Origin of the sequence: Mycobacterium attenuatum (genome assembly GCF_900566085.1) — a bacterium.
GTDB lineage: Bacteria > Actinomycetota > Actinomycetes > Mycobacteriales > Mycobacteriaceae > Mycobacterium > Mycobacterium attenuatum.
In genome coordinates this window covers 57,672-112,321 of record NZ_UPHT01000138.1, presented here as the reverse complement: position 1 = coordinate 112,321, position 54,650 = coordinate 57,672, and the positions used below count along the sequence as shown (strand labels likewise).

The window sequence follows — 54,650 nt, the reverse complement described above, 5'->3', positions numbered from 1 at the left end:
CAAGGAAAGCCCGCCCCACCCCGCGACACGGGACACCCCTCCATGCCAGCACGCGAAAATACCTACCCAGCAACACAATTCAACGACTGAGCGCCCTCAGCATCAATTCGATGCAAAATCGAGGCTAGAGGCCATGGGCACTCGCAATGGCAGGCACGAGACGATCGCTGGCTACGTGGTCAAATTGCTTGCCGGTATCGACACGCCCCGCATCCTGGAACTGGGCGCCGGGCACGGACGACTTTCCGAGCAGATATTGCGACCACACCCCACCGCCGAGCTCACATCTCCGACCTGGACCCGTTTTCGGTGCACAACGTCGCCAGCGGTCCACTCGGGCGCAACCCGCGGGCGCGAACCAAGGTCGTTGACGCTACCGACATCGACGATCCTGACGACAGCTACGACCTGGTGGTTTTCGCCTATGCCTTTTATCACTTGCCGCTTGTCACTTGCCGCCCTCGGTCGCAGCCAAGGCAATCGCCGAGGCCACTCGCGTCGGTACGGCTTTTCTCATCGTGGACATCATGCGGTGGCCATCTCTGGGTCTGCTGCTGGTGCCCGTATGTATCTTCCCCAACATCGCGGTGCGGGTGCGACCGCGTGGCCGCCGCACGCGCGGTCATGCATGAAGCACTCATCAGCCATCTGCGTGCCTACAGCCCCTCGGCCTTTGCCGCGCTGGGAAAGGCGGCGGACCCGCAGATGCACGTTGAGTTCTTGCCGACGCCCAAGTTTCGGTCGCGCGCCCGGGCGCTCATCTTCCGACGGGCAGTCTGAAGGTTGGCGGCGCCAGCGAGGACGTGCTTCCCATGCCGCCGAACCTAGCCCAGCCGGTAATTCAGTGGCCTGCACAAGCCCGTGCGCCTCAGCCCTTCGCAGGCACGAAGACGAAGTTGTTGACGTAGACGCCGTGAGCCGCCCAGAGGTTTTCCCGGCCGCCGATGTTTGCCGGATTCTGGTGTTGCGTCGGGTCGAACTCCTCGACCCGCCGCCGGACGTCGTCGAGTTCGAAGTAGCCCGTGTAGCCCAGACCGGTCAACAACGTGGTGATTTCGGCGACGGCGCCGGGGCGATGCCGTTCCTCGGCCTCGACGAGAATCGCCGGCCGGTTACGCCGCAGCGTGTCCACGGCGCCGCGCAGCACGGCCAGCTCGTGGCCCTCGACATCGATCTTGATCAGGCCGACGTCATCGAGCTGAAGGTCGTCGAGACGCTTGACCGGTACGTCGATGTTTTGGACGTCGCCGCCAATCACGTCGCTGAGGACGTTGTCGGTGTCGATGGTGCTTCGGCCCGGTTCGGATTCGACCACTCGCATGGCCATCACGCCGGGCCTGTCCGACAGCGCCACAGCTTCGACCCGCACCGCGGCGCCGACCGCTGCGAACATGGCCGTGAGATCTCGAGCCTGGGCCGGCCGGGGTTCGAACGCTATGACCGACCGCGAGGCCGGAAGCATCGCGATCGTGACGTCGCCGACGTCGGCTCCTATGTCCAGCGAAATGCGGTTCGGATCGCATAACGACGCCGCCAGCCGCGCGTCCCGGCTGGATTCGTCGAGACGCTGGAGTAAGCGGTACTTCCGCCGCCAGAACAAGCGTGGCGCGACAGCTTTCACCACCGGGGCCAGCCGGCGTTTGACAGAGCGTGCGACGGGCATGTGTGGTGTCTCCAGCAGTGTTTCCTCGCGATCACCGGCTGGGCATCCATGGCCATCCGCTACGGCTACGTCGTTGCTGGGCGTGAACATAACGCTGCGGCGTGGATCCTACGCTATGGTCGCCGACCCGCTACCAGTTCTGCGAGGCAGCCGAACTTCTGATACCCGCCGGGGCACTGTCACACACCCGCGGCGGCGCGGCATACCGGGAGTCAGGGAAATTCGCGATTGTTCGGCCATACGCAGCGATCTTGACGCTACGTTGCACGGCGATGCTGCATAATGTGCTCGCGGTCAGCGCGGCGGGTGCGCAGTAGACAGTATCGGCCCTATTCGTGTGGCATCGGGTCAAGAAAGGGCAGTGGATGGATTTCCGCACCTTCGTTCAGACCCTCCTCACGCGCTGGAAACTCGTCGTGGCCGCGTTGCTGGCGTGTCTGGCCGGTGCGGTGGCCGTCACGATCTTCCAGAACAAGGCGTACCAGTCGTCGGCCACCGTTCTCATCTCGATTGCCGGTGCGACCGACGTCACCGAGGTGTACTGGGGCGGGCAGGCTGCACAAGACCGGTTGTCGTCGTATGCCGAGATCGCCGGTGGGCGTGCGGTAGCGGAGCGCGCCGTCAGTCGGCTGCAACTGCCGATCAGCGGCGACACCGTGGTGAGCAATACCCAGGTGAAGTACACCCCGAAGTCGATGCTGTTCACCATCACCGTCACCGATACCGATCCAAAGCGGGCCGCGCTGCTGGCCGGCGCCATGGCCGATTCGTTTGCCACGCTGGTTCCCACGCTCGATGTCAATGCGCGTCCGCAGGGCGCTCCGCAAGGCAGGGATACGCCCCAACCGCCGAAGTCAACTCCGATGGCCACGGCGACGATCGTCAAGCAGCCCGAGGTACCCAGCCGCCCGAGTAGGCCGATCCCGCTGCGCAACATGGCCATGGGCCTCACCGCCGGGGTGCTACTGGGCATCGCGGTCGCATTGACCCGGGAGGCCAGCGATCGCAGCGTCCGTAGCCGCGGCAAGCTGGAACAACTTTCGGGTCTGCCGACCTTGGCCGAGTTGCCCGGAAAGCACGGCAGCACACCGCGATTCGGCACCGACGTCACAGCCGACGACGCGGTGCGCGGGTTGCGCGGCCGGCTGCTGAGGGCCATGGGATCCGACGTCCGCCGGGTGCTGGTGGCCGCGCCGTTCGGCGGTGAAGGAACCACGACGACAGCACTGAACTTGTCGCTGGCGCTTGCTGAACTCGGCGAAGACGTTCTGCTGGTGGAGGGCGATACCCGCCGCCCCGTGCTCGCCGGCTTGCTGCGGGTCGAGTCGGGGGAGGGCCTGGCCAACGCCCTGGCCAGTCCCGCTATTGCTGCCGAAGTCGTGAAGCCGACGCCGATTTCGAACCTGTTTCTTGTCGGAGCGCGATTCGTCCGCCGCGAGACCTCGCCCTGCAGTGGGTACCTGCCGGAGGTGATCGACACCGTGCTGGCGGACCTGTCGTCGCGTTTCGACCGCATGGTCGTCGACGGGCCTCCGGTGCTGGCGACAGCCGACAGTGGCCTATTGGCCGGCGCGGTTCAAGCCACGGTGCTGGTGGTGCGGGCGGGACGAACCACCGTCGACGAACTCAACGACGCGCTGACGGCGCTGCGTGCTGCCGGCGCGCAGATCGTCGGTACCGTGCTGACCGACGCGCGGGTGCCCCGGCACACCAGAGCCGCGGCCCGGATTTACCGGGCCAAGGTCAGCGGATCGCCGTGATTGTCTATCTACGGGATCGCCATCGGCTGGCGACGGCTGGAGCAGTACTGGCCGTTTTCGGGTTCGGGTGCTTTCTGGTTGGCGTGTTCGCGGTACGCCAAACCGGCCAGGGACTGATGCTGATCGCGGCGATGTTCAGCCTGGTCGTGTACTGGGCCAAACCCGAAGCGATGGTCTGGGTCGCGCTTTTCTGGGCGTTTGCGGCACTGCCGGCCGACTTGCACGTCGGCAAAGTCGTCGGCCCGGCGGTCATCTACGCCTATCAGGCGGCGCTGGTGCTGGCGATTTGTTATCTGATCCCGGTCGTCAAACCGCGCTTCTCCGACTTCGTGTTGCCGGGGATCTTCGCGTTGATGGTGGTGTTTTCGACCGTTGTCGGCTTCGCCACCGGGCATGCCGACTGGGTGGTGATCCGGGAATCGACGACGCTGCTCGAGATGGTCGCCGGGTTCATCCTGGCATTGCTGATCGTCAAGGGCAATTACGTCAAAGGGTCGATCCGCGCGATGGTCGTGATTCTGTGGTTTTCGGCCGCGATGGCCATTGTCGGCTCGTTTCATGCCGTCCGGCTCGCCGGCCGGGCGGAAAGCCTGCAGGGCAGCGGCGCCGGCGAAGCGCTACGCATCATCCTGTCGGCGCAGACGCCGGCCACGGCGGTGCTGACCGCACTGATCGCCGCCACGATCGTCGGCCGGGTCCGGCCCGCTATGTATCTGGTGCTGGGGCCGCCCGCGCTGATCATTTCGCTGCTGTCATTCAGCCGTAACCCCTTGATTTCCTTTGCGGTGGCCGCCGTCGTCGCCGTACTTGCCGGTTTCAATTGGTTGACCCTGCGCCGGTCACTCACCCTGACCGCGATCAGCGTGCTGGTCATCGCGGCGACGGTGGCGTGGTCGCTGTTTCTGCTGCAGGGTTCATCGACCGGAACGTGGATTGCCGAGCAGTTCAGCGCATTCAATCGCCGGGTGCTGGGCGGGGTTTCGACAGGTGCGCTCGCGGTTGACCCGTCGACACTGGACAGGCTGCGAGAAGTCGAAAACCTGGACCGCGCTATCGCCCAGGCGCCGGTGTTCGGCCACGGCCTGGGCTACGCCTATCAGCAACCGTACGGGAGCGACCCCGACGAGTTCACCATGAAGTTCTATCCGACCTACTCCCACCTGTTCTACCTGTGGTGGCTCGCCAAAGCCGGGATGGTGGGCATGGCGGCGTTCGCCGTGTTCGCGGTGACGCCGCTGCTGCGGGCGCTGCGCCGAGCGTCGGCGCCGGCCAAGATCAGCGCGGCGGTCAGCGCCGGCCTGCTCGCGATGTCCACCGTGTGGCCGTTGCCGGAGATGCCGACGGACGCCGTTTCGCTTGGTCTGGCCCTGGGCGCGACGATGGGGTTCGCCGGTCTGCGGCCGGCGGCCGCGGCAGTAGACGAGATGGCCGGCCCCCCGGCCCGGGTGCTCACCGGTGGGTTTGGGTGAATTCGGTCGGAAAGGCTGCGGTGCGCCCACTGCGGGTACTGGTGGTGGGTCCGGCCCCGACCGCGCCGGACAGCCGGGGCGGCATGGCTACCGTGATCGCCCTGATGGCAGCACATCCCGACGAGCGAATCTGCATCACCGTCGTGCCGACATTCGTCGACGAACCCAGGTGGCGGCGGCTGCTGGTCGGCGTGCACGGAATGATGCGTGCCACCTGGCTGGTGCTGTGCGGTCGCGCCGACGTTTTGCACGTACACCTGGCACACGGCGGCAGCGTGGTCCGCAAGGCGCTGCCGTTGTGGGCGGCGCGGCTGGCCCGGGTACCGGCAGTGGTGCACGCACACAGCTACGACTTCGCCGGCTGGTTCGATCGACTGCCGCCGCTGGCGCAGGCCGCGGTGCGCCGCATGCTGCCCGCCGATCGCTGGCTGGTGCTGGGCGAGCGTCAGCTTGAGGAATACGCCACCCGGCTGCGGGTGACGGACAGCCGAATCAGCGTGCTGCACAACGCTGTTCGGATCCCCGACGTCGCGGTGACCCAGGTCGGTGCCGAGCGGGTGCATGCGGTGTCGGTGGGTCGGCTGGGGGCGCGCAAGGGCAGCTATGACCTGATCGTCGCCGTTGCCTCGCTCGACGCGACGGTTCGCAACCGGCTGCGGGTGACGCTGGCCGGCGACGGCGAAGTCGACGAGGTGCGCGCCGCGGTCAACGGGGCCGGGCTGGGCGAGGCCATCCGCGTTGCGGGCTGGCTTGAACCCGCGGCGCGCGACGAATTGCTCGCCAGCGCACACGTTTTCGTGTTGCCCAGCTACAACGAAGGCCTGCCGGTGGCGCTGCTGGAGGCGATGGCGTACGGGCTGGTGCCGGTGACCACGATGGTGGGCAGCATGGGCGAGGTGATCAGCGATCGCATCGACGGGCTGATCGTCGAACCCGGCTGTCCAGGTCAGATTGCGGGATCGCTGAACGTCCTGGTGACCGACGAACAGTTGCGGGCGGGTCTTGGCGCGGTCGCACGCGACCGGGCGGGCGAGTTCGGGCTCGACCGCTGGTATCAGCAGCTGACCCAGCTGTGGACCGGGCTGGCGAGCAAGCCCCCGGTACTTTCGGGGTGAGAGTCAACCGTATGGGTGAATGCCTGAATATCCGGCTAAATTCAGTTGCCAAACCATCGCACAGACGGGAATCGCCGCGTTGACGCAAAGCGAAGAATCCGCGTTGCAGTATTTCGAATCGCAAACGGAGTCCAACGAAGAGTTTTGGCATCGGTTGGGAATCGCGCCCCCGGACTGGACCGGCAAACGCGTGCTCGATGTCGGCTGCGGCCTTGGGGCACTGTCCATTGAAATGGCGCAAGCGGGAGCCACCGTGGTCGGCGTCGACCTGTACGAGGACCTCATCGCCTTCGCCGACCGCAACGTGGCGCAGCGATTTCCCCAGCTGCGCGACCGCGTGACATTTCGCGCGGTCGACGCGCTGTCGCTTCCGGTAGCCGAACCATTCGATGTGATCGTGTCCAAGGACACCTTCGAGCACGCCCCGGACGTCGCCTCGTTACTGAAGGCGCTCGGCAAGCATTTGGTCCGGCCGGGCGGAATTCTCTACGCGGGCTTCAGTCCGCTGTACTACAGCCCCTACGGCGACCACGGCCGCACCGGCCTGAAAGTGCCCTGGGCGCATGCGGTTTTGCCCAAACGCGTGGTGTATGCGGCCGCTGCCCGGCACAACGGGCATCCGGTGAGTTCGTTGTTGGACATCGGCCTCAACGGCAATACCCCCGACCAGTTCCGGGCCGCGTTCGATGACAGCGGGCTGCGGCTCATGCACCTCGCCTACAACTGCGGCGACAAGCGGCTGCTGCCGGTGCTCGAAAAGGCGCGCACGCGGTTCCGGCGGCTCGACAGATTCACTACCGTCAGCATCTACGCCATCTTCGGCGTCTGACCGTCTTCAGCGAAATTGTGCCGCCGTTGCCGCGCACGATATTCAGGTTACTCGTTTAGCCGCTCAGCCCGAATCGGTTGGGGCGGAAGGGAATTGCCTGCGAAGAAGATGCGATCGCCCATACCCTTGCGGCCATCGGTGGCAGCGATTACTCTCACTACGCGGCGCCTGCCGGCGGCTTGTCATTCGGAACGCCGCAGTGCAGATTCTCGGACGGGCGACCAAGAGTCGGGGTAAATGTCAACCTGGTTGCGGAACGCCGCTACGGACGTCAATTCGAGGCGGTCGTTGTCCGGGCGTGCTCGCGCCCGGCGCTGGCAGCACTTCATCGACACCTTCCCGTCCTTCGCGGAAATGCGGGTACTGGACCTGGGCGGCACACCCGAGTCGTGGCGGATGGCGCCGGTGCTGCCCAAGTCGGTTACCGCGGTAAACCTGCTGCCGCAGGAGTCGTCGATCGACGGTGTTGTCGCGATCCAGGGCGACGCATGCGACCTGCCCAGCGCGGTCGCGGGCGATCGCTTCGATCTGGTGTACTCCAATTCGCTGCTCGAGCATGTGGGTGGCCACGCGCGACGGCAGCGTTTGGCTGACCACATCCGCTCGCTGGCCGATCGCCATTGGGTGCAGACGCCGTACCGGTATTTTCCGATCGAACCGCACTGGCTCTTTCCCGGCATCCAGTGGCTGCCCTACGAAGCGCGGGTGCAGATATCGATGCACTGGAACCGCGGCTACATTCGGACCCACACGCGTGAAGAGGCGCAGGAACAGGTCGACGAAATCGATCTGATCGGTATTTCGCAGATGCGTCGGTACTTCCCGTCATCGACCATCTGGTACGAGCGATTCGGCGGTCTGATCAAGTCGTTGGTCGCCGTCCAGACGGGCTCGATGTGAAATCCGGGCTTTCATTCGCTGAAACGCCGACGTGCACGGACACATCCTCGTCGGTCGAAGACCTCGCGATACCGTCATTGCCCTTCACGCGATGGCTCACGAACGAACGGTTATGAAACCGGGTCATCCCCGAGCGAGCCAGCTTCGCCCTTACGTATGACATAGGTGAGATTGTTGTGCCGCCACGATAGTGCGCCAAGAGAAATCGCCGACAGGGCTTTCGCATATGCCCGCGTTATCCGCACCCGAACGTCCGTGCCGCGCACGTAGTACGTATGTCCCCGTTCTTCGAGAATCGTGCAGCCGTTTCTGTTGCAGAAGTCGCGTATCCCGGCACGGGAAATAAGGGGCGCATAATAGGTGGGAAATGGTGAATGCCCGGGTTTTCCAGCGTGCGGATAACGCACAAAGTACCGGTAATAAGCGATGTGAAGCCGAAAAGGCATGCGCCTTGCCGTCCACCCGTATACCGAGTCCCGGTCCGGGATGCGCAGCACCAAAAGCCCTCCCGGTTTGAGCCCGTTCAGCATGTTGATCAGCGCGCCCTCGGCGTCAGGTATGTGCTCGAGGACGAAGGAGTTGTAGATGACGTCGTAACGGCTGGCTGGAATGGTCGCCGGTGCCGCGAGGTCGCCGATGATCGCCTCGTGCAGGTCACCCATCTTCTGAATACGGCTTTGCAGGGCATCCTTGTCGAGGTCGATACCGGTCAGCCGATAGTCGACGCCGTCGAGATCCAGCGGCCAGTCAAGCCCGCAACCGGCTTCCAGGATCTCCAATGGGCGTCCGAGGTCTTTGATGATCGACGAAACGAGGATCGCATCCTCGTTGTAGACGTCGACGGTCTTCAGCTCTGGTCGAGTGCTCACTTGGCCCTCCGCAAGTCCTCCGCAAGCTTTCGTTTGCGACCGGCATCCGGGGTTTCGCGCACGCCCGAAACCGTAACGGCATCGCAAAGTCAGCGGATCCAAACACGCCGCTCGCCGGTAGCGGGCGGGCTCCGCGCCGGTCGCGGCTTGGTGGGCAACGATTATGTGTCACCCGCCGCCGCCCACCCGTCGTTGGCGACCATGGGCAGCGCCGGCCGAGTTGGCCATTGCCCTCAGCCGATACTTCAGCCGCGCCGCGTGATGTTGTGCCCACCAGATCGCTCGTTTGTAGCCGACGCTGCGTCGACAAACCTCCAGGTACCGGCGCGAACTTCCCGCCGGCACAGCGTTGCGGTCTTCCAATAACTGCGCACACCGCAATGCCAAGTCAAACGACTGATAACAGTGATGCGCGATCATCGCCAAATGCTTCAATTGCTCGTCACTCATACGCCCCGGGCGGATAAAGTCGCGCACATAGACGATGTCGGTCTCTAAGATCTGATTCAGCGCCCGATAAGGATCGCCGATCGCAAAGTCACCGATCACCCACCTCGTCACCTGGCCGGGAAGGCAATGCGGGATAAATCCCTGGCGTCGTAACTCTAAGTCGACCTCTCCGAATGGCGGCTGGTCTTGATATAGGGTGATAAAAGACACCTCGGTCTGAATTGCCACCGCTTCAGCGAGCTTGTCGCGTCCATTTTGAAATACCGCCAGCTCACCTCCCTGGATGTCGATCTTCAACAGGTCGAGATGCTCGATCTCGCCGATGTCATCGAGCCGATGTGTGTCAACCGGGACTCGGGCGGTCACTTGTCCAAACTCATCGAAAAGCGTGAACAGTCCCTGCGCCAGTGGGTCCGGTTCGAGCAGGCTGGTCATGGCGCCCGGCGCGGGACAGATCTTCAGCGTCGCGGGGTGGCCGTCGCCCAGCGCATAGGGCAGGTAGCGCTCGTTAGGCCCGCAGGTCCTGTGCAACTCGAGCAACGCTTCGCGCCCCGGCTCGAACCCTGTCACGCAGCACAAGCCGGCGTCGAGCATCGGCGTGTACGGCCAGTCGCCGCAGCTGCGGCTGGCCCCGACATCGACGATGTGGGTAAGACGCGACGGGGCCAGGATGTCGCGCAGTGCACGCGTCAAGCCGTCACCGCCGGTTGCTCATGCTGTGCGGGTGAAAGATCGGCTCTGCCGACGCGTCGGCGGCGTTGGTTTCGCACTCGAGTCTCGTTGCCGCACCGGTCCATCTCGGCTAGCCGTTCGTCATTGGGTTGATTACCGACGAGAGCCTAGCGTCCATTGCCGAGTCACACATGCGAATGGCTCTGCGGACAGAGCCGCATCCACTGGTGCCAAGCTCGAAGGCATGCATACCCGACGTGTGTGCGGCGGTGTTGCGGCCAAACCGGTGAGCGCTGATTAGAGTTCGCCCAATGATGGCAAGATTCAACGGCCTCACGTCGCAGGTTTCCCGGGCAGCTATCAAGAACTTCGCGGCCGGATTGCTGTGCGCCGCAGGGGTGCCGGCGTGGGCCCGGCGGCGACACCGCGATCTACTCGCGATCGTGATGTTCCACGGTGTGGAGGACGAACCGTTGGCGCCGCCCTGCTGGCATGTGCTCGGGTCGCAGCTGTATCGCCGTCAACTCGAATATGTGCGCAAGCATTTCAACGTCCTTCCGCTCGAAGAGGCCCTCGATCGCCTTGCGGCGGGGACATTGCCGCCGCGCGCCATGGCGATCACCTTCGACGACGGCACTCGCAACCTCGCCACACACGCGATGCCGGTATTGCGCGCTCTGAAACTGCCCGCCGCGGTATTTCTGGCGACCGGCCCGATGGGCAGCGACGAAGCACTGTGGCCTGACCGGCTCTGGCTGGCGATCGCACGCACCCGGGCAACCGAGATCGACCTGGCCGCGCTGGGCCTGGGCATGCGTTCGCTCGACGGCTCAGCCAACCGCGGTGCGGTCTACGCGACTTCGGTTGAGCGGCTGAAGGGTCTGGCCGACGCGCAGCGGATCGCCGTACTGGACGAGATTCTCGAGGCGCTGGGCTGCCCGGACGGCGGGGACGCCGGTCCGTTCCAGATGCTTTCGTGGGACCAGGCGCGTGAGATGGCAGGCGACGGTCTGGTGAGGCTGTATCCGCACACGGTGACCCACCCGATCCTCGCCCGGTGCGACGACGACAAGCTCGAGCAGGAGATCACCGATTCCTGCGCGGCTGTCGAGCGTGAGATTGGTTGGGCACCAACTATTTTCGCGTACCCCAACGGTCGGCTAGAGGACTTCGACACGCGCGCCAAGGAGGTGCTCCGCGGTCGCGGCGTGCGATGGGCGTTGACTGCTGTGACGGGTTTTGCCGATCGCGGCTGCGACCCGCTGGAATTGCCGCGGCTAGCGGTGGGCAGCGATTCGTCGTTCGACTACTTTCGGCTCATGGTCTCCGGAGGATTGCCGCGTCGCTACGGCGGAAGCCGGCGAATGGCCACCGCGGGCTAACAGTTCTTGGCTGCGATGCCGCAGCCAGCCACACGTCGTGCAGTGCGTCCCGCCAGCGGGCGACGTCGAACTTGCCGGCACGTGCGTAAGCGGCGGCGGCCAGGCGATCACGCAACTTCGTATCGACGATGAGGGCCTGCAGCGCCGCTGCCAACTGGGCTGGTTCGCCGGGTTTGACCAGCAGACCGTTCACACCGTCGGTCACCACTTCCGGTATCGCGCCCACCGGCGTGGTCACCGGCACCACCCCGTTGGCCATCGCCTCCAGCACCGACATCGGAAGGCCCTCGCTGTAGCTGGGTAACACGAAGATCGCCGACTCGGCCAACAGCCGGTCGCGGTCCGCCGGGCCGACCCACCCGACGACGTCAATGGTGTCGTCGAGTGCTTCGGCGCGGACAAACTCGCGCACCTGGTCCACCTCGCCGTCCCCGGCCAGCGTGATCCGCAGATCGGCCCGAATATCGTTGGGCAGCAGGCCAATTGCCCGTACAAGGTCATAGCTTCCCTTGTTGGTGCCCAATCTGCCCAGCGACACCGCCGACAATGGTCGGCGGGTCCGAGGCGGTGGCGCATCACGGGGCATGACCACGGGGTTATAGAGGAGCCGGGCTTTGGACACCTCGAATCCGAGTCTCGCAGAGGACGCCACCATGTGAGATTCACCGAGCAGCACCACGTAGTCGGCGCGCAGTGCCGCCCGCACGGCGCGGCGCAGCGGAGCCGGCAGCCCATCGAACCAGGTGAAGAAGTGCGAGCTGTGACAATGGATTATCGTCGGTATGCCCAGCATGCGCGCTACGAAAAGCGGTAGGGACTTGCGGACGACGCTGCCGCGCAACGAAAAGTGGACGTGCAGTACGTCGACCACGCCGGCCAGCAACAGCGCTGAAGCCTTGAGCATGCCCGAGATCCCCGTCCAGAGCCACACGGGCAGGGAGTCGTCTACGTAGGTGGAAACGGAGCGGATGTGGAACCGCGGATCGTTATCCTCGATCAGCAATTGCGTTACCGCCGCCATGCCGCCGCGGCTGTTGGGCCCGGTCGGCGCGGTCCCGACCGTCAGTATCCGGATCGGGAAGCGGACCGGTCCTGATGCCGTCGACTGCTTGTCGCCTCGGGCACTTTCACGCAGCCGTGGTTCAGGCAACGACGGGTCCTCCTCGCTCCGACCTGCTGCATCGCCGGCGGGCTGTGCTGTGCGCCGCGCAACCGGGACTTTCGAAGTCTGGCGGAACTTTAGCAAACTCAGCGCGCCCGGCGGTGGCCGAAATGCAGTATTTGCGAGGCGCACAGCGCAACTGACTTGAGGCATGGCCAGAACCGATGCCGCCTCGGTAGCGAGGTTCGGGTCGTCCGGCGATCATTACCGCCGGCTATCGGGCAGCGCCTGTGCGGGATTCGGTTGGCCGCAGCGGCGCGTCGTTCAGGGCAGCGAGCCGGGTTGCTCGTGCGTGGTGGCCGTCACCGCGCCCAGGCCGTTGCGGTGCCTGCGTAGCTGCGAACTAGTCGCCGCGGCGTTTCAGCTCGATTGGCTCTTGATGCGCTTTCAGCAATGCATACTGTTCCGGTGATGGGTCGGAAATACCTGGGCAGAGTCCTTGCATTGGCCGCTGTCATCGGCTGTTTGACCACCAGCGCCCCCGCCTCCTGGGCCGAGCCCACCGAACCGGGCACCACGACCGAACCCGGCGAACCGCCCAGAACGACGGCCTCGTTGACCCTGTCTTTAGCGGATCTCGGAACCAGCTCGAACGTGGGGTTCTACGGCTTGGATGGCACAGTGCAGCTGAGCCTGCCGGTCCCGCGCGGGCTGGCGCCGGCGGCGTTGAACGCGATTGTGGAACCGCCGATCAACTTGCGGTCGGGCACGATCACCGTCACACAGGACGAGCGCCAGATCGCGAAGGTGAACCTGCCCACCACCGACCAAGCGCCGCTCGTCATTCCGCTGGCCGGGGCGCAAGTGGTCAATGACTTTGCGACGGTCACACTGCGCGCACACCTGGTGCCTCAGGACGGGTTCTGCGTTTACCCCTGGAGTCCGTTGCGACTGACCAATACGACTGTCGCCTTCACCGGCGTCGAACAACCGCCCACGACCGTTGCCCATTTCTTGCCGCCGGTCCTGCGGAAGCTTTCCATATATCTGCCGCAGTCGCCGTCGACGGCCGAGTCCGATACGGCGATTCAAGTGGCGACGTCCGCCGCCGCGCACTACGGTAAACAGAACCCCGAGATTGCCGTGGTGGCACTGAAAGAAGGACAGGCGGCGCCGCCAACGCCGTCGCAACCTCAGGAACGCCAGATCGTCGTCAAAGAGGGATCCGACAACGGGCTTTCCCTTCAGGGGCCGGGCATGCCGTGGCTGTTGATCTCCGGAGCGCTGGGACCAAGCAACCAATCAGACATCGCGTTGCTGTTCGGCGACCTGTCGGCACTGGCGCTTGCCTCCAAGGCCGTTGTGACGTCACTGAAGTCGAGCATCCAACTCCCCGGCGACACCACCACGCTGCGCGAACTGGGGATGCCGGTCGTCACCTCCTCGGGGCTGCAACCGCGGCTGTCGATCGGACTGGACCAGACACGGTTTGGCAGGTCCATCCATGGGGTGCGAGTGCATCTGCTGGGTTCCTATTCGCCCACGCCGACCAACATGGGTGGCCAGATTGAAGTCACGGTCGCTTCGGAGACTGTCGACCACTGGCCGACCGACGGCCACGGCTCCATCGACCGCTGGATCGGTATCCCGGATCGGTTGCTGCAGCGCTGGACCGGTCTGAACCTGACACTCGATGTTTCAGGCAACGTCGGGCGATGTGGAGACTTCTATATTGCCGGGGCCGGCGACCAGCTGCTCACGCTGACCATCAACGGCGACAGCACCGTGCAGAGCAGCCCAGCCAAGCCGCCGGTGCCCGATGGCCTGCCGTCGGTACCGCAAGCGCTCATGCCCAAGGTCCAGGTCGGCATCGAGCCGCACTCGTTCAGCGACACCGCGCGCGCGGCCGACATCCTGGTGGGCTTGCAGCGAATCAGCTCGATCCCAATCGACACCGCTGTCACGGGTGTGAAACAAGCGATCGAGTCGTCGAACCCCGCTCTAGTGATCGCCGCCGATGGCTGGAATCACCCCGATGTCGTGCTTCCGGTGTCGGCAGGACCCACCGGGCCGATCACCATCAACGCGCTCCAGTCCGACGGCAAACCCACCACGCTCGCGCTGGACCCGACATTGCGGTTCGCATCTCTGCAGACGGTCTTCAACCACGGCCGGTCGATGCTGATCGCGACGTCCAACGGCGCGTCCGGGCAGCTCGATGAGCTGCTCAGATGGCTGGACGCTGACAGTTCCCGCTGGCCGAGCATCAAGGGCGTCGCTTTGGTGTCGGTCCCCGGACAAGACCCGGTGACCGTCAATCCCATGGGCATGCCCGGTATGGCCGGGGGCATGTCCGGCCCGGGCGCTCATTCCCCGAGCCATTCGGACTGGGGATGGCTGTGGTGGTTCGGCGGAGCGTGGGTGGCCCTGGCCGTCGTCGGCGCAGCGGTGATCGTGTGGCGTAACCGACGCGGCAGACTGCGCAGCTGATTTGTCCGCGCCGCAGCCGCGTTGCGGCCCCGTGTCGTTAGCTTGCTGACCATCGAGGAATGCCAGTGGAACCAAGGGGAAACAAGTTAATCGCACGCTACAAAAAAACCTATCGCATTCCCGCCGAGGCAACTATCACCGAGCAAATGATATTGGCTCATTGGAATTTGGAAAAGCAACTGACGCAGGAGTTGCTTGAATCTGACCCAGCAGATCGTTGGGCTACTTTTGACCGGTGCTACACTCGTCTTTACGCCGAATTGGACTGGCTCAATCAGTTTTCCGGAGAAGCCGATTTCGCGACACCTCACGAAAAGTTCAGCGGCTGGCTTGAACTCATCGGTGAGCCCCCGAAAACAATTTATGAAATCGGTTCTGGCCAGGGCGGCCTGATCTCGTTCCTGGCCGGTTGCGGATACGATTGCAGGGGGACGGAGATCACCCGCGAACGCGGCAAGAAGTTGATATCCGAGTCGCCCGCGAAGCTTTCCTGGGGAATATCCGACGGCGTGCACCTCGACGAGTTCGAGCCAGCCGAAACGTACGATGTGGTGGTATCTGACCAGGTCGTCGAGCACATACACCCCGGCGACCTGGATACTCATCTCCGTAGCGTACGTACCATATTAAAGCGTGACGGGCACTACATATTCGATACCCCCAGCCGGTATACCGGGCCGCACGATGTCTCGCGAGTATTCAACTGCGCTGCACCGGAAGGCATGCACTTGAAAGAATATACCTGCCGCGAATTAGTTGAGTCGGTGCGGAGGGCCGGCTTTGTATCTGCGCGTTATGGATTTGTGCCCCGCCGATTCCGCATGCTGCTGACAGTGCTGGGTGTAAGAAAGTTCGCCCGATCGGACGAGGCTGGGATGCTGTTCCTGCGCATCGTATTGTGGGCGGAAAGATTTTTGGAAATCTTACCCACGCCCGCGTTGCGCCGTTCCTGCGGAAAGGCCTTGGGCAAGCTCGGTGTTTTCTCCGAAACTATCTCGCTGGTCGCCGGGAAATAATCAGCGCGCCGCCACCTCGGTGATGACCTCCAGCAGGTGATCCGCGACGTGCTCGACGGCGAATCGCTGCGCGTAGTGGCGTGCCGCCGCGGCGCCCTGCCGTGCCGCGACGGCCGGGTCGGCAAGGGCGTCGAAGGTGGCGGCCAGCCCGGCAACGTCGTCGACATCAATCGGGGGGCAGCCCGGCGGCTGGTATTCGGGCAGGGCACCGGCGGTGGACACGATCGGCATCACTCCCAGCTGCATCGACAGCACCTGGACACCGCTTTGCGAGGCGCGCCGGTAGTGGGCGACCGAGCCTTTCGCGGCGGCAAGCGTCGGTACGACGTCGCAGTAGCGATAGCTGCCGGGCAGCCAACGCGTGTGTTTGGGCAGGGCGGCGGCGCCCAGCGGCCCGCCGATGAGCACCAGGTTGTCGCCGCGCCAGCCGCCGTCGACGTGTCGCTGCCAGGCGTGCAGCACCACCTCGACGTTCTTGTAGGGGTGCAGCCGGCCGATCATGACGAAGTCATGGCGCCCTTCGGGTCGCACGAGCGGCGGCACCAGGGCCGGGGCGAGGTCGCTGGTAAGCGGCACGACGTGCACGCGCGTGCCGGCGACGTCGCGGCGCGCGGTGACGGCGGCTGCGACGTACTCGCTGTAGGTGATGGTGGCTGCCGAACGGGCACCCCAGCGGTCGAAGACGGCGTGTTCGTAGGCGGGCCGGTGTTCGACGGGGTCGTGTGGTCTGTCGTCGTGCACCAGCTGGATGCGCGGAACCCGCCCGGCCAGCATGATCCAACGGGGATCGCGAACCAGCTCGGCGAACACGACCTGTGGACGGTATTCGCGGACACGGCGCCGGGCTGCTAAGAACGCGGGCCAGGTCGCAGGCGTGCGCACCCGCGGATCGAGCACCAGCTCGTAGTCCCGTGCGGCGTCGGACTCCGGGTGTAGGTCGGTGGTCACCAGGAGCACGTCGACACCACGCCGGCGCAGGGCCTCGGCCTGTACCCGTGCCAGCGGACGCATCCAGGGCGAAAGCCACAGCGCCCGAAGCGAATTCATAGCACCGCGTCGATCGCGTCGAGGTAGGCATCGGTCATTGCCTGCACCGTGTAGTGCTGACGCATGCGAGCGAAACCGAGCTGTCCCACCGATGGCAGCGCGGTGGGCGCTGCCAGGATCCTGGCCAGGTGTTCGCGCCATCCCAATACCGAGGCGGGCTCGATGACAAAGCCCGCCCTTCCGAAGTCCAGCATTTCGGGCACGGCGCATACGGCCGATGCCGCAACCGGCACCGCCCGAGCCATCGCCTCGAGAATCACCAGCGGGAACGCCTCGGAACGACTTGGGACGCAAAGCAGGTCGGCGTCGGCCAAGGCCGGCCCGGGGCCCGGCGACCAGCCGCGCCACCGAACCCGATCACCCAACTCGGCCGGGGTGCGGGCCTGCAAGCGCTCCCGGTCCGGTCCGTCACCGAAAATTGACAGTTTCCAGGGCATGTCGGCAAGGCCGCCGAGTGCCTCGATCAGCAGGTGCGGGTTCTTGTGCTCGACGATGCGCGAGAGCATCACCAAATGTGGTGGGTCGCCGACGGTCCGGATCGGCGGGGCCCCGACGTCGGCGACGACGACGCCGTTGGGCACCACGAATCGCCGCTCGCCGAGCCGATGGTGTGCGGTCAGCATGTCCCAATGGCGTTGTGCCAGAACGATGAAACCGTCGGCGCGGCGCATCGCTGCGGTTAAGGGGCGGGAATAGATCGGCCGGTCGTCTTCGGGCGGAATGTGTGCGGCAACCAACCAGCGACGGCTCCGACCGGCTGCGCGCCACAGTGTGCCAAATCCTGTTTCGGTGTTGGTGTCGCCGCTGATGAGCACCGCCGGCCCCGGAGGGAGGTCGATGATGGGGGCCCACCAGGGCTGGCGGACCACGCGCACACTGGGTGGGATTTCGTCGATCAGCGGGCCGAACCGTTGCACGCAGACAATGGTGACCGGGTAGCCGCGGCGGTCCAACTCCGTTGCCAGCAAAGCTTTCTGACGCTCGGCGCCGCCGTACACCAGGCGGTTGGTGGCGATCACGATCGCCGGCAAGCCATGGTGCCGGCGGGTGCGAGCGCCCACCTTGACCCCGCGCCTCGACGCCTGCAGCCGCTCCAGCAGCTTGGCGCCGGCAAGATACGCGTCCGCGTGGTGAACGCTGTGTTGATGTTCGAGCTGCAGCGCGGTATTGGCCTGCGCCAGGTCCCGGTCGCGACGGTGTCCGGCACTCGCGGCGGTTGCCGGATCGCTTCGTTCGGCGCCGAGTTCGTCGGCCAACAGCACGCGCCAGCCCGCCGCACGGGCGCGACTTTGCCAGTCGGCTGCAGCGCCGTAGTTCACGAACTCCTCGTCGAAACCGCCGACGGTATTCCACGCCGCACGGCTGATCGCCAGGCAGGCAGCTCCCAGAACGCCGCGGATACCCCGTGATTCGGCCGGCTGGCGGGCATAGAGAGCAGAGAACGGGGTGCCGCGCAGCCGGCCCGCATAACCTGCAGCCGCTATCAGCGCTCGGTTCAACGTCAGGCGACGGGTCGCGATGTCCCACGATCGTCGACCGCCGTCGTCACACACCATCGGAGAAACCGCCGCCACCCGAGGCTGGCGGAGCAACTCTCTGGTGCGGGTCAGCGGTCCCCGAACGCGCGCATCAGGATTGAGTAGCAACAGATCAGAATCGCTCGGCGTGTGTCCCACCAGCGCATTGACGGCCGCGGCGTAGCCAAGGTGTACCGGCCCCGGCACCCAGCGAGCGTCCGGATAACGGGCGACCAGTTCCGCGCGACCGGGGTATCTTTCGTCGCCGTTCTCATAGACGTAGACCGGCAGCCCGGGCACCTGCTCAGCGACGCTGGCGAGGCACCTCTCGAGGAGACCGTGGTCCTGGCAGGTCACGATCAGGACCGCCAGCGACCGGCCGGATGGCAAGGCGGCTGTGTCGCCGACGGGGGGCTTCAGGTATGCCCGGTCCATTTCACGGGTCATGCCGGCGCCATTTCCCGGCGGCCACCTGGTCTGCCTGAGAGCAGCAGCGCGGCAACGGTATTCGCTTCCGTTGGTGCCGGCACAGTTAGTCCTCGCCGCGGGCCGCGCGCGGGCGGCGATCCTTGACGATCCGGGCCGGATAACCCGCGACGTCGACGTCGTCCGGTACCGATTTGGTGACGACCGCGCCCGGCCGGATGGCGACGCGGTTGCCGACGTCGGCGCCCAGCACCATGGCCATCGGGGAGATAAACACGTCGTCGCCGATGGTCGGGAAGTGACCGGGACGACCTTCTCCTATCGTCACGCCATGATGAATCCGGCAGTTCGTGCCGACCCGGGCTTTGTAGTGCACGACGATCAAGCCGGTGTGAGCGATCGACAGACCCGGACCAAAGACGTTGCGGGGGATGTCGAATCCGAGCCTTTCACCCAAGAACTTGGTCCGCAGCTTCAGATATGCGGCTACGACATGCCCGGCCGGCGTCCGGGCCGTATTTGCCCAGTACTCCGATTTGCGCAGGAGGCGCTGAAAGTGGGCTGGGCGCTTCAAGATTCGGTGGTGCAGCCGCCAGCGCCGCAGGCCGTATGCTGTCAAATCCGCTGCCAGGTACGCCCGCAAGTCCTCGCGAGTCCTGATCACGGGCATACCGTACTAGCTAGGCTGGTGCGGCCCCTCGCAGGGTAGTGTGGCCGGGTGCTTGCCGCGGGGCCGTCCATGGCAGGGTTCATGCCGTCAGCTGATCGCGGCGCAGCCCGGCCAAAGCCGACCAGGTGAGCGGGCCGATCACGGCGCTGGTGGCCAGGTAGCCGGTAGCGGCAGCGCCCAGAACGAGAACCACATGCTGGCCCCAAAGCAGTAGCGTCACAGCGACACTCGCTGCCGTCGGCAGCAGCAGCCGCAGCACGAATGGCACCGGCGTCCGGTAACCGCACTGGCGGTGCAGACACCAGCTGGCAACCATCAGGTTGGCCAATTCCGTGCACACCAGCGCGATGCCGGCTCCCACCGCGCCCAGCCGCCAGCCCAGGGCCAGGTTGAGCATGACATTGAGCCCCAGGGTGGCCACCGACAGCCAGAACCAGAAGCGCTGCCGGTGGCTGGCGAACAGACCCTCGCCCAGGGTGGTGGTGACAAAGCGTAGCGCTACCGCGACGAACAGCAACGCCAGCGTCGGTGTGCCGCGGCCGACGAATGCCTGGTTTCCAAACAACCTGACGAGCGGTCCGGCAAGCAACGCGCCAACCACTGCGACCGGTACGGCCAGGAAGAACATCAGCTCGATACTGCGGCGCATGAAGCCCGCGAATGCCGCGACATCGCGCGAAAACAATTCGGTGGCTGTTGAGAGCGTGGACTTGAGGAAGAACACCGAGACCACCAGGGTGTTGAGCGCGATCGATGAGGCCAGGCCGTAAACACCCACCTCGGAATGGGTGTTCACCAAGGACAAGATCACGCCGTCGGCGCGCCAGTACAAGACGGTGACCATGGTCACGCCCATCGGAAACAGGCTTTCCCGCAACAGATCTGCGGCCTCACGCGGCGCGAAGATGGGACGCAGCGAAACATGGCGCGCCGCGGCGCCGCTCTGGATCAGCACCTGCAGGGTCGTCGGAATGAGCTGCACTGCCGCGAACCAGATGACGTCGGCGCTTTCGGCTACCAGAAACACAATCACGGCCAGCGTGGCCAACCGCCCGACGACGTCGGAGACCGCCACCGCGACGAACTGAACTTTGGTCTGAAACACCGGCTCGAGCCGCACCGTCATGGTCACGATGAGCAACTGCGCGGACAACACGACAAGCATCACGCGCACGTCGTGATCGCGGTAGACCAGCAACCCGGTTCCCGCCGCCAATGCCACGAGTGGAACGCAGTACAGCAGGGACAGCCCGTTGTAGATCCGGACCAGGCGCTCGAGATCGTCACGGCCCGAGGTCACGCGACGCACGATCACCCGCCCGACGCCGAGGTCGATCAGGCTGGCCCACATCCCGATGAAGGCGACGGCAATGGTGAGCTGGCCGTAGCGGTCGGGACCCAGATAGCGAGCGGTCATCGCAACCGATACCACCGAGGCCAGCATCCCCAGCATCCGGCAGATCAGCTGGATCGAGAACGCGTGAGCCAACCGAGCGACCGGCACCGTTGGTGCAACCGCACCGGGTGCCGTCGGCTCAGTCATGGCTCACGGCCACCTAGTATGCTCCGTGCCCCGTCAGGACGGCTTTTCCTGTCTTGGCGATGATCATGAGATCGCCCGCCATCGACCAATTGTCGACGTAGGAAAGATCCAGCCGGACCGACTCCTCCCAGGAAAGTTCGGAGCGGCCGCTGACCTGCCATATTCCGGTGACGCCGGGCTTGACCAGCAGCCTCCGCTTCACGTCGACGTTGTAGTTGTCGACTTCGCGGCTCAACGGGGGCCGCGGGCCGACCACGCTCATGTCCTGCTTGATGACGTTGATGAATTGGGGGAGCTCGTCGATGCTGTATCTGCGCAGTATCCTCCCCACGGGGGTGACCCGGGGGTCTTGACGCATTTTGAACAGTATTCCGCCGGCCCCCTGGTTCATCGACAACAGGAGGTCGAGGTGCCTGTCGGCGTCCACCTCCATTGTCCGAAGCTTGAGCATCATAAAGGGCTCGCCGTTAATGCCGATACGCTCGGAACGGTAGAAGACGGGACCTTTGCTCGTCAGCCTGATCGCGATGGCGGCCGCAATGAGAATTGGCGACGTCACCAGGAGGGCGGCCAACGCGAAACAGAAGTCGAATGTTCGTTTTTGAAAGCGCTGGGCGCCGGTGTAGAGCGGCTTTTCGACATGCAGCAATGGGAATCCGGCGACCGGACGCACCGTCAATCGTGCTTCCGCGATGTCCATCATCCCCGGGGATACCACCAGGTCGACGTCCTTGGTCTCCAACTGCCAGATCAAGTCTCTGATCGCGTGCATGCCGAAGTGTTCGGTCTGTGTCACCACCACCGTGCCGGCGCCGCATTCGTCAACCGCGGTCACCGCATACGACTCGTCACCCAGAATGGGAACATTGCGGCCTTCGACCATCAGGGTTTCGGCGCGGGGCGGGCCGTATCCCGGTATGCAGACACCGACGACGACGTAACCGTCACGCGGATTACGGTCCAGTTCCTGTACCAGCCGGGAAAGCCCTTGCCGGTCCCCGATTGCCAAAGACGCTGTCTGGTATTCGCCATGGGCTCGCTTACGGCAGATATACCTGCGCCAGCTGTTGCGGCTCGTCAGCAGTCCGAGGGTGCCGACGGGAAGCGCGACCGCCAGATAGCCACGGGCCAATTCGATCTTGGCGAGCAGCGTCACCATTGCGATGATTCCGAATGTCCAGAATGACGCGCTGCTGATTCGCCGGTACTCGTCGATACCGACTCCGATAACGTGCGGTGATCGTGTGTTGAATATTGCAAGAGAAGTGAGCCAGAGAGCCGCGAAGAGAACCGAAAACAGCGTCATCACCGGGCCCGGGTAGCCCGATTTATTCGGCGAATCGCCGAAGCGGACATATTGCGCGAGCATGACGGCGGCGACGACGATCACGGAGTCGCTAATGCGCAGATAGTGGGAATACCGATGTTGCCAGCGCCGCAACGTCGTGGGATCGGGTGTGCGCGCCGCACCTGACGCCGCTCCGGTAGTCGCCGGCGAAACGTCGGTTCGGCGGTGCAGCAACGAAGTCACGTCGGCCCGCTTTCCGCTATACGGCCGCGGCTTTGGGCCGCGCGGCATCGCGGACGGCGCTGACGATATCGGCATGATCACTCCTTGGCGTGCTCACGCAATACGCGTTCGGATAGCAGATCAGCTGTGCTCGCACCGTTCGGAGCAAGGCGATCGGACCCTGCAGCAGGTAGCGCCGCGCCAACCGGCGCGGCTCCCTGGCCAACCGGTGCAGCCATTCCAGTCCGATTCGCTGCATCCAGCCGGGCGCTCGGCTGGTCCGGCCCGCCAGGAAATCGATGGCCCCGCCGCAGGCCAAGAAGACGCGGGAACCCGTCGCGCAGCCGTAGCGGTCAACCCACTGTTCTTGGCGCGGCTTGCCCAGGCTGACGATGAGGATGTCGGTTCGCGCGGCATGAATCGCGGCTGCCAGGTGGTCAGACATCGCCCCGATGGTGGCCGCGTTAGGCGACCACATTCCCGAAATAGCAAGCGCTGGATACCTTTTGCGCAAAAAGCCGGCGAGCAGGCGGTGGGTTTCGGCGCTGCCGCCGAAAAAGCCGACCCGCGCACCGGTCTTTTCGGCCAGCGCCAACACGCTGGGAAGCAGGTCGGCGCCGGTGACTCGGGGCCACGGCTTAGCGGTGAGCAGTTGACCCCGCCAGGCGATCGGCATGCCGTCGGCCAGTAGCAGCCATTCCAGCGGAGCGGTGGGCGCTGCCGTGACTTTCCGGAAGTGGTACAGATGGTCGAGGTTCACCGAGCCCACTGCCAGGCCCATCGTGGATGAGCATTGCAGCCGCGACGCGATGATCGTCAGCACCTCGTCGAACTCGCGCCGCTCGACGATGGTGCCGCCGATGATCATGCGGGCAGGGGTTTCGGACAGCGTTTCCGGGGAGGTAGCTGCGTAGGTCAGGCGCGCCGCGGTCATGTCAGGGCCTACGTGTATCCGGCCGATGGCGGGCGCGTCATCACGGTGGGCACCACCCCATATCGGGGCCCGACAAATCTGTTCGGGCCGGTACCGGTCCGCGGCGCCGCACTCAACATCGTTGGCGCCGCGCTGGCGGCATCGAGTCCGGCGTTCGGCAACGCGGTTATCGCACCCGTATGCGCTGCCGGGATCACACTGGTCCAGCTCGCCGGCACGGACAGCGGGCCCAATGAGGCTGCAGTACCCAGGCTTCCCGACACGCCCGGTCCCACCGACGAGATCAGACCCACGCCCGAGCTGACCGCACTCGCGGCCCCTTCTGTGGCCGCTTGGGCAGCGGCAGCCGCTGCCCCGGTCAGCAAACCCTGGGCGGTCTGGGCCATGCCGAGGATGGACGACATCGAATAGAGCGGGGTCGCGCCGGCCATGAAATAGCTGGGAAGTGCGTAGACCGGCATGGTGGCGAGGGTGGGCATCAGTGACGACGTGTCGACAAGGCCGGACAGCGGTGATGCCAGCCCGTCCAGCAGGGCCGGAACCGAAGACACCAATCCGGCCAGTGACAGTTGCTCTGATCCCGCTGCAGCCGCCGCATGGGCAACGGCGCTGGCCTGTCCCGCCTCGCCGACGGGGCTAACGACCTCCGGCGGGGCCGTCAACAAGGTCAGCTCGCAAGCGGTCGCCGAATTCGCGGCGTACTCGTACATGGCCGCGGCATCCTGCGCCCACATCTCGCCGTAATGGGCTTCGGTGGCGGCGATCGCTGTCGAATTCTGGCCGAAGAAGTTGGTGGCGACCAGGGCCGAGAGCAGTGCCCGATTGGCGGCCACCACCGGTGGCGGCACGGTCATCGCGAAGGCAGCCTCGTAGCCCTCGACGGCAAAGGTGGCCTGGCTGGCCGTTTCCGCGGCGCGCGCGGCTACCCCGGCCGTCCACGCCACATAGGGCCCGAGTGCCGACGCCATGGATAACGACGCAGGACCCAGCCAGCGCCCGCTCGTCAATCCCGCGATCACCGATCGGTAGAAACCAACGGCCACGTGGAGTTCGGCGGCCAAGTTATCCCACATCGCGGCGGCCGCCGCCAGTGATGCCGGACCGGGCCCGGCATACATTCTTGTGGAGTTGACTTCTGGAGGTAAGGCGCCAAAATCGATCACTTCAAACCCCGGTGGGGTGTGAGCTGCTGGGATGCCGCGAGTCGTAGCTCCGGTGCGGCCTCGCCGGCTGTCGCAGGCGCCACTTTAGCCGTAGGAGCGCACGAGGCCGGCTTTCCCCCGTTCATCGCGAAACACCGGTGGCGAAAAACATTCAGTTCTCCCCTAACGCGCGCAGGCCGACGGAGGCGGGACCGACTTGCAGACTTCCTTGTCTGAACGTCAGTATCCGGAACCGATACCTGCCCTCATTGGCGTAAAGATTTCAACCTGTCAATAAACTGACAGTCGTATGATAGCTGGCTGTACATCCGATCCGTATCGTTTTTCGCCGCTGAGCCCTCCGGCAGCCCTTTCTGGCTGGTGAGCCGTTCGCCGGCGTCCGGCGCCGCCGGCTCCCGCCGACCTGCGGGCCGCCGCTATCTGCGCTAGCCCCTATGTCGGCGCTCTGTGTCGGCGCTCTGTGTCGGCGTTCTGTGTCGGCGCTCTGTGTCGGCGCTCTGTGTCGGCGTCGCATGGCGGCCCGACCGGCGGGTGCGCCCCGGCACGCCGCGTCTGCGGTGGCGGCGTCAGGCCATCTGGCCCGGTGGCTCCTCAGAAAAAGGGATTGCTGTTGGAATATCGCTGCGCCTCCGGCGGACGCGGTCCGTAGCGCCGGATGTACTCCTCGTGCATCTTGGCGTCCTTCTGCCGCTTGATCGCATCCACCAGGTTCGGGTCCAGCCCATGTTGGGCCAGCCGGTGCCGGCGCCACACCTTGTTCAGCGCAAGTGAGACCAACAACGCCCAGATGTAGATCGGCAGCGTCATCTCGAGATGCACATACAGCGACGCAGGCAGCAGCCAAAACGGTGCCAGTACCAGCAGCGGCGGTAGTGCCGTCAGCAGCAGATACCGGCGCATTGCCCCTTTACCGGCCAGATCCCGCGCGACCCAACTCCGCATCGAGTCGGGCAACCGCCGCAGCCCGTACGAGTACGCGACGTATTGCACGAAGTTGGGTCCTCCGCTTGCCATGGCCGCTCCCGTGTTGGGTGGTGGGTTTCTACACATACCGGCACATAGCCGCACATACCCGCACATACCCGCGCATACCCGCAAGCACGGACGCTAACAGGCCGGGCTCGTCACCCGATCCGACATGTCACGGATGTGCGGCGAGGTAGGTTTCGCTGCTCAGCCCGGCGGTCAGTTCCTCGACGTCGAACGGCCGGCTGAGCCGGGCGCGAAGCCGCTGCGGGTCTACAAGGAGTCTGACCTCGGCCGTTTGCCCGGCAAAAAGCCGCCCGATCAGTGGGTAGAGCCGACGCATGATTATGCGTTCCGCGGGGGCGCAGCGGGACGCGCAGTAACCCACATGGCCGATCTCGTCGGTCAGGATTTCGCTGTACAGCAGTTCGATCCGTGCGGCTACGTCGGGTTCGTCGGCGAACAGTTCGATGCCGGCGCGGCGCAATTCGTCGAAGACGACGCAACCGGCCATCTCGGCGGCCCCAACGAACACGAAGCCCAACCTCTCCGGGAGGAACACGCCTGCCTTGACGAGCTGTCGCATCAGGAATGGCGGAGCGGCCACCTGGAACGGCAGATCAAAAATGTCCAGTGCGTATGCCAGCAGGCGGGTGTGGTAGTGCTCTTCGAGTTCTACGTACACACGCTCGGGCGCCACGTCCTCGGCGCTGTTGCGCCCGTAGGTTTCGCCGAGGCCCACGCCGAAGCGCTCCGCCTGATTGAGCTTTGCCGTGGCCAACAGGAACAGCATTTTCGGATCCAAGCCCGGTTCGGGTCGCCGCCGGCGCAGGTTTCGCAGAAACGTCGATCGGTCGGCCGGACAGATCGACCGCACCGGGTGCGCCGCAAGGTCTTTGATGAACTCTTCGCGATTGGTCAAGCATCGGTTGAGCAGGTCCGCTTCGCCGTCACGCCGCACCAGGAAATCCCGGTAGCCATCAATGCCGGTGGTTTTCATCGTGTCTCCATTCCTTTGACAATCGTTGTCACGTACCGGCTCAACAGGGCCTCCGCCGTCGCGGAATGGTGAGCTCCCGTGGCCAGGAGGGCGTAGAGCCCGGTCAAAAAGAACACCGCGAGGTCGTGCGCGTCCGCATCGGGCGTGACCTGCCCCGCGTCCTGGGCGCGGCTGATCACGTCGATCAGGAACTCGGCTAGCGGGTGCCGGCTCAGCTCGTCCTCGCCCGGGCGGGTCGACGAGAAGTGCAAACCCAGCATGTCCCGGAAAACCACTGTCCCCAAACGTCGTTCGGCATCCAGCACGTGGTGCACCAACCGGGAGAACACCGATATCACATCGCCGGCTGCGGCCCTGGCGGCGACGAGGTCGGCGACGATCCGGGACTCCTCGTTTCGCTCCAGTTCGACCAACACCTGTTCCTTGGTGGGGAAGTGGAAGTAGAACGTGCCCCGGACCACCCCGGCTGCCGCGGCGATGGAGCTGACGTCGGCGCCGGCTATGCCGTTGCGTGCGATCTCCGCCAGCGCGGCGTCGAAAAGGCGGGCCCGTGTTTCAAGCCGTCGAGCCTCGCGGGTGCCGGCCGGCGCCTCAGCTGCAGCGGTTTCCTGTGGCGACCGCACCCAGCAACCGTACGTCCATTCGTTGGCACCCGTCAATGACGGCCGTCAGCGACGGCTGGCGCCTACGACTCCAGCGACCACAATTCGGGCGCCACGGCCCGGCTCGCATGGCTGCGTCCGCCCGAGGAAACGGTCAGCACAAGTCGCGGCGGCTGAGCCGTGGCGGCCGCGAACGCCGTTACGTGCCGCAGATCGGTGAGAAAAACAGCCGTCTCACCCGGTGATATGTCGTACGGGACCCCGGCGCCCGACGTCTGGGCCGGCTCCAGCGACGTGCCGTCGGGATCGGACCGGATTGCCCAGCCCGCCACGGGTAGCGCGACCCGACCCACGTTGACGACCCTGACGCCGATGACGTACCGGCCCTCTGGTAATTGCGCTGCGGCGTTCTGCAGCGACGCGCGCGCCCCGCTGTCGGCGTCGTTGGTGACCAGCCCGTCGGGTGTCAAATAGCCTACGACCGGCGTCACCTTGGGCCCCGGGCTTCGCGCCCGCCAAACCTGCCAGGTCAGCAAGGCCACCGAGAGCACGGTGGCGACCAGGCCGAGCACGAATCCGGCGACGCTCACCGGGGCGCCATCCAGCAGTCGATCATGACCGTGAAGGCTACTGCGCGAAGCCGTTGGAAGAAGCAGCGCCGCGATGTCCGGGCGATCGTCGGATCGCCACACCTGCCGTCGTCACCGCTAGGGCCGCGCCACCGAACCATGCCATGAGCTTGCCATGCCGGCGCGACGATATCGATTGCCCCACGGCGTCAGCCAGGCCCGGTATTACCGTTCGATAACGGAAATGCGTTGCCGCGGAGGCGATCCGACGCCAAATCTGATGAAGTTCCAAATTTCGACTGAGCATTTGCTAAGACCGCGTTTCACGAGCGGTGCTGCCTACTGCCGCGGCCCTAGAGTCGGGACATGAGCACGAAATACTACCTGCAGAAGGTGCCCGTCGAATCGGTCGAACCAGGCTATTCACTGGCCGTTCACCACGACGGCGACTATCAGCTGTTCCAGGTCGAATGCACGCAAATGTCCCGGCGCAGCGGCCAACCGGTGATCATCACGCTTACCGCGGAGCCCGTTGACGGCGGCGATCCGTGGACCTTGCAGTACGAAGCCGGCACACCGGTCGTGCGGCTGCTGGGCGTCTGCGCGGCCGCGTCTTAGCTCACAGCGCCTCATAACGCCCATAACGCCCATAACGCTTTAGTCTGGCGGACGTGCTCAACGGACACCAATTCCGATGCCGCACATGGGAACTGGACTTGGGCCTTGATGCTGTCCGGCCTTGGGCCGAGTGGATTCTCGGCGGTGAGGGATCCAGCTTCAGCAGGGACCGCTGGGAATGCCGCGGACGGGTGTCGTTTCTTGAGTGGGCATTACCTGTGGGAAGGGTACCCGGTAAGGGGGTGTGACCTTCGCGAACGTTGCGACGGTGTCGGGAACGCATTGCACCTGTGGCGGAATGGCTTGCAGCGCGGGGTGGTCCAAGTTCGGTGGCGCTGGATTGGGCGGGACGGCGAAGTTGAACGTCGACGTCATATCGCCGGTCACGCTTCGTCGCCAGGCACTCAGGTTGGGGACCGGCACACCGAACCGTTTCTCGAGCAACCGCAGTTGCGAGGTGTGGTCGAAGGTGTCGTGCACCATCAGCGGGCCACGGCTGTAGGGAGAGATGATGACGCAGGGCACGCGGTAGCCCAGACCGATCGGGCCGCGGATGCCGCCCGAACCCTTGACTGCGTCGATATCGGGCACCGTGATGTACTCGCCGGGAGTTCCCGGTGGCGCGGTAGGCGGTGTCACGTGATCAAAGAAGCCCCCGTTTTCGTCGAAGCTGACGATCAACGCGGTCTTTTCCCACACCTGGGGATTGGACAGCAAGATGCGGAGGATGTTTACGATCGCGGTGCCACCGACGGCCGGTGTTACCGGCAGTCCGGGATGCTCGGACACCTGAAACCCGGGCAGCACCCACGAAACCTGGGGCAGCCTGTTGGCTGCGACGTCGGCGACGAAGTCCAGGGGATAGGTCGGGGCGATGCCGTTGCGGGCAATGTTGGAGCGCGGATCCTGAGCCTGCTTGAAGTCAACGAGCATCCCGTTGTAACCGATGACCGTGTTGTTGAGCGCTCCCAGCAGCTTGTTTTGGTACACCTTCCAACTGATGCCGGCATCGCTGAGGTTGTCTGGCATGGTGCGCCAACTGAATTGGCCCTGCGGTTGGATGTTGGGGTCTATCAGCAGCGGACCACCCGCGACGCCGTCGGGGTCGATCCAGGCGCTGATCCAGTACAGCCGGTTGGGCGAAGTGCCGCCCAGCAGCGAACAGTAATAGCCGTCGCAGACGGTGAAGGTATCAGCCAGCAGGTAATGGATCGGTTGGTCTTGGCGGGTGTAATAACCCATCGACACCGGGACGTTGCCCTGCAGCGTTTGCTGTTCGGCCTGCGCGGGCAACCAATTGTCGTTGGCACCGTTGTTCCATGACTTGTGCGTGGTGACCCACTGATGGGCGGGATCGTTCACGCATGCGCCGTTGAGGACGGGACCCCTGGTGGTGTCGAAACGGTACGGGATGGTCACGCCGGTGGGGTCAATCGACTGGGTCTGCGGGTTCCAGCCTTTTTGCTGGAATGCTGGCGAGGGCGTGTCGAATCCGTTGATGCCCGACAGCGCGCCGAAGAAGTGATCGAATGACCGGTTTTCCTGCATCAACAACACGAAGTGCTCGATATCGGTCAAATGGCCGGAGCAGGGGCCGGCCCCGTAAGCCTTTTCGATCACCGGGCCGGCCAGGGACATCAGCGCGCCGGCGCTGCTTGCGGCCGCGATTCTGGCCATGAACTCTCGCCGCGACATCCCGTCGACCGGGTGTCTTCTCACCATTACGTCCTCCCTGCCCTGCTGAGGGTTCAGGGTAGATTTGCGCCGATTATTAACCGGGACACGAATCCGGTGTGTCGCGCGCCGATTTTGGCATTGCTCGCCAAGTGCCGTGCGTCGATTCGCTAGGCCCGGGCGTTTCCGGAGTTCCTGGCAACCAACGGCCCGAGGTCTTTGATGAACCGGCCCTGATTGCACAGGTGGTTTGCTGGCATGCGTGAAGCTGTCGAGCCGCGGTGCTGGACGTGTTCTGCGTCCGGTCGCCGGGGGCGGGCCTTACCGGGGCCGGGTGGCCGCGACGAACTGCAGCGCGCGCTGTGCGTGCTGCTCAATGTCGAGCAGACCGGCCGAGGAGAACAGGTCGATGAAGCTGTGCCCGTCGAACATGGTTAGCCCGATCAAATCAGCTGTTGCCGTCAGTGCCTTGCGAACCGGCGCCGCTTGCCCGGCATAGCTGGTCAGGATCGCGATCCGGCCGCCGGGCTGCAACACCCGCAGCATTTCACTGGTGACCCGGAAGGGTTCGGGCATCAGGTACAGCGCACCGAAACAGCACACAGCATCGAATGTTTCGTCGGCGAACGGCAGCGTGCGGGCGTCGCCGCGGACGTAGCAGGTCTGTGGCCCGCAGTTGTCCACCACGGCACGAGTCAACATCGGTTCGGATATGTCGAATCCCACCGCGAGGCTACCGGACGGCAGGCAGCGTGCCAGTGGGGCGGTGAAATTGCCTGGGCCGCAAGCCACGTCGAGCAACCGGTGGGCGCCGGACAGCCGCAATGCGGTGGCCGCGCGGCGCTGCTCGTCCCGGGTGGTGACACCACTGGCGAGGTAGAAGGACGTCGGCCGCCACAACCGCTCGTACACGGTCGCGACGAACCGACTGTTCATCGCCTTCTGCGCAACCGTCGGAACCGGCGAACTCGTCGACTCACCGAGCGCGTCGAGGAAGCCGTGCCGCAGCACCGCGGCCGTGGTGAGCAGGCCGCGGGTCAACTCGCGCGGTTCCTGACTGGTGTTCATCGCAGGTCTGGTCCAACAAGCCGGGGTTGAATTACCTGGTGTGAGGTTAGTCTGCGCCGTGCGGTGTTGCTGCAGCGGTGGCCGACGCCATAGCCTGGGGCGGATCGGACCGCGAGCCGGCTTGGCGCTGTGGTGGATTGGACGGGATGGCCGAATTGACCGGCGCTAGGACAGCCGAACTCGCCGGAATGGACGTCTTCGCGGGATGTCCGGCCGACGATTTGTTGCCGCTGGCAGCCCGCCTGGCTCCGCTGCGCGCCCCAGCCGGCCAGGTGCTGATGCGCCAGGGCGAGCAGGCGGTGTCGTTTCTGCTCATCTCCTCGGGCAGTGCCGAGGTCATCCACGTCGGCGACGACGGTGCGGTGATCGTCGAGCAAGCGCTGCCGGGCATGATCGTCGGCGAAATCGCCTTGCTGCGCGATATCCCGCGAACCGCCACGGTCACCACGGTCGAGCCGCTGACCGGTTGGATCGGCGGCAGCGAAGCCCTGGACCGGATGGTCAACATCCCCGGGATCATGGAGCGGCTGGTACGCACGGTTCGCCAGCGACTGGCCGCGTTCATCACCCCCATCCCGGTACGGGTCCGCGACGGAACCCAACTGCTGCTGCGCCCGGTGCTGCCCGGCGACAGCGAGCGCACCGTGCATGGGCACGTCCACTTCTCGAGCGAGACGATCTATCGCCGATTCATGTCGGCTCGTGTTCCGGACGCGGCGATGATGCACTACCTGTCCGAGGTGGACTACGTCGACCACTTCGTGTGGGTGATGATCGACGGCGTCGACCCGGTGGCCGACGCGCGCTTCATCCGCGACGAACGTGATCCGGCGATCGCCGAAATTGCCTTCACCGTGGCCGATGCCTACCAGGGCAGGGGGATCGGCAGCTTCCTGATCGGCGCCTTGTCCGTTGCCGCCCGCATCGGCGGCGTCGAGAGATTCTCCGCGCGAATGCTTTCGGACAATCTCGCGATGCGCACGATCATGGACCGTCACGGTGCGATGTGGCAACGCGAGGACATCGGGGTCATCACCACGGTCATCGAGGTGCCCGGCCCGCGAGATCTGGGCTTCGGCAGCGAGCTGGCCGAGCAGATCCGGGTAGTGGCCCGCCAGGTGATCGAGGCCGTGAGCTAGGGCCGGCGACCTTGCGGCCGTTGTGGATTGGCGTGATGACGACGGTGCTGGCGGCCGCTTGCGCGCCTTCGACGGGGCCGGTGACCGAGCCGGCCCATACCTCATCGCCGGCTCATCCCACGACCGTCAACCCGGCCAACATCAAAAGGCTCAGCCGCGAGCTGCCGGCGGGTTACGAAGTGACCAGGGAAATTCCGGCGGGGGCCGCGCCGCGGGTGATCTGGAGCCTGGGGTCCAACGCGAGCGCTCAGCCCGCACCATGCGCGCTTTTCGCCGACCCCGGCAATGGCCGCGGCCAGTCCGCGCAGGGCGTGTCCGGTTCGGGGGCCGGCGGCATCGTCGACGCCGTCGTGGTGGCCGTGCCGCCACCGGGCCCGGCGGTGCCGGGAGACGGACAGGTCGCGGGGTGTGCGCAGTGGACGATGTCGGACGGACACACCAGCGCGGCCATCCGTCTCATCGACCCGCCGCATATCGACGGCGCGCCAACTCTGGCCATGGTGGCCGATATCCGCACCTCCGTGGAGTCCGGCACCGAAATCGATTCGCGCACATATACTTTCATCGCCTATCTGGGTGACTACTACGCTTTCACCACGCTGACCACCGACCCCGGGTCCATGCTTCCGCCGTTGCCGGCGCAGTTTGCCGCGGATCTGCTGGTCAAAACGGTGTCGGCGGTACGCGGCTGAGCCTCCGCGTTGGGTAGGGTGGCCACGATGTCGAAGGTGGTACTGGCGCTGGCAGCGGTGTGCTTGCTCGTCGGTTGTTCGCCGGGTGCCTCCGAGTCATCGAAGGCCGACATTGCCAAGGTCATCGATGTGAAGTCGAGCTTCGGACCCGGGTTCACGGTCAACGACGTCCCGCTTAGGGCTATCGACCCGCAGTTTTTTGCCGCGCGCAAGCTGCCCGACGGCCTGAGTTTCGATCCGGCGAACTGTGCCAAAGCAGCCGTGGGCCCGCAGATGCCGCCCGGTGTGCAGGGCAATATGGCCGCCGTCTCGGCCGAGGGCAACGGCAACCGGTTCGTGGTGATCGCGGTGGAGACCTCACAACAGCTGCCGTTCAACGACCCGGGCAAAGAATGCGGCAGGATCGCCTTCTCCGGGGCACAGGTGCGCGGCGGCATCGAGGTGGTTGCCGCGCCGCACATCGATGGTGCCCAGACGCTCGGCGTACACCGTGTGCTGCAGGCGCTGGTCGACGGGTCCGCCCGCACCGGCGAACTTTACGACTACTCAGCGCAATTCGGTTACTACCAGGTCAACGTGATCGCCAACCCGTTGGTGATCCCGAATCAGCCGGTCGCCGCGGTCGATGTTCAGCGTGCCCGCGACCTGCTGGTCAAAGCGGTGGCCGCAATCCGTGGCTGACTGATCTCTCTAGCGGACGTCGCGGGGCCGGAACTGGATGCTGACCCGCGGGCCGGTGGGCGCCGACGTCTTGGGTACGGAATGCTCCCAGGTGCGCTGACACGATCCGCCCATCACCAGCAGATCCCCATGTGCCAGCGGAAAGCGCAACGAGGTTCCGCCGCCGCGCGGGCGTAATGCAAACGCCCGGGTGGCGCCGAGGCTGACGATCGCCACCATGGTGTCCTCGGTGCTGCTGCGGCCGATCGTGTCGCCATGCCAGGCCACGCTGTCGGAGCCGTCGCGGTAGTAGCACAGGCCTGCGGTGGTGAACGGCTCACCCAGCTCACCTCCGTAGATGTCGTTGAGCCGCCTGCGAATTCGCGTCAGTTGTGGATGCGGCGGGTCCTCGACGGTCAGGTCGTGGAAACTCACCAGGCGCGGCACGTCGACCACCCGGTCATACATCTGGCGCCGTTCGGAGCGCCACGGCACATCGGCCAGCAGCGCCGCCAGCAGGTCATCGCCACCGTGCAGCCAGCCCGCCCGGATGTCGATGAAGGCGCCGTTGCCGAGTTGTCTTCGCTCGTTGTGCTCGAAAAGCGAGCCCTGAACCGCTAACGCCACGACCGCAAGTTTATCGCACACCAGTTCGAGGAATGGGTATGCGGCGCCCGCCTGCCGGCCACGGCTACGGTTTGATGCTGTGGGCGTCGAGTTGGGATCCAATTCCGAGGTAGGCACGTTACGGGTCGCCATCCTGCATCGCCCGGGCGCCGAATTGCGCCGGCTCACCCCGCGCAACAGCGACCAGCTACTGTTCGACGGACTGCCCTGGGTGTCGCGCGCGCAAGAGGAACACGACGAGTTCGCCGAACTGTTGCGCTCGCGGGGGATTACGGTATTGCTGCTGTCACAGCTGCTGACCGAGGCGCTGGCCAGCGGGGCCGCCCGGATGCAGGGCGTCGCCGCCGCTGTTGACGCGCGCCGACTAGGATTGCCATTGGCGCAACAGCTTTCGGCTTACTTGCGTAGTCTCGACCCGGTTCGGCTGGCGCATGTGCTGACGGCCGGCATGACGTTCAGCGAGTTGCCGTCGGATATCGCGATCGACGTGTCGCTGGTGGTCCGCATGCATCAGGATGGCGATTTCGTCATCGAGCCACTGCCGAACCTGGTGTTCACCCGGGACTCGTCGATCTGGATCGGCCCACGGGTGGTCATCCCGTCGCTGGCGCTGCGGGCGCGGGTTCGGGAGGCGTCGTTGACCGACATCATCTATGCCCATCACCCACGCTTCACCGGGGTGCGGCGGGCCTACGAATCACGCACCGCTCCCGTCGAAGGTGGCGACGTGCTGTTGCTGGCCCCCGGAGTGGTTGCCGTCGGAGTCGGCGAGCGCACCACCCCGGCCGGCGCGGAAGCCTTGGCGCGCAGCCTTTTTGATGACGATCTCGCCCACACCGTGCTCGCGGTGCCGATCGCCCAGAAGCGAGCGCAAATGCATCTGGACACCGTATGCACCATGGTCGACGTCGACACCGTCGTGATGTACGCCGCCGTCGTCGACACCTTGTCGGCGTTCACGATCCGGCGCTGTCCCAATGGCGTGACGATCAGCGATGCGGCCCCGTTTGTGCAGGCCGCCGCCAACGCGATGGGCATCGACAAGCTGCGGGTCATCGACACCGGCCTGGACCCCGTCGTTGCCGAACGCGAGCAATGGGACGACGGTAACAACACCTTGGCCCTGTCGCCCGGGGTCGTGGTCGCCTACGAGCGCAACGCGCAAACCAACGCCCGGCTGGAGGCGGCGGGCATCGAAGTGCTGACCATCGCCGGCTCGGAGCTGGGCACCGGCCGTGGCGGGCCGCGCTGCATGTCCTGCCCGGCCGCGCGCGACCCGCTATAGCGTATGCGTCGCAAAGACGCGCACCGGCAGGCCGGCAATCTTGGCGGATCGGGGTGTGGCGGGCGCCAGGGCTTCGGGGCCGATTCCGTTGAAGCGCATTATCGGTAGGACCGCCGAGATTCCGGCCCGTCGCCGACGCTGAGCGCAAATCGTTGTTGCTGTTCAGCCCAGACCGATCTGGGCGGGCAGGGGCCGGCCGGTTCTCTGGCGCCCGCCGTCGAGCAAACGGGGCTCAGCGCGAACCGCGGGGCCGCGGAGACGGCTTTTTCGATGAGCACACGATTGCGCGAGTGATCATTGCTGCCGCTTATCAATGGTTAGGCATTACATATTGGACCCCCGGTGTTCTCTATTGGCATGCTGCCTGTCGGGAAGAAGGCTTTGTGAGGCAAATGGCTTGAGGGGAAGTTGACGATATTGACCACCGCATTCGGGACGACAGTGAGTCCTTTCTGTCGCAAAGGACTGGGCAATCGCCACAGAGTGCCCGCGATCAGCGCGGCAATTCCATATCGGCGGCTCGCGGCCGGGATTGCATCGCGATCCACGCCATCAGGTAAACGCAGTTGGGTCCAACCGCCGAGCGTGGGAACAAGGGGGGAGCCGTGAGACTGCTGATGGGGCTAGTGCTGAGCATTGTCACGACGATCGGTCTCGCCGCGCCCGCAGTGGCCGACGCGGACGTTGACCTCGGCTCTGGCGACGTGGGTTTCCTCGCGGCCCTGCAGGACGTCGGCATCACCTATTCAACTCCCGAGCACGCCATCGAGTCCGCCCATGCGATGTGCCGGAACTTGCATCACGGCCAATCAGGGCTGCAAGCCGTCCAGCAGGTGAAAATCCAAAATCCACCAATTGATTTGGACGCTGCATCCCGATTCGCCGTGATAGCCGCGAAATATTATTGCCCTGAACAGCTCTACTAGGTAATAGCCGCGTCGGCTCATGCTATTGATAGCGTTTTGCTGCCGGGGGCCGAAGTTTCAACGTCGCAATGACCGGGCGCACACCACCGCAACCGGTGGCTGGCAAATTCGCGCGCATCGCCGCGAAGACGTCACCGCCAGCTGGGCAGCCAGATCTCCATGTTCCAGGTCTGCTGTGAGATGGGCAGCCCGGTCAGTATCGGGAACAGCCAGGCGAAGTTGGTCACCACCAAAGCGACATAACAGCTCACCACGATCAGCCCCAAGGTGCGCCGCTCCGCGCCCTGACCGGATTGGTAGAGGACGTCCCCGAGAATCATCGCGATGGCCATCACCAGAAACGGGCCCATGGTCGCGGCGTAGAAGAAGTACATCTGCCGATCGATATCGGCAAACCACGGCAGCCAGCCGGCGCAGTAGCCGACCAGCACCACCGCATAGCGCCAGTCCCGCCGGACGAACATGCGCCAGGCGGCATACAGCAGGACCGGCACCGCTAGCCACCACATGGCCGGAGTGCCGATGAGCATCTCGGCCCTGATGCACGACTGCTCGCCGCAGCCCGGCACGTTTTGTTGGTCGATGGCATACAACACCGGCCGCAACGACATCGGCCAGCTCCATGGCTTGGACTCCCACGGGTGGTGGTTGCCAGCCGAATTCGTCAGCGTCGCATGGAAATGGAAAGCCTTGGCGGTGTAGTACCACAGTGAGCGAATCGCGTCGGGCAGCGGGATCACACTGTGCGGTCCGATCGTCTGGCCCACCTGGTGGCGGTCGATCGCGGTCTCGGAGGCGAACCAACCGGCATAGCTGGCCAGGTAGACCGCGAACGGGATCACAGCCAGCGCGTATCCGGTGGGCAACAGATCGCGCCGCAGCGTCCCCAGCCACGGTCGCGGCACCTGGTACTGCCGGCGCGCCGCCACGTCGAACGCCAAGGACATGGCGCCGAAGAAGGCCATGAAGTAGAGACCCGACCACTTGGTTGCGAACGCCAATCCGAGCAGCACCCCGGCGCCGAAGCGCCACCAGCGCACTCCCAGCCGTGGTCCCCACACCGTCTCGGCGACCCGGTTCTCGGTCAGTGCGACGTGCATGCGCTGGCGAACCTGATCGCGGTCGACAATCAAGGCGCCGAAGGCCGCGACCACGAAGAACGTCAGGAAGCCGTCCAGCAGCGCGGTCCGGGCTGCGACAAAGCTGACTCCGTCACAAATGAGCAGCACTCCGGCGATACCCCCGACCAGGGTCGACCGGGTGATCCGCCGGACGGTCCGCGTCACCAGCGCCACCAGAATGACGCCCAGCACCGCGCCGCTGAACCGCCACCCCAACCCGGTGTAACCGAACAGCGCCTCACCGATCGCGATCATCTGCTTGCCGACCGGGGGATGAACGACCAGGCCGAACCCGGGATTGTCTTCGACGCCGTGGTTGTGTAGCACCTGCCATGCCTGGGGGGCGTAGTGCTTCTCGTCGAAAATCGGCGTGCCGGCATCGGTCGGCGAGCCGAGGTTGAAGAACCGGGTCCCCGCGGCGAGCAGCGTGATCACGGCGGTGACAATCCAGCCGCGCATCCGGTCTGCCGGGCCGAAGTCGGCGATCGGCATCAGCGGGCCGGGACTGATGACGGGTACCGCACGCTCCTCGGCCAGGCCGGAAGTCTGTTGGGGCGGGGCGGTCATCAGGTCGATCGTAGGCTGTCCGTCATGAGTTCCGGCCGCCTGTTGCTCGGCGCCACCCCGTTGGGCCGGCCCGCGGACGCGTCGCCACGCCTGATCGACGCATTGGCCAGTGCCGATGTGGTGGCAGCCGAGGATACCCGTCGGGTCAAAACATTGGCCAAGGCGCTTGACGTCACGATCAGCGGGCGGGTGGTAAGCCTGTTCGACCGGGTCGAGGCGTTGCGGGTGACGGCGCTGGTCGAAGCGATGCAAGCCGGCGCCACGGTGCTGGTGGTCAGCGACGCGGGAATGCCCGTGATCAACGATCCTGGATATCGACTGGTCGCGGCGTGCATCGACATCGGGATTGCGGTGACGTGTTTGCCCGGACCGTCGGCGGTGACAACCGCGCTGGTGGTGTCCGGCCTGCCGTCGGACAAGTTCTGCTTCGAGGGCTTCGCCCCACGCAAGGGCTCGGCGCGCCGGGCGTGGCTTGCTTCTCTGGCCGACGAGCCGCGCACCTGCGTGTTTTTCGAATCCCCGCGGCGCCTGGCCGCATGCCTGCGCGATGCCGTCGAACAGCTCGGCGGCGCACGTTCGGCCGCAGTCTGCCGGGAACTGACCAAGGTGCACGAGGAAGTGGTGCGTGGATCGCTCGACGAGTTGGTGTCCTGGGCGGCCGGCGGCGTGCTCGGCGAGATCACCGTGGTACTTGCCGGCGCGGCCCCTTTCGTGGACCCGCAGTCGCTCGTCGAGGAGGTCGAGAGCCTGGTTGCGGCCGGTATCCGCGTCAAGGACGCGTGCAGCGAGGTGGCCGCGGCGCATCAGGGCGTGCGGTCACGTCAGCTCTATGACGCCGTCTTGCTGGCACGGCGCGAAACGGATGCGGCGCCCGCGAAGCTAGAGAAACCCAACAACCGGTAGTCCCGGCCAGGTCAGGGTGTGCAGCTGCTCCCGATGGGACCGATTGTCGGCGTGCACAGCTGCGGGTGCGGGGGAATCGGTGGGCCCTGGATGGTTGGCAGCTGAGGCGGCGGGGGCAGCGCCGGCAGCCCGCCCGGCAGCTGAGGCGGCGGGGGCAGCGCGGGCAGACCGCCCGGCAGCCCCGGCAGCCCACCGGGCAACGCCGGCAGCCCACCCGCGGTCAGCGCCGGCAGTGCGGCAGCCAGCATCGCCGGATCCACCGCCGGAAGGCCGCCCGGAAGGCTGCCCGCCAGCGCCGGCAGTGCCGCAGCCAGCATCGCGGGGTTCACACCGGCCGGCAGCCCCGGCAGAGCGCTCGCCAGCTGGGGCAGACCACCGGCTGCCAGTGCCACCACGTCGGTGGGCGACACTCCGGGCAGACCGGGCAGGCCGGCGGCCGCCAGCCCCAGCAGATTCGTCGGCGACACTCCCGGCAGGCTCGGCAAGCTTAGGTTCGGCAGACCGCCCACTCCCGCAAGTGCGATCAGCCCCGCCGGCGACACCCCCGTCAGTGCCGGCAGACCCGGCACATTCAACGTCGGCAAACCGACCGAGGGCAGTCCCGAGGGAAACAGCATGGAGCCGATTGTGTTGGCGGTGGAGTTGAGTTGCGGCAGGATGCCCGAAGACTGCAAGGCGTTGTAGGCAAGGACCACATAGGTGACCGCCAGCGCGCTGGACGTGGTGACGCCGGCGATGGTGCCGCCAATCCCCAGGACGCCGTTCACGACCGAGGTGGCCGTACCGACCGCTGCCGGTCCGTTCGCGAGGTCCGGTACGCCGGGCAGACCGAGGCCGGGGATACCGATGTAGGGCGTGCCGATGTAGGGCGTGCCGATGTCAGGCAGGCCGGCACCCGGGGGAAGGGCCGCGTTCGGCAGGGGCGGGGCGGCTGGCAGGGCGGCCGGACCGAGGTCGCCGCCGGGCAGTCCGGGACCCAGTGGCGAGGCCACGCCGGGCACTGCGCGGGCCGCCTCCGGCGCGGCTTGGGGCGCCAACACGGGGGTCAGCGCATCGGTCGGTAATTGCGCCGGCGCCGGTGCCGCCTGCGCGACTTTGCCCGGCTGCGCGGTGGCCCCGGGCATCAGGACGGACGCCAGACGGTCGCATTGCTGGCCGGCGGTGCACGTCCCTTGGTTCGGCGTGCGCATCGGCCCGGTCATTGTCAGGGGCGCAACCGCCAGCGTCCCCCCCACCATGGCCGCGGCCGCAACGCCGACGACACCGACTCTCATGAGGACCCCTCTCCCATTCGACCACGCGATGCACGCGGGCCGCCGGTTAGGAGCTTAGGCCCACCGGACGTGCCATGTGGGCGTTACGGGAAATTCCCCCGACTCGCACAGCCGCAGTTTGCTGGCTAGCCGACTCGCGTGGCGCTCGCCGGGACCGTCATGCCGACGATGGGTGCGGCCTTATGCAGGCATTCCGCCCACTCGGCGTCGGGGTCGGAGTCTGCGGTGATACCGCCGCCCACGCCCAGCACCGCGTTGCCCGCAGAGTCGAATTCCACGGTGCGGATCGCGACGTTGAGCTCACAGCCGGCGACTGGAGATGCGAAACCAACTGTGCCGCAATATATTCCGCGACGATGCTGTTCCCATTGCGAAATCAGTTGGCGGGCTCGCAATTTGGGTGTTCCAGTAACCGATGCCGGCGGGAACGTGGCGTCCAGCAGTGTCGACATCGGCAAGTCGGCCGGAACCTGGGCCGCCACAGTTGATACCAGGTGCCACACGCCCGGCGCGCGCCGCACCACCAGTAACTCGGGCACGGTCACCGTCCCGGTAACTGCCACTCGGCCAAGATCGTTGCGGACCAAATCAACGATCATGATGTTCTCGGCCACTTCCTTGGGTGACGCCCGTAGGGCCGACGGCCAGGCGTCCAGCGGCAGGGTGCCTTTGATCGGGCTGGAGGTCACAGCGGTGCCGCGGCGGCGCAGAAACAGCTCCGGGGACAGCGACGCCACCGCGCCCCACGGGCCGCCGACATAGGCTGCCCGGGACGGGGAGGTGCGGGCAGCGTCGATGAAGTCGATGAAGAAGTCCAGCGCGGAGCCGCTGACGGTACCGGTGAACTGCGTACACACGCAGGCCTGGTAGACCTCCCCGGCAGCGATCGCGTCCAGGCAAGCCAGCACCCCGGCGCGGTGAGCTTCCCGGTCGGCCGCTGCCCAGTCGATCCGGCAGACTCCCGGCGCCGGCCGGCCGGCGGGTGCCGGGGCTGTTGCCAGGGCACTGACCAGCCAGTCCGCCATCGGCGCACCCGACAGGCTCTCGTACCACCAGTGGCCGTCGCGGTCGCGGCGCAGCACGCAATCGGTCCATCCGCCGGCGGCTTCGGGTATCCGGTTCGCCCGTCCGTCCGCGCCGGGATCGGGATACGACAGGTAGCCGACCCAGCCGCCGCCCACCGCACCAGGCAAGGAAGCGGCCCGATCAGCGGGCGGCTCGCGGACCGTGAACGCGGCGGCGGAGTTCACCGGATGGACCGGCACGCTCGGCGCGATCACCGCCAGCGCGCCGAACCACTCGCCGGTCAGCGCGGCCGGCGGCGCCACACCCAGTCGAAGGGTCGCCCGGGCGACGGCGCGCAGCACCTGTGGTGCACCGCCGAGGTCGCCGAGACGATCGATTCGCACCGCCCTAGCTTGACAGAGTGGTGCCGGAATTTCGCACGGCAGGAGTTCTGGTTAGCTGCGGCTGATCTCGCGACGGCTGGCCAATGCCGTCAGCTTCTCGGGATTGCGCATCACGTAGAAGTTGGCGATCTTCTCGTCGACGATCTCCAGCGTGATCACGCCCTCCAGGTGCTCGCCCAAGTAGAACAACACCGCCGGGGCGCTGTTGCAGGTTGCAATCTCGACCCGCAACAGCGCTCCCGCCCTGCGCATCAGTCCGGTGATGGCCCGGGCCACCCGCTCGGCGCCGACCACCGGCCTGCGCGCCGCGGACACCTTGCCGCCGCTGTCTGCCACCCAGCAGGCGTCCGGGGCGAGCATCGCCATCAGCGCCGCTACGTTGCCGCTGGCGGCCGTCTGCAGGAACTGCGCGGTGATCTGGGCATGGCGCTCGGGATCCACCGACCGGCCGTCGTATCGCTTGCGGCGCGCTTGGACGTGTTCGCGGGCGCGGTGGGCGATCTGGCGCACCGCTGGCCCGGACTTGCCCACCGCTTCGGCAATTTCGGCGTAGTCGAATCCGAAGACTTCGCGCAACACGAACACCGCTCGTTCGTCGGGGCTCAGCGTTTCGAGCAAGACCAGCATCGCCATCGACACCGATTCGGCCAGCACCACGTCGGCGGCCGGGTCCTGTTCGTCGAGCAGCAGTGGCTCGGGCAGCCACGGCCCGACGTACTCCTCGCGCCGCCGGGCGCCGGCCCGCAAGGCGTTGAGCGCCTGCCGAGTGACCAGCTGAGCCAGGTACGACTTGGTGTCACGCACCGTCTGCAGGTCGACGCCGGCCCACCGCAGGTAGCTGTCCTGCAGCACGTCCTCGGATTCAGTTGCCGAGCCGAGGATTTCGTAAGCGATGGTGAACAACATCGGGCGCAGCAGACTGAACCGTTGGGCGTGCTCCCCGGGTGACTGCATCATTGCGACCTCATTGGGACCCCAGCGGGACCTGATCGGGACGAGCCTGCTGCTCGATCGGCAGCTGTGCGGACCGCTTACCACTCTTGAACCAGAAATAGGTGCCGGGTTTGGCGGCTTCACGCCGGATGGACCACAGCGTGCCCTTGCAGATCGCTTCTTTGATGGCGGCGCCGGTGCGGCCCCCCACGACCACGTTGACCGCAGTGTCGTCGGAGCGTGACAACTGCACCGTGCCGTGTGAGCGGCCCAGGCTGATGCACTGCCCGACGAACGCCTGGCTGAGCACCGCCGGAGCTTCGCCCGCGATCCTGCTGAGCACGGTGTTGGCGGCCTGGGCACCCAGCGGTCCGGCGGCCTGGCAACTCATGCGCAGCGGCCGGTCCGACGGTGCGGCGCAGTCACCCGCGGCGACGATCCGTGCGTCGTCGGCGCTGGTCAGTGTTTCGTCGGTGAGCAGCCGGCCCAGAGCGTCGGTCCGAAGCCCGCTGCGGGCGGCCAGATCGGGGACCTCGAATCCCGCCGTCCACACCGTGGCCGCGCTGGGCAGCACGGTGTGGTCACTGAGCACGACAGCATCCCAGCGCACCTCGCTGACCGCGACAGCCTCGAGCACCTCGACGCCCAGCTTGCGCAGCTGCTTGGCCACCGAACGCCGGCCCCGCTTGCTCAGTGAGGGCCCCAACGGGCCGCCGCAGACCAGTGTCACCGGGCGACCCTGCTCGGCGAGCTCGCCGGCGGCTTCGATGCCGGTCAGGCCGCCGCCGACCACGACGACGGGGGCCTCGGCGGGCATATCGATGAGCGTGTAGCGCAGCCGCGTCGCGCCGTCAAGATCGGCGAGCAAGTAGCCGAATTCGGCTGCCCCCGGCACTGCCGGCACGGCTCCGGTGCTGCCCACGGCGTAAATGAGGTAGTCGTAGTCCAGGTGGTTACCCGAAGCCAGCAGCAACCTGCGCGCGACCGAGTCGATGCGGTCGACGGTGTCCACGACCAACTCGATGCCCTCGCCGAGCAGCGTGCCGTACTCGACGGTGGCGGTGCCGCTGCCCGCGGCCAACTGGTGCAACCGGATCCGTTCGACGAACACCGGCCGCGAGTTCACCACGGTGATGTCGAGATCGGCGTTGATGCGCAGGTGGTTGGCTGCCACCGTGCCGGCGTAGCCACCGCCGACGACGACGACGTGAGCTCGCGCGTCGGGCAAGGGGGTCGGCTCAAACATTGGGGGTCTCCTGTTCTTGATTCGATGACTTCTGCCCTGGAGACACCGCAGACAGGTCGGCTGTGACAGCTGCGAAGGAGATTGTGAGCCGGTTCACTTTTCCGGACTCTTGCAACATTGGGCAGCGGGTCGTGATGTTTCGCCCGATCGCGTGCCGACGCGCCGGAATCGAGGTCAGCGCTTGCGCATTGGATCGATGCGTGCGCTGAATTCGGGCTGGCTGAATGGGGCACCATGATACGCTGGCGCAACGAAAATCAACCTGAATCCCCAGGTGAACCCGGTAGACAACCCGGTAGACAACCCGGTAGACAACCTCGGTATGGCATCCGGTGGACCAGGGCCCCTCGATGCGCAGCGACGGGCATCCGAGGGAGCGATCTCTCCACGGTCCGTCGACTGGGGCAGTCGCCCACATTGGACACGTGCACGCATCGGAGGACACGTTGCCGCGCAGCCTGGACCTTGTCGTTACCTCCATAGCGACCCAGCTGATGGAGGCGACGGCGTCCAGCGCAACGCAGGTGAGCCAGAAGGTGCTTGCGCAACTTGTCGAGCAGTTCGATGTGGACGCCAGCTTCTTGCGCCACCACGACCACGAGATCCGCGCCTCCATCCTGGTCGCGGAATGGCCGCCACGGCCTGACGTTGCGGACCCGGACCCGCTGGCGGTCGTCCACTTCACCAGCGCCGACCCGGTGCTCACCGAGTGTGAACACGGCAGAAAGCCGGTGGTCATCCGGCCGCACCGCGACAACCGGTTCTTCCGGCGCTGGATGGGCAGCTCCGCCAGCGAGGCGTCGCCGTCGGTGGCCGCGGCCCCGTTGGTCTCGGGGGAGACGACCACCGGCGTGCTCGGCTTCGTCAAGTTCGGCACCAGGAAGTGGAAGCATGAAGAGATCAACACACTCGAGGCTGTCGCGGCCTTGTTCGCACAGCTGCAGGCGCGGATCGCCGCCGAGGAGAAACTGCGCTACCTGGCCGAGCACGACGATCTGACCGGCCTGCACAACCGCCGCGCGCTGCTGGCGCATCTTTCCGAACGGCTCGAGGCGGGAAAGCCCGGACCGGTCGCCGTGCGGTACCTCGACCTTGACCGGCTGAAGTCGATCAACGACTACCTGGGCCACAACGCGGGTGACTGGTTCATCCGGGTCTTTGCGCAGCGCCTGCGCGGGTGCGTCGGAAGCCAGAGCATGATCGCCCGGCTGGGCGGCGACGAGTTCGTCGTCACTCCCGACCAGCCGATGTCCAAAGGGGCCGCGGAATCGTTTGCCCGCCGGCTCTCGGCGATGCTGCGTGAGCGCCTGGCAATCGGTGGCCATCAGATCACGCGAACGGTCAGCATCGGCCTGGCCGTGGGCATGCCGGCCCGGGACAGCAGCACCGACCTGCTCCGCCGCGCCGACGAGGCGGTGCTGACCGCCAAACGCGCCGGCGGCAACCAGGTGGCACTGTCCACCGACGACATGTCGCTCAAGAGCGCCTTTCGCAACGACATCGAGTTGCACCTGCAGGGCGATATCGACAGCGATGCGCTGCTGCTGCACTATCTGCCCGAGGTCGACCTGTGGACCGGCGCGGTCGTGGCGGCCGAGGCGCTGGTCCGCTGGCGCCACCCGATTTGGGGCTTGCTGCTGCCGGATTCGTTCATCGGGGTAGCCGAGTCGACCAACCTCGCCGGCGAACTCGGCCGGTGTGTGATGCGCAGTGCCTGTGCCGAATTCAGCCGGTGGCGCAAGAACGGTGTCGGGCAGAGCGCCGTCTTGCGCATCAATGTCTCTCCGGTGCAATTGATGACCCGTGGCTTCGTCCGCAGCGTGGCCGACACCATCGAGGAGTTCGGCATAGACGGCGGATCGGTGTGCCTGGAAATCACCGAACGCGCGGTCGTCCACGACATCGAGGCGACGCGAAAGACGTTGTCAGAGCTCAAGGAAGTCGGTGTGCAGATTGCCATCGACGACTTCGGCACCGGTTACGCGGTGTTGTCGCATCTGAAGTCGCTTCCCGTCGACGTGCTCAAGATCGACACCGGCTTTGTCCGCGACCTGGGTACTAACGCCGGCGACCTGGCGATCGTTAGGGCCATCATCGGGCTCGCCGAGGCGTTCGGACTGCAGGTGGTCGCCGAGGGAGTCGAGACACCGACTGCCGCGCTGACCTTGATGCAGCATGGTTGTCACCGCGCACAGGGTTTCCTGTTGTCGCGCCCTGTCCCGGGCAACGCCATGGAGGCGTTGCTGTCCGCTCGCTGGATGCCGATGCCGTTCCTCGCCGACCGCGAGGCACTGACGCTCGGCGCAATCTAGCTCAAGTGTGAAAATGGTTCGAGCAATTAAAAACTCATCGATCATTGCCGCGTGCATAGTCTTGCTGCCGGCCGGGGCGCTCGCCGGATGCAGCAGCCGCCAGCCCAACAACGGTCCGTTGACCGCGATGGTCAGCCCGGCCATACCGTCGACGGTCCAGGAGATACCCAACCCGTTGCGGGGCCAATACGAAGACCTGTTGGAACCGCTTTTCCCGCAACGTGATCCGGCTCAGCAGCGGTATCCTGCGTGGCCGGCGTCCTACGATGCCAGCCTGCGGGTCTCATGGCGTCAGCTGCAGCCCACCGACCCGGCCACGCTGCCGCCGGACGCTCCGGACGAGCGCAAGTACGACTTCAGCGTGATCGACGACGCGCTGAGCCGGCTGGCCGAGCGGCGCATGCGGCTGACGCTGCGGGTGTATGCCTACAACTCCTGCTGCAACGCGACGTATCCCAATAACACCAACATCGGGATTCCCGTTTGGGAGCGCGCCCGACCGGGTACCAGCACGAGCTTTCCCGGGCCGGCCAACGGCACCGGGGCCGGGGTACTGCAGGTTGTCCCCAACTTCAATGATCCGACCTATCTCAACGACTTCACACAGCTACTGGCGGCACTGGGCCGGCGCTACGACGGCGACGAACGACTCAGCGTTTTCGAGTTTTCCGGATACGGGGATTTCAGCGAAAACCACATCGCCTACTTGCGTGACTCGCTTCACGCTGCCGGACCGGCGCCCGAGGACAGCGTTGCGACGCTGGGTTATTACAGCCAGTTCCGCGATCAGAACATCACCAAGGCGTCCATTCAACGGCTGGTGGAGGCCAACGTCGGTGCCTTCCCCCGCACCCAGCTGGTGACCAGCGCCGCCAACCCGGAGATCATCCGGGAATTGCTCGCCGACGACGTCACCAAAAAGCTCGCCGCGCCGGTGGGAATCCGCTCGGACTGCCTGGGCATCTACGCGCCCATGCCGGCCTGGGCCGAGGGCAGCGCCGCCCACTACGTCCAGGTCAATGATCCGGTTGTCGCCGCGCTGCGCCAGCGGCTGTCGACGGCCCTGGTGATCACTGAATGGTGCCAACTGCCCAGCGGAACGACGCGCCAGGCCTACTACGACAAGGGCCTGCGCGATGTCATGAAATACCACGTCTCGATGACCTCGAGCATCAACTTCCCCGACGACAACGCGACCTCGCCGATGGACCCCAAGCTGTACCTGCTGTGGGCGCAGGCCAACGCGACGGCGGGCTACCGGTACTCGGTGGAGGCCAAGCCCGGGTCGCAGGGGCTGAGCAAGGACGGCAAAGTCGCGACGATCTCGGTTGTCTGGACCAATTACGGCGCAGCGGCCGCGACCGAGAATTGGGTCGCGGGATATCGATTGGTGGACTTCACCGGGCAGACGGTTCGGACGTTGCCCGCAAGCGTGAATCTGAAGGCACTGGTCCCTGAGGCGCCCGGGGACCGCACCGCCCAGCAGCCCATACCGGCGTCGGTCGCCGAGACGGTTCGCATCGAGCTGGCGGGTTTGCCGGCCGGTCACTACACGTTGCGCGCGTCGGTTGATTGGCAACAGCACAAGCCGAATGGTTCGCATGTGGTCAATTACCCTCCGATGCAATTGGCCCGCGACGGTCGCGACGATTCCGGCTTTTATCCCGTCGCGACGCTCGACATTCCACGCGACATGCAGACCGCACCGAACGGTGCCTGACGGCACTCGGGCGCGCGCTCTGCGGTGTGGAGGTGACACGGATGTGACGGCAAGTCCCGGACGGGGCAAGTCAACGGCTACCTGCAGCGGCCCCCGGGCGAGCATACTGTTCGGATGAAAGTATCCAATAAACGTACTGGGAGTTTTTCGTTTCGCGGATAGCGCTGCTCTGTGTGAAACGTCGCACCGAGAAACCGGGCTGATACCCTCGAATTCGGCGGCAATTGCAACCTGAGGCACAGCCGGTGAGCCATCACGCGATGACCAATCCGGCCTCGCCGTTCGAGGAGGCATCGCAAAGGTGAAGGCGATCGTCCCGGCCGGTGGTTTCGGTTTCGGAACCACCCGAGGAAGCCTGGACTCAGACGCCCCCCGCGCTCGTAGGCTCTGGCCGGCATGAAGCCGCTATGAATGCCTCGGCGCAGACCATGACCGACTCGACGAGTGGCCGGGCAGACACCACGCGCCAGCAGATTCTGAATGCTGCCGCGCATCAATTCGCCCGGCGCGCCTACCACGATGTCGGACTTGACGACATCCTCGCCGCCGCCCAGCTCACCAAGGGCGCGATGTATTTCCATTTCCGTTCCAAATACGCGCTGGCCGTGGCCATCATCGCGCACCACACCGCCGCGAGTCGGGTGGCCGTCGAGGAATTGCTGGCCAGGCAGCTTTCCGGTCTGGAAACGCTGGTCGACTTCGTCTACCTGCTCGCGGTCCGCGACATCAGTCAGGATATGGCGAGGGCAGCCTCAAATCTGCTCGGCTCGGTCGGCCGAACGGAAGGCCTGCAGACGAAATTGTTGGACGGCTGGATCGAAGCGCTGGCGAGTGTGGCGCGGCGGGCGATCGTCGAAGGTGACGTGGCCGAAGGATGCGACCCGCAAGACGTTGGCCGCCTGATCGCGTCGATCTACATGGGTTTGCGGCAAGCCAGCGACCTGGATGCGCCGGAGCGATTTCTTCGCGATCTGGAAAAGAGCTGGTTGCTGGTGCTGAGCGGAATCGCGCAGCCGGACAGAGTGGACTACTTCACGCAATTCATCGCGCGGCGAACCGTGCTGGCCATCCGCTCGGCAACGGCGCTGGTGGCGCCCGATTGACAAACTTCAGAGCCATGGCGGCTGTCAAGGCCCGCCCGCTGACTAGGAAAGTACGAGATGCGGAGGCCCGGAGTCCGATCCGATCCGCCGCACTGGCGGAGGTACGAGTGCGATGGCACGCCAGGTTCGATCCGAGATAACCCGGCGAAAGATCCTCGATGCCGCCGTCGACGTCTTCGGCGAGGTTGGATACGCGGCCGCTGGGTGGGCCACGATCATCGATCGGACGGGCATGACCAAAGGTGCCCTGTATCACCACTTTGATTCCAAGGAAGCGCTGGCCTCGGCGATTATCGCGGAAGGGTCCGAAGCGCTTCTCGGCGCATTTCGCAACGTTTGCGGGTCGGCGTCACCCGCACTGGAGAACATGATTCATGGCACCTTCGCCGTCGCGCACCTGCTGAGCGTCGACAAAGTGGCCCGCGCGGCCGAGCAATTAACCGCCGTCCTCGCCGGATTCAACGCCGCGGCTGCACGTTTCTTCAGCGCGTGGGTCGCGGAGATGGCCGAGCAGGCCCGGCGTGCAATTGACGAAGGTGATCTCCGGGACGACGTCGACGTCGAACTGGTCAGCGAGTCGATTGTGGGCGCGACGTTCGGGATGCGCCTGCAATCCAATGCGTTATCCGGACCCGGCGCCGACGGGTCCCGGGTCGAGAGCTCCGTCGAGGGATTGGGTCAACTCTGGGGACTCCTGCTACCTGGTATGACGGTTGAAACCTCGCTGCCGTACTTCCGGGAATTCCTCGCTCGCGAGGCGATGCGCAGTCGACACTGATCCGCCTTGACGGGCGTTCGACGGGCAAGCAGCGCTCCATCACCGGCTGTATCGGCAGCACCAGCGACCCAGTCAGCGCTCCCCTTCCCATAGCTGTTCAGTCAGATCCTGAAACACCGCGAGCGCAAAATTGTCGTCCACGCGCCGCACGGCCGACCTGCTCATCAGCGCGCGCACCACCGATCCGTCCTTGTGGGCCAACTCGACGACCATGTTGGCCAGGGCATGGACAAAGGAGAGCGCCGAGGATTCCGAATCCGGGCATTGGTGGAAGATCTCGTGGAACCGCAGCGCCAAAACCTCATCCGGTTCGCGGCCCACCATTTGGGCGAATGCGGAGTTGGTGAACAGGATGCTGCCGTCAGCTCCGGTGGCGAGCACGGGGACCGGAATCCGTTCGAGAACGACCAGCGCCGGCAACTGATTCAGTGCGACCATCGGCGATTGGCTTGCTTGCCGGTTTCGTCGACGCTCCACAGCCACTGATTATTGCCTATTGCGCAGTGTCGGCCGGGCGGTTCCGGTAAGTCAGAGTTCGTTGCGAGGTTGGTAACGGTGGCCGCTGCTTTTGTTGCGAAGCCCGGTTTGGTTGCGGGTCGCCGGCGCCGGCGCCGAGTCGGGCGCGACGTTAGATGCCAATGAATTCGCTTGTCCCACATTGTAATTAGGATCTGGCATCGACGTGGCGCGCTGCTGCCGACGGGTTCTGGGCAGGGCGCCCGGGTCATTCCCGTCACTCGACTTCGGAAGGCGGCTGGTACCGCGGGAATACCCCCGTGGGAGGCGGCAGCTGGGTCCCCGGCGCGAGCCGGGTGCCGACGGCGCCGAACGCCCGCCGGTCTTCGGGTTGGCCCAGCAGGTCCAGCATCGTGGCAGCCGACTCCGGCATGACCGGCTGAACCAGCAACGCCGCGATGCGCACCACCTCGCACGTGGTGTAGAGCGTGGTGCGGAATCTGGCCTGGTCGGCCGGCGACTCGCTCTTGCGCAGCACCCACGGCTGCTGCGTCGAAAAGTACTTGTTGGCGTCGCCGAGCATCAACCAGATCGCCTCCAGCGCCAGGTGCATTGCCTGGCGCTCGAAATGGGCGCGCACCCGCTCCAACAACCCGTCGGCCGTCGTCAACAACTCGGTGTCGGCATCACAGAACTCGCCGGGTTCGGGCACCACCCCGCCCAGGTTCTTGGCGACCATCGACAACGAGCGCTGGGCCAGGTTGCCCAGCTCGTTGGCCAGGTCGGTGTTGATCCGGGTGATGATGGCCTCTTGGCTGTAGCTGCCGTCCTGGCCGAACGGCACCTCCCGCAACAGGAAATAGCGGACCTGATCTACCCCGAACGCGTCGATGAGCGTCAGCGGATCAATGGTGTTGCCCAGCGATTTGCTCATCTTCTCGCCGCGGTTGTGCAGAAATCCATGGGCGAACACCCGTTTCGGCAACTCGATGCCCGCCGACATCAGGAAGGCCGGCCAGTAGACGGCGTGGAACCTGATGATGTCCTTGCCGATCATGTGCAGGTCGGCGGGCCAGTAGCGGCAGAACGACTCCGAGCCGGTATCGGGGTAGCCGGCGCCAGTCAGGTAGTTGGTCAAAGCATCGACCCAGACGTACATGACGTGGTCGGGATGCTCGGGCACGGGCACGCCCCAGTTGAACGACGTCCGCGACACCGACAGGTCTTTGAGGCCGCCGGACACGAAACTGATCACCTCGTTACGCCGTACCTCGGGTGCGATGAAGTCGGGGTGAGCGTGGTAGTGGGCCAGCAGTTTGTCGGCATAGGCCGACAGCCGGAAGAAGTAGGTCTGCTCCTCGGTCCAGGTCACGGGGGTGCCGGTCTCGATGGCGATCCGGGTGCCATCGACGAGTTGGGTCTCCGACTCGACGAAAAACCGCTCGTCGCGCACCGAATACCAGCCGGAGTAGTTGTCCAGGTAAATGTCGCCGGCTGCTTCCATGCGGCGCCAGATCTGCTGGGATGCCGCATAGTGGTCGGGATCGGTGGTGCGGATGAACCGGTCGAAGGAGATGTTCAGTGCCTCCTGCATGCGCTGAAAGACATCGGAATTGCGCCGGGCCAGCTGCGCGGTCGGCAGGCCCGCGGCCGTGGCGGCCTGCGCAACCTTAAGGCCGTGCTCGTCGGTACCCGTCAGAAAGCGCACGTCGAAGCCGTCGAGCCGCTTGAACCGGGCGATCGCGTCGGTGGCGATGTATTCGTACGCGTGACCCACGTGCGGCGCAGCGTTGGGATATGCGATCGCGGTGGTGACGTAATAGGGCTGCAATGGCTTCATCGGGATTCCACCCTATTGGGTGGACCTATTGTGTGCGCGTGAGCTCCAACCGGTCTGCCAAACCACCAGCACCGCCCGCCCCGGAACCGTTGGCCCCGCTGATCGATGCCCATACCCACCTCGATGCGTGCGGCGCCCGCGACGCCCGGGGCGTGGCTGAGGTCGTCGACCGGGCGGCAGCCGTCGGGGTGCGCGCGGTGGTCACCATCGCCGACGACCTGGACTCGGCACGCTGGGTGGTGCGGGCGGCCGAGTGGGATCCGCGGGTCTACGCCGCGGTGGCACTGCACCCCACCCGCGCCGACGCGCTCACCGATGCCGCACGTGCCGAAATCACCGAGCTCGTGGCCCATCCGCGCGTTGTTGCCGTCGGCGAGACGGGCATGGATCTGTATTGGCCGGGCCGCCTCGACGGGTGTGCGCAGCCCTGCGTGCAGCGCGAGGCTTTTGCGTGGCATATCGATCTGGCCAAGCGCACCGGCAAACCGCTGATGATCCACAATCGGCAGGCCGACCAGGAAGTGCTCGACGTGCTGCGGGCCGAGGGAGCACCCGACACCGTGATATTTCACTGCTTCTCGTCCGGCAGCGCGATGGCGCGCGAGTGTGTGGCCGCCGGATGGTTGCTGAGTCTTTCTGGAACTGTGACCTTTCGCAATGCGCGCGAGCTCCGTGAAGCCGTTCGGCAGATACCGCTGGAGCAGATCCTGGTGGAAACTGACGCACCGTTTCTGACCCCGCATCCCTACCGCGGCGCGGCGAACGAACCGTATTGCCTGCCCTATACCGTTCGGGCGCTGGCTGAACTGGTCGATCGTCGACCCGAGGAAGTGGCCCACGGCACCACCAGCAATGCTCTGCGGGCATATGAACTGAGTCACATCTCGGGTGTATTGCCCTAGCACCTGGCGCGCCGGAGTTGCCCAGGCTTGATCGGTTCGTTACCGTCTTGTGATCGTAAGGGTGGGCCTCCGGGGCCCATTTTGGCGTTTTCAGCCGAATTCGGCTGGAATGTGTGGATCTTGCTGCTGGGTCGTTGCTGAGGTTGTTGGTTAGGTCGGGGATAGTCGCACATTGAATCTGCTTACGAAACTTCATCAAACCGAATCACCGATGTTGCGCCTGCTAGCGGGCGCCCTACTGTTATGCCTTGCGTTCGCCGGCGGGTATGCGGTTTCGGCCGCCAAGACCGTGACGCTGACCGTCGATGGAACCGCGATGCGGGTCACGACGATGAAGTCGCGGGTGATCGACGTCGTCCAGGAGAACGGTTTTTCTGTCGACGGGCGCGATGACCTGTACCCCGCGGCTGACGTGGCGGTCCACGATTCGGAGAACATCGTGTTGCGGCGCAGCCGCCCGCTGGAGATCTCGCTGGATGGTCACGACGTCAAGAAGGTCTGGACAACGGCATCCACGGTGGACGAAGCGTTGGCGCAACTGGCCATGACCGACACTGCCCCTGCGGCCGCCTCCCGGGGCAGCCGGGTCCCGCTGGCGGGGATGGCGCTGCCGGTCGTCAGCGCCAAGACGGTGGAGATCAACGACGGCGGGGCGGTGCGTACCGTGCACCTCGCAGCGCCCAACGTGGCGGGCCTGCTGGACGCTGCCGGCATACCGCTGCAGGACAGCGACCAGGTGGTGCCCAGCGCGACGATGCCGATTACCGACGGCATGCAGATTCAGGTGACCCGCTACCGCATCGAGCGCGTCACCGAGCGGTTGCCGCTGCTGCCGAACGCGCGTCGTATCGAAGACCCGGAAATGAACATGAGCCGTACGGTCGTCGAAGACGCCGGCACCCCCGGCGAACAGGATGTGACGTTCGCGGTGGCCGAGGTCAACGGTGTGGTCACCGGAAAGCTGCCGATCGCCAACGTCGTGGTGACGCCGGCGCGGGAGGCCGTGGTGCGGGTGGGCACCAAGCCCGGCACGGACGTGCCCCCGGTGAGCGACGGAAACATCTGGGATGCCATCGCGGGCTGTGAGGCCGGCGGCAACTGGGCGATCAACACCGGTAACGGGTATTACGGTGGTGTGCAATTCGACCAGGGGACGTGGGAGGCCAACGGCGGCCTGCGGTATGCCCCCCGTGCGGACATGGCCACCCGTGAAGAACAGATCGCCGTCGCCGAGGTGACCCGCCAACGGCAGGGCTGGGGTGCCTGGCCGGTATGCAGTGGACGAGCGGGGACACGCTGACTATTCGGCTGCTCGGACGCAATGAGATCAGGCGGCTGGCCAAAGACCTCGAATTCCGGCCGCGCAAATCGCTCGGGCAGAACTTCGTCCACGACGCCAATACCGTGCGCCGGGTGGTCGCGGCGTCCGGGATCACCCGCTCGGACCAGGTGCTGGAAGTCGGCCCGGGCCTGGGGTCGCTGACGCTGGCGCTGCTTGACCGCGGCGCCGGTGTGACGGCCGTCGAAATCGATCCGGTGCTGGCTGCACGGCTGCCGCAGACCGTGGCCGAGCACTCGCACAGCGAGATCCAGCGCCTTACCGTGCTCAACCGCGACATCTTGGGCGTGCGCTCGCAGGAGTTGGCCGTCGAGCCGACCGCGGTGGTCGCGAATTTGCCCTACAACGTCGCGGTGCCGGCGTTGTTGCATCTGCTGGCAGAGTTCCCGTCCAT

Annotated in this window: 47 protein-coding genes (1 of these 47 only partly in view); 22 read left to right on the top strand and 25 right to left on the bottom strand. The window is 65.6% G+C overall.

What is annotated here, in order from left to right:
- Positions 1–868 precede the first annotated feature (868 nt).
- Positions 869–1,663, bottom strand: coding sequence for an FkbM family methyltransferase (locus EET13_RS22625; protein WP_122444371.1), 795 nt, complete (start codon positions 1,661–1,663; stop codon positions 869–871).
- Positions 1,664–2,028: 365 nt separating this feature from the next.
- Between EET13_RS22625 and EET13_RS22620 the strand changes: the two genes are divergently transcribed.
- From EET13_RS22620 to EET13_RS22600, 5 genes are all read left to right on the top strand, one after another.
- Positions 2,029–3,423, top strand: a complete 1,395-nt coding sequence (locus EET13_RS22620) for a tyrosine-protein kinase domain-containing protein (RefSeq protein ID WP_122444370.1) — start codon at positions 2,029–2,031, stop codon at positions 3,421–3,423.
- Positions 3,414–4,892 (top strand): O-antigen ligase family protein, encoded by a 1,479-nt coding sequence (locus EET13_RS22615; RefSeq protein WP_211186509.1) that lies wholly within the window; start codon positions 3,414–3,416, stop codon positions 4,890–4,892. Before EET13_RS22620 ends, EET13_RS22615 begins: the two co-directional genes overlap by 10 nt.
- Positions 4,889–6,007 carry a glycosyltransferase family 4 protein gene (locus EET13_RS22610; RefSeq protein WP_122444354.1) on the top strand — a complete coding sequence of 373 codons (1,119 nt, stop codon included), beginning with the start codon at positions 4,889–4,891 and terminating at the stop codon, positions 6,005–6,007. Before EET13_RS22615 ends, EET13_RS22610 begins: the two co-directional genes overlap by 4 nt.
- Before the next feature lie 19 nt (positions 6,008–6,026).
- Positions 6,027–6,836: a class I SAM-dependent methyltransferase gene (locus tag EET13_RS22605; protein WP_122444353.1), complete on the top strand. Its 810-nt coding sequence runs from the start codon at positions 6,027–6,029 to the stop codon at positions 6,834–6,836.
- Between the two features lie 237 nt (positions 6,837–7,073).
- Positions 7,074–7,736, top strand: a complete 663-nt coding sequence (locus EET13_RS22600; RefSeq protein WP_122444352.1) for an RlmE family RNA methyltransferase — start codon at positions 7,074–7,076, stop codon at positions 7,734–7,736.
- Between the two features lie 110 nt (positions 7,737–7,846).
- Here the strand turns inward: EET13_RS22600 and EET13_RS22595 are convergent, their stop codons facing one another.
- A complete protein-coding gene (locus EET13_RS22595) occupies positions 7,847–8,605 on the bottom strand; it encodes a class I SAM-dependent methyltransferase (RefSeq protein ID WP_244604054.1) in 759 nt (252 codons plus the stop codon).
- Positions 8,606–8,773: 168 nt separating this feature from the next.
- The gene (locus EET13_RS22590; protein WP_122444351.1) at positions 8,774–9,748 is read right to left on the bottom strand and encodes an FkbM family methyltransferase; all 975 of its coding nucleotides are present in this window, start codon (positions 9,746–9,748) and stop codon (positions 8,774–8,776) included.
- Between the two features lie 290 nt (positions 9,749–10,038).
- On the opposite strand from EET13_RS22590, the gene EET13_RS22585 reads away from it, so the two are divergent.
- Positions 10,039–11,109 (top strand): polysaccharide deacetylase family protein, encoded by a 1,071-nt coding sequence (locus EET13_RS22585; protein WP_244604053.1) that lies wholly within the window; start codon positions 10,039–10,041, stop codon positions 11,107–11,109.
- Here EET13_RS22585 and EET13_RS22580 read toward each other — a convergent pair.
- Positions 11,045–12,259: a glycosyltransferase family 4 protein gene (locus tag EET13_RS22580; RefSeq protein WP_168990864.1), complete on the bottom strand. Its 1,215-nt coding sequence runs from the start codon at positions 12,257–12,259 to the stop codon at positions 11,045–11,047. The genes EET13_RS22585 and EET13_RS22580 overlap by 65 nt on opposite strands.
- Positions 12,260–12,664: 405 nt before the next feature.
- On the opposite strand from EET13_RS22580, the gene EET13_RS22575 reads away from it, so the two are divergent.
- Positions 12,665–14,701, top strand: a complete 2,037-nt coding sequence (locus EET13_RS22575) for a hypothetical protein (protein WP_122444349.1) — start codon at positions 12,665–12,667, stop codon at positions 14,699–14,701.
- Positions 14,702–14,760: 59 nt separating this feature from the next.
- On the top strand, positions 14,761–15,717 hold the full coding sequence (locus EET13_RS22570) for a class I SAM-dependent methyltransferase (RefSeq protein WP_244604052.1): 957 nt from the start codon (positions 14,761–14,763) through the stop codon (positions 15,715–15,717).
- Here the strand turns inward: EET13_RS22570 and EET13_RS22565 are convergent, their stop codons facing one another.
- The 11 genes from EET13_RS22565 to EET13_RS22515 form a co-directional block, all read right to left on the bottom strand.
- Positions 15,718–16,764, bottom strand: a complete 1,047-nt coding sequence (locus EET13_RS22565) for a glycosyltransferase family 4 protein (RefSeq protein ID WP_122444347.1) — start codon at positions 16,762–16,764, stop codon at positions 15,718–15,720. It lies immediately after the preceding gene.
- Positions 16,761–18,728, bottom strand: a complete 1,968-nt coding sequence (locus EET13_RS22560) for a glycosyltransferase (RefSeq protein ID WP_122444346.1) — start codon at positions 18,726–18,728, stop codon at positions 16,761–16,763. The genes EET13_RS22565 and EET13_RS22560 overlap by 4 nt, the downstream gene beginning before the upstream one ends.
- An 85-nt stretch (positions 18,729–18,813) precedes the next feature.
- On the bottom strand, positions 18,814–19,371 hold the full coding sequence (locus tag EET13_RS22555) for an LbetaH domain-containing protein (RefSeq protein WP_122444367.1): 558 nt from the start codon (positions 19,369–19,371) through the stop codon (positions 18,814–18,816).
- An 85-nt stretch (positions 19,372–19,456) separates the two neighbouring features.
- Positions 19,457–20,920: a flippase gene (locus EET13_RS22550; RefSeq protein WP_122444345.1), complete on the bottom strand. Its 1,464-nt coding sequence runs from the start codon at positions 20,918–20,920 to the stop codon at positions 19,457–19,459.
- 13 nt (positions 20,921–20,933) lie between these two features.
- Complete coding sequence (locus EET13_RS22545; protein ID WP_122444344.1) at positions 20,934–22,499, bottom strand: sugar transferase; 1,566 nt, start codon at positions 22,497–22,499, stop codon at positions 20,934–20,936.
- Positions 22,468–23,364, bottom strand: a complete 897-nt coding sequence (locus EET13_RS22540) for a WecB/TagA/CpsF family glycosyltransferase (RefSeq protein WP_244604051.1) — start codon at positions 23,362–23,364, stop codon at positions 22,468–22,470. Before EET13_RS22540 ends, EET13_RS22545 begins: the two co-directional genes overlap by 32 nt.
- Positions 23,365–23,372: 8 nt before the next feature.
- Complete coding sequence (locus tag EET13_RS22535; RefSeq protein WP_122444343.1) at positions 23,373–24,527, bottom strand: PPE family protein; 1,155 nt, start codon at positions 24,525–24,527, stop codon at positions 23,373–23,375.
- Between the two features lie 591 nt (positions 24,528–25,118).
- On the bottom strand, positions 25,119–25,541 hold the full coding sequence (locus tag EET13_RS22530) for a DUF5313 domain-containing protein (protein ID WP_122444342.1): 423 nt from the start codon (positions 25,539–25,541) through the stop codon (positions 25,119–25,121).
- Positions 25,542–25,668: 127 nt separating this feature from the next.
- Positions 25,669–26,493, bottom strand: coding sequence for a hypothetical protein (locus EET13_RS22525; RefSeq protein WP_122444341.1), 825 nt, complete (start codon positions 26,491–26,493; stop codon positions 25,669–25,671).
- Positions 26,490–27,116, bottom strand: coding sequence for a TetR/AcrR family transcriptional regulator (locus EET13_RS22520; RefSeq protein WP_122444340.1), 627 nt, complete (start codon positions 27,114–27,116; stop codon positions 26,490–26,492). Before EET13_RS22520 ends, EET13_RS22525 begins: the two co-directional genes overlap by 4 nt.
- A gap of 62 nt (positions 27,117–27,178) precedes the next feature.
- Entirely contained in the window at positions 27,179–27,685 is a 507-nt protein-coding gene (locus EET13_RS22515) for a hypothetical protein (RefSeq protein ID WP_122444365.1), read from the bottom strand.
- A gap of 345 nt (positions 27,686–28,030) precedes the next feature.
- Here EET13_RS22515 and EET13_RS22510 point away from each other — a divergent pair, with 345 nt between their 5' ends.
- Positions 28,031–28,282 carry a hypothetical protein gene (locus EET13_RS22510; RefSeq protein WP_122444339.1) on the top strand — a complete coding sequence of 84 codons (252 nt, stop codon included), beginning with the start codon at positions 28,031–28,033 and terminating at the stop codon, positions 28,280–28,282.
- A 159-nt stretch (positions 28,283–28,441) separates the two neighbouring features.
- Here the strand turns inward: EET13_RS22510 and EET13_RS22505 are convergent, their stop codons facing one another.
- Together EET13_RS22505 and EET13_RS22500 are read right to left on the bottom strand one after the other, a co-directional pair.
- A complete protein-coding gene (locus EET13_RS22505; protein WP_211186504.1) occupies positions 28,442–30,004 on the bottom strand; it encodes a phospholipase C in 1,563 nt (520 codons plus the stop codon).
- 273 nt (positions 30,005–30,277) lie between these two features.
- Entirely contained in the window at positions 30,278–31,024 is a 747-nt protein-coding gene (locus tag EET13_RS22500; protein ID WP_122444337.1) for a class I SAM-dependent methyltransferase, read from the bottom strand.
- Positions 31,025–31,161: 137 nt separating this feature from the next.
- On the opposite strand from EET13_RS22500, the gene EET13_RS22495 reads away from it, so the two are divergent.
- The 3 genes from EET13_RS22495 to EET13_RS22485 are packed head-to-tail and all read left to right on the top strand — an operon-like array spanning position 31,162 to position 33,536.
- A complete protein-coding gene (locus tag EET13_RS22495) occupies positions 31,162–32,163 on the top strand; it encodes a GNAT family N-acetyltransferase (RefSeq protein ID WP_122444364.1) in 1,002 nt (333 codons plus the stop codon).
- Between the two features lie 11 nt (positions 32,164–32,174).
- Entirely contained in the window at positions 32,175–32,855 is a 681-nt protein-coding gene (locus tag EET13_RS22490; protein WP_122444336.1) for a DUF5642 family protein, read from the top strand.
- A gap of 27 nt (positions 32,856–32,882) precedes the next feature.
- On the top strand, positions 32,883–33,536 hold the full coding sequence (locus tag EET13_RS22485) for a DUF5642 family protein (RefSeq protein ID WP_122444363.1): 654 nt from the start codon (positions 32,883–32,885) through the stop codon (positions 33,534–33,536).
- Positions 33,537–33,545: 9 nt separating this feature from the next.
- On the opposite strand, the gene EET13_RS22480 is transcribed toward EET13_RS22485, so the two are convergent.
- Complete coding sequence (locus EET13_RS22480; RefSeq protein WP_211186503.1) at positions 33,546–34,142, bottom strand: alpha-ketoglutarate-dependent dioxygenase AlkB; 597 nt, start codon at positions 34,140–34,142, stop codon at positions 33,546–33,548.
- Between the two features lie 79 nt (positions 34,143–34,221).
- Here EET13_RS22480 and arcA point away from each other — a divergent pair, with 79 nt between their 5' ends.
- Both arcA and EET13_RS22470 read left to right on the top strand, forming a co-directional pair.
- Positions 34,222–35,427: an arginine deiminase gene (gene arcA / locus EET13_RS22475; protein ID WP_122444334.1), complete on the top strand. Its 1,206-nt coding sequence runs from the start codon at positions 34,222–34,224 to the stop codon at positions 35,425–35,427.
- 605 nt (positions 35,428–36,032) lie between these two features.
- Positions 36,033–36,353, top strand: a complete 321-nt coding sequence (locus EET13_RS22470; protein WP_211186502.1) for a DUF732 domain-containing protein — start codon at positions 36,033–36,035, stop codon at positions 36,351–36,353.
- A 131-nt stretch (positions 36,354–36,484) separates the two neighbouring features.
- Here the strand turns inward: EET13_RS22470 and EET13_RS22465 are convergent, their stop codons facing one another.
- Positions 36,485–38,041, bottom strand: a complete 1,557-nt coding sequence (locus EET13_RS22465) for a dolichyl-phosphate-mannose--protein mannosyltransferase (protein ID WP_122444333.1) — start codon at positions 38,039–38,041, stop codon at positions 36,485–36,487.
- Positions 38,042–38,065: 24 nt separating this feature from the next.
- Here EET13_RS22465 and rsmI point away from each other — a divergent pair, with 24 nt between their 5' ends.
- Complete coding sequence (gene rsmI, locus EET13_RS22460; RefSeq protein ID WP_122444332.1) at positions 38,066–38,944, top strand: 16S rRNA (cytidine(1402)-2'-O)-methyltransferase; 879 nt, start codon at positions 38,066–38,068, stop codon at positions 38,942–38,944.
- A gap of 11 nt (positions 38,945–38,955) precedes the next feature.
- On the opposite strand, the gene EET13_RS22455 is transcribed toward rsmI, so the two are convergent.
- The 4 genes from EET13_RS22455 to EET13_RS22440 form a co-directional block, all read right to left on the bottom strand.
- Positions 38,956–40,218 carry a hypothetical protein gene (locus EET13_RS22455; RefSeq protein WP_122444331.1) on the bottom strand — a complete coding sequence of 421 codons (1,263 nt, stop codon included), beginning with the start codon at positions 40,216–40,218 and terminating at the stop codon, positions 38,956–38,958.
- A gap of 125 nt (positions 40,219–40,343) precedes the next feature.
- Complete coding sequence (locus EET13_RS22450; RefSeq protein ID WP_211186501.1) at positions 40,344–41,627, bottom strand: aminodeoxychorismate synthase component I; 1,284 nt, start codon at positions 41,625–41,627, stop codon at positions 40,344–40,346.
- Positions 41,628–41,678: 51 nt separating this feature from the next.
- Complete coding sequence (locus EET13_RS22445; protein WP_122444329.1) at positions 41,679–42,584, bottom strand: RNA polymerase sigma-70 factor; 906 nt, start codon at positions 42,582–42,584, stop codon at positions 41,679–41,681.
- 7 nt (positions 42,585–42,591) lie between these two features.
- Entirely contained in the window at positions 42,592–43,806 is a 1,215-nt protein-coding gene (locus EET13_RS22440) for an NAD(P)/FAD-dependent oxidoreductase (RefSeq protein WP_122444328.1), read from the bottom strand.
- Between the two features lie 446 nt (positions 43,807–44,252).
- Between EET13_RS22440 and EET13_RS22435 the strand changes: the two genes are divergently transcribed.
- The 4 genes from EET13_RS22435 (at position 44,253) to EET13_RS22420 (ending at position 49,719) form a co-directional block, all read left to right on the top strand.
- Complete coding sequence (locus EET13_RS22435) at positions 44,253–46,118, top strand: putative bifunctional diguanylate cyclase/phosphodiesterase (RefSeq protein WP_122444361.1); 1,866 nt, start codon at positions 44,253–44,255, stop codon at positions 46,116–46,118.
- A gap of 13 nt (positions 46,119–46,131) precedes the next feature.
- Positions 46,132–47,838: a hypothetical protein gene (locus EET13_RS22430; protein ID WP_122444327.1), complete on the top strand. Its 1,707-nt coding sequence runs from the start codon at positions 46,132–46,134 to the stop codon at positions 47,836–47,838.
- A 428-nt stretch (positions 47,839–48,266) separates the two neighbouring features.
- Positions 48,267–48,941: a TetR/AcrR family transcriptional regulator gene (locus EET13_RS22425; protein ID WP_122444360.1), complete on the top strand. Its 675-nt coding sequence runs from the start codon at positions 48,267–48,269 to the stop codon at positions 48,939–48,941.
- 112 nt (positions 48,942–49,053) lie between these two features.
- A complete protein-coding gene (locus tag EET13_RS22420; RefSeq protein ID WP_122444326.1) occupies positions 49,054–49,719 on the top strand; it encodes a TetR/AcrR family transcriptional regulator in 666 nt (221 codons plus the stop codon).
- A gap of 72 nt (positions 49,720–49,791) precedes the next feature.
- Here EET13_RS22420 and EET13_RS22415 read toward each other — a convergent pair whose 3' ends face one another.
- Together EET13_RS22415 and metG are read right to left on the bottom strand one after the other, a co-directional pair.
- Entirely contained in the window at positions 49,792–50,157 is a 366-nt protein-coding gene (locus EET13_RS22415; protein ID WP_168991319.1) for a PAS domain S-box protein, read from the bottom strand.
- Between the two features lie 295 nt (positions 50,158–50,452).
- Positions 50,453–52,006, bottom strand: a complete 1,554-nt coding sequence (gene metG / locus EET13_RS22410; protein WP_122444359.1) for a methionine--tRNA ligase — start codon at positions 52,004–52,006, stop codon at positions 50,453–50,455.
- A 41-nt stretch (positions 52,007–52,047) separates the two neighbouring features.
- Between metG and EET13_RS22405 the strand changes: the two genes are divergently transcribed.
- From EET13_RS22405 to rsmA, 3 genes are all read left to right on the top strand, one after another.
- On the top strand, positions 52,048–52,917 hold the full coding sequence (locus EET13_RS22405; RefSeq protein WP_122444324.1) for a TatD family hydrolase: 870 nt from the start codon (positions 52,048–52,050) through the stop codon (positions 52,915–52,917).
- Between the two features lie 172 nt (positions 52,918–53,089).
- Complete coding sequence (locus EET13_RS22395) at positions 53,090–54,217, top strand: resuscitation-promoting factor (protein WP_211186500.1); 1,128 nt, start codon at positions 53,090–53,092, stop codon at positions 54,215–54,217.
- Positions 54,190–54,650, top strand: partial view of a 16S rRNA (adenine(1518)-N(6)/adenine(1519)-N(6))-dimethyltransferase RsmA gene (gene rsmA, locus EET13_RS22390; protein ID WP_122444322.1) — the beginning only. Its footprint extends 484 nt past the window's final position; 461 of the gene's 945 nt are visible here — the first part of the coding sequence; its start codon is at positions 54,190–54,192; the stop codon falls past the right edge of the window. Before EET13_RS22395 ends, rsmA begins: the two co-directional genes overlap by 28 nt.

Coding starts and splice junctions, on each gene's coding strand:
- EET13_RS22625 (WP_122444371.1), bottom strand. CDS start 1,663: ATGCCCGTCGCACGCTCTGTCAAACGCCGGCTGGCCCCGGTGGTGAAA.
- EET13_RS22620 (WP_122444370.1), top strand. CDS start 2,029: ATGGATTTCCGCACCTTCGTTCAGACCCTCCTCACGCGCTGGAAACTC.
- EET13_RS22605 (WP_122444353.1), top strand. CDS start 6,027: ATGCCTGAATATCCGGCTAAATTCAGTTGCCAAACCATCGCACAGACG.
- EET13_RS22600 (WP_122444352.1), top strand. CDS start 7,074: ATGTCAACCTGGTTGCGGAACGCCGCTACGGACGTCAATTCGAGGCGG.
- EET13_RS22585 (WP_244604053.1), top strand. CDS start 10,039: ATGATGGCAAGATTCAACGGCCTCACGTCGCAGGTTTCCCGGGCAGCT.
- EET13_RS22575 (WP_122444349.1), top strand. CDS start 12,665: ATGCATACTGTTCCGGTGATGGGTCGGAAATACCTGGGCAGAGTCCTT.
- EET13_RS22570 (WP_244604052.1), top strand. CDS start 14,761: ATGCCAGTGGAACCAAGGGGAAACAAGTTAATCGCACGCTACAAAAAA.
- EET13_RS22565 (WP_122444347.1), bottom strand. CDS start 16,764: ATGAATTCGCTTCGGGCGCTGTGGCTTTCGCCCTGGATGCGTCCGCTG.
- EET13_RS22560 (WP_122444346.1), bottom strand. CDS start 18,728: ATGACCCGTGAAATGGACCGGGCATACCTGAAGCCCCCCGTCGGCGAC.
- EET13_RS22550 (WP_122444345.1), bottom strand. CDS start 20,920: ATGACTGAGCCGACGGCACCCGGTGCGGTTGCACCAACGGTGCCGGTC.
- EET13_RS22545 (WP_122444344.1), bottom strand. CDS start 22,499: ATGCCGCGCGGCCCAAAGCCGCGGCCGTATAGCGGAAAGCGGGCCGAC.
- EET13_RS22540 (WP_244604051.1), bottom strand. CDS start 23,364: ATGACCGCGGCGCGCCTGACCTACGCAGCTACCTCCCCGGAAACGCTG.
- EET13_RS22530 (WP_122444342.1), bottom strand. CDS start 25,541: ATGGCAAGCGGAGGACCCAACTTCGTGCAATACGTCGCGTACTCGTAC.
- EET13_RS22525 (WP_122444341.1), bottom strand. CDS start 26,493: ATGAAAACCACCGGCATTGATGGCTACCGGGATTTCCTGGTGCGGCGT.
- EET13_RS22510 (WP_122444339.1), top strand. CDS start 28,031: ATGAGCACGAAATACTACCTGCAGAAGGTGCCCGTCGAATCGGTCGAA.
- EET13_RS22505 (WP_211186504.1), bottom strand. CDS start 30,004: ATGGTGAGAAGACACCCGGTCGACGGGATGTCGCGGCGAGAGTTCATG.
- EET13_RS22500 (WP_122444337.1), bottom strand. CDS start 31,024: ATGAACACCAGTCAGGAACCGCGCGAGTTGACCCGCGGCCTGCTCACC.
- EET13_RS22485 (WP_122444363.1), top strand. CDS start 32,883: ATGTCGAAGGTGGTACTGGCGCTGGCAGCGGTGTGCTTGCTCGTCGGT.
- EET13_RS22465 (WP_122444333.1), bottom strand. CDS start 38,041: ATGACCGCCCCGCCCCAACAGACTTCCGGCCTGGCCGAGGAGCGTGCG.
- rsmI (WP_122444332.1), top strand. CDS start 38,066: ATGAGTTCCGGCCGCCTGTTGCTCGGCGCCACCCCGTTGGGCCGGCCC.
- EET13_RS22455 (WP_122444331.1), bottom strand. CDS start 40,218: ATGAGAGTCGGTGTCGTCGGCGTTGCGGCCGCGGCCATGGTGGGGGGG.
- EET13_RS22445 (WP_122444329.1), bottom strand. CDS start 42,584: ATGATGCAGTCACCCGGGGAGCACGCCCAACGGTTCAGTCTGCTGCGC.
- EET13_RS22440 (WP_122444328.1), bottom strand. CDS start 43,806: ATGTTTGAGCCGACCCCCTTGCCCGACGCGCGAGCTCACGTCGTCGTC.
- EET13_RS22430 (WP_122444327.1), top strand. CDS start 46,132: ATGGTTCGAGCAATTAAAAACTCATCGATCATTGCCGCGTGCATAGTC.
- EET13_RS22425 (WP_122444360.1), top strand. CDS start 48,267: ATGACCGACTCGACGAGTGGCCGGGCAGACACCACGCGCCAGCAGATT.
- EET13_RS22420 (WP_122444326.1), top strand. CDS start 49,054: ATGGCACGCCAGGTTCGATCCGAGATAACCCGGCGAAAGATCCTCGAT.
- EET13_RS22415 (WP_168991319.1), bottom strand. CDS start 50,157: ATGGTCGCACTGAATCAGTTGCCGGCGCTGGTCGTTCTCGAACGGATT.